Origin of the sequence: Cryobacterium sp. Y29 (assembly GCF_002929825.1) — a bacterium.
Lineage (GTDB): Bacteria > Actinomycetota > Actinomycetes > Actinomycetales > Microbacteriaceae > Cryobacterium.
The window spans coordinates 57356-114719 of the sequence record NZ_PJJN01000028.1; the positions used below are offsets into that span (position 1 = coordinate 57356).

Sequence of the window (57364 nt, forward strand, 5' to 3'; positions counted from 1 at the left end):
GGCGCTCGAGGTGCAGGCCATTCGTCTGGCTGCCACTCGGCGCGAGCCCGCACCTTTTCAAGAACTCCGCGAGGCATTCGTGACTGCCCCTGAGCTTCTGGATCAGGGCGATCTTGGTGTGCACCGCTACTACGCGCTCATCGACGAATTCGAAGACGCCGTCGATGCGGCCGTTGAAAATCCTTTTCTGGTCGGCGCCCTGCGCGCCGTACGCACCCACCTGGCCCGAATCCGTCGGCTGGCCCGAAGCAACCCTCGGCGGCTTCGTGCCGCAGCCGCCGAGCACCTGCTGATCATCGACGCCATTATTGCTGGCGATCCGTCGCTGGCAGCCCATGCCACCCATATCCATCTTCACCAAAGCCTCTTGAGCGTCCTCGCGGCGATCAAAGAGGACTCGGAACGGTAGTCGATCAACGACTCCGGCCGACCAACGAAGGGACCCACCGTGCAGCAGCACCATGTTCGAGTTCACAAGAGCGACGAGAATCTGGCCCGCGAGGACCAGCTGGCTTGGAAGATCGCCGAGGTCGCCGCCGACCCCGCCGCAGTCTCTGCGGAAGTAACCGAAATGGTCATCAACCGGGTGATCGATAATGCCTCCGTGGCTGCGGCCAGCCTGACCCGGCGCCCGGTGATCGCTGCTCGCTCGCAGGCGCTGGCGCACCCGCGTTCCAACGGTGGTGATGGCGCAACCGTATTCGGCCTCGCGCCGGCACGCCGAGTTTCCCCGGAGTGGGCCGCCTGGGCTAATGGCGTCGCCGTTCGTGAACTCGACTACCACGACACTTTTCTGGCCGCCGAATATTCCCACCCGGGCGACAACATCCCACCGATCACGGCCGTCGCCCAGCACCTCGCCGCGCCGCGCGGCCTGACCGGCAGCGACCTGATTCGCGGCATCGCCACCGGCTACGAGATCCAGATCGACCTGGTGAAATCGATCAGCCTGCACGAGCACAAAATCGACCACGTTGCCCATCTCGGCCCGTCGGTCGCCGCCGGCATCGGCACACTGCTCGGCCTCGACAAGGAGATCATCTTTCAGGCCGTCGGCCAGGCGCTGCACACCACGACCGCCACCCGTCAATCGCGCAAGGGCGAAATCTCCTCCTGGAAGGCCCACGCGCCGGCATTCGCCGGAAAGATGGCCGTCGAAGCCGTCGACCGAGCGCTGCGCGGTGAGACCAGCCCGACCCCGATCTACGAGGGCGAAGACGGCGTCATCGCCTGGCTGCTCGACGGACCAGACGGCTCCTACGACGTGTCGCTGCCAGCCGCCGGCAGCATCAAACGCGCCATTCTCGACAGCTACACCAAGGAGCACTCGGCCGAGTACCAGGCGCAGGCCTGGATCGACCTCGCTCGCAGGCTGCACCACGAGCACCCCGAATTGCTCGTGGCCGGCGCGATTAAGAGCATCGTCATCCACACCAGCCACCACACGCACTACGTGATCGGCTCCGGCGCCAACGACCCGCAGAAGTACGACCCCACCGCGAGCCGCGAAACCCTCGACCACTCCATTCCCTATATTTTCACGGTGGCCCTGCAGGACGGAACCTGGAACCACGTCGACTCCTACAGCCCCGAGCGTGCCGGCCGCCCCGACACCATCGCGCTGTGGAACACCGTCACGACGACTGAAGACCCGGAATGGACGCGTCGCTACCACTCCCTCGATCCGGCCGAAAAGGCATTCGGCGGTCGCGTCGAAATCGAACTCAGCAATGGAACCCGTCTGGTTGACGAGATCGCCGTCGCCGACGCGCATCCGCTCGGCGCTCGACCCTTCGCTCGCGCGGAGTACATCAACAAGTTCCGCACGCTGGCCGCGCCGGTAATGGAGGAGTTCGAGATCGAACGGTTCCTCACCCTGGCCCAGCGCCTGCCAGAGCTTGGCGCCGCCGAACTCGGTGGCCTGACCATCGTGGCCAAGCCGGGACTGCTCAGAACCCTTGCCACTCCGAATGGAATCTTCTAATGCTGTACGCCAGCGTGACGGCAGCCGACAAGCGCATCGCGCTCAAGGCCGGCCTGACCAGCGGAAAGATTCTGCGCTACCCCGGCGCGTTCAACCCGCTCTCGGCCAAGCTCATCCAGCAGAAGGGTTTCGAGGGCGTCTACATTTCGGGCGCGGTGCTCTCGGCCGACCTCGGCCTGCCCGACATCGGCCTGACCACTCTTACCGAGGTGGCCGGACGGTCGCAGCAGATCGCCCGTATGACCGACCTGCCGGCCATCGTCGATGCCGACACCGGTTTCGGCGAGCCGATGAACGTGGCGCGCACGATTCAGACCCTCGAAGACGCGGGACTTGCCGGCATGCACATCGAGGACCAGATCAACCCGAAACGTTGCGGCCACCTCGATGGCAAGCAGGTCGTGGACGCCGACACCGCGATCAAGCGCATCCGCGCCGCTGTCGATGCGCGCCGGGACGCGAACTTTCTCGTGATGGCGCGCACCGATATCCGTGCCGTTGACGGGTTGGACGCCGCCGTTACCAGGGCCAAGCAGCTGCAGGATGCCGGGGCCGACGCGATCTTCCCCGAGGCGATGGGCAGCCTGGCCGAGTTCGAAACAATTCGGGCAGCCGTGTCGGTGCCGATCCTGGCGAACATGACCGAGTTCGGCAAGGGCGAGTTGTACACGGTGCAGCAGCTTGAGAATGTGGGAATGAACCTGGTGATCTTTCCGGTGTCGTTGCTGCGCCTGGCGATGGGGGCGGCGGCGCGTGGACTCGACGCGATCGAGCAGACGGGCTCGCTCACCACGATGCTGCCCGAGATGCAGCACCGGGCCGACCTGTACGAGTTGCTCGATTATGCCTCGTACAGTCAGTTCGATTCGGGTATCTTCGATTTCACCCTGAACCCGCACATTTCCACGCCCAGTTCGGCGCAAGGTCTGAAGGAGCACAATGTCTGACACCGAAACACTGCCACACGTCACTCCGCACATTTACAAGGGCCTGACCGGTGTCGTCGTCGACACGACCGCGGTCTCCAAGGTCAATCCGGAGACCAACTCACTGCTCTACCGGGGCTATCCGGTGCAGGAGCTCGCGGCCAAGAAGAGCTTCGAAGAGGTCGCCTACCTGCTTTGGCACGGCGAACTACCTGACGAGCAGCAGCTCGCCGACTTCGAGGCGCTCGAACGGTCGCTGCGGCACCTCAGCCCGGTGATCAAGCGCATCATCGACGAGCTGCCGCTTACCGCGCACCCGATGGATGTGGTGCGCACCGCGGTGAGCGTCATCGGTGCGAGCGACCCGGACACCGAGAACCCCTCGCCGGAATCCGACCTCGCCAAGTCGATTCGCCTGTTCGCCCAGCTGCCCGCGATCGTTTCCTACGACCAACGCCGCCGCCACGGGCTCGATCTGGTCGAACCGCGCGACGACCTCGGCTATTCGGCGAACTTTCTGCACATGGCCTTCGGTGAGGTGCCGGAGCTTGTCGTCGTCAACGCCTTCGACGTGTCGATGATTCTCTACGCCGAGCACTCCTTCAACGCGTCCACGTTCACCGCGCGGGTCATCACCTCGACCCTGTCCGATTTGTACTCGGCCGTGACCGGTGCGGTCGGGGCGCTCAAGGGAGCCCTGCACGGCGGTGCCAATGAAGCCGTCATGCACACCTTCACCGAGATCGGTCTCGGCAGCGGCGCGGCCGAGCGGGCCGAACCGTGGCTGGCCCAGGCGCTCGCCGAGAAGCGCAAGATCATGGGTTTCGGGCACCGCGTCTACAAGAGTGGCGACTCGCGGGTTCCGACGATGCGTGCCTCGCTCGTCTCCCTGGTCGACCATTACCAGAAGCCGGAACTGCTCGAACTGTACGAAGCCCTCGAGACGGCCATGACGACGCGCAAGGCGATTCTGCCCAACCTCGACTACCCGTCGGGGCCCGCCTACCACCTCATGGGCTTCGATACCCTCACCTTCACGCCGATCTTCGTCGCAGCGCGCATCACCGGGTGGACCGCGCACATCATGGAGCAGAAGAAGAGCAACGCGCTCATTCGCCCGCTGTCTGCCTACGACGGCGTCGACCAGCGGCAGGTTGTGTAGCGTTCTATTCTTGCGAAGCGGATGCCCCGCTGCCAGCGGGCCGCGCGGCATCCGCTTCGTGCGCCCTCAGACATAGCTAGCATTGATGGATGACACTAGATGCCCAGGATGCGTCCCCTCCGCTCGTGATTGACCGCGAAATTCTGCAGTGGACCGACTTCGCCGCGGCGTCGCGTGAGCTGGCGACTCGAGTGCGGGGCAGTGGCTTTCATCCCGATGTGGTGATCGCCATCGCCCGCGGCGGACTACTGCTGGCCGGCGCTGTGTCGTATGCGCTCGGCACGAAGAACTGCGGCAGCATCAACGTGGAGTTCTACACCGGCATCGACGAACGGCTGCCCGAGCCCGTGCTGTCGGCGCCGATGCTCGACGCCCCGGCCCTCGCCGGCAAGCGGGTCCTGCTCGTCGACGACGTCTCTGACTCTGGCCACACCCTCGCGTTGGTCATGCGCCTGCTCGGCGAGACCGCGATAGAGGTGCGCACCGCGACCCTGTATACCAAGCCGCGCACGGTGCACGTGCCCGATTTCACGTGGCGCGAGACCGACAAATGGATCGTGTTCCCTTGGTCGGCGCTGGCGCCGGTGGCGGGAGCCCCTGACAGCAGCGCGCCGGAAACGCTCGCTGACCTGCTCGCCGACGTGCCTGCCGACGTGACCGCTGACGTGACGGCTGAGGTCGCAGCGTGAGCGTGCACCTGGTCGGCGGCGGGGGAGACCCCGTACACGACATTCCGGTCTTCGCGACCTTCCGGTCCGAGGTGACCGCCCATGCCGGCCAGGCCGGCCACGATGAACCGGTCGTGGCGATCATCACTGTCGGCCCGGGCAGTGCGCACGCCGAAGAGCTCGCCGCATCGCTCGGCACCGGCGTGGAGACCCGCCGCACCGTGCTCGCGCCCGGTGACACGGCCGCCCTGACCGCTTTGGGCGCGGTCGATGGCATCATCATCGGCGGCGGGGTGACGCCCGATTATTTGGCCGCTCTGCTTCCGATTGCCGGCGAGATTCGCCGCCAGGTGTCTAGTGGTGTGCCCTACCTCGGTTTCTCGGCCGGCGCTATGATCGCGGCCGAGCGCGCCCTCATCGGCGGCTGGCGTATCGGCGGCGTCGAGGTCACTCCGGAACACGTCTCGGAGGGCCTCGATGAAATCACCCTGGCCCAGGGGATCGGCCTGCTCGACGTCACGGTCGATGTGCATGTTGCCCAGTCCGGCAGCCTGTCCCGACTGATCGCGGCGACCGAGGCGGGCCTGATCGACGGGGGCCTTGCCATCGACGAGAACACCGTGCTGGTGGTCGGTGAGGGTGCCCTCGGTGTGCTCGGAGCCGGCAGCGTCTGGCGGGTCAGTCAGGCCGACGGTGGCGTTCTCGTGAGCACCATCGGCGCCTGACCGGCTCATGAACCTCGATGCGCTCGCGGCGACCGGGCAGGTCGACCCGGGCTGGGCGCGAGCCCTCGCTCCCGTGGCCGACGACCTGGCCCGGGTGGGTGATTTTCTGGCGAGCGAACGGGCGACCGGCCACGTCGTGTTGCCCGCGCCGGAGCACCTGCTGCGCGCGTTTCGGCAGCCGTTCGACGCCGTTCGGGTGCTCATCGTCGGGCAGGACCCGTACCCGACTCCGGGGCATCCGATCGGTTTGGCCTTCGCCGTCAACGCCGACGTGCGGCCGGTGCCGCGGAGCCTGGGCAACATCTACACCGAGCTCGGGGCTGACTTGGGCCTGCCGCGGCCCGAGCACGGCGACCTCTCGGCGTGGTCCGATCAGGGGGTCTTGCTGCTCAACCGGGTGCTCAGCGTGCGCGCCGGCGCAGCCGGATCGCATCGCCGCCACGGCTGGGAAAGCGTGACCGACCAGGCGATCCGGGCTCTCGTGCGACGGAAGCATCCGCTCGTGGCCATTTTGTGGGGCAAAGATGCCGGCGCGCTTCGGCCATTGCTCGGCGACACGCCCGTCATTGAATCGGCGCACCCGAGCCCCCTTTCAGCCCGTCGCGGTTTTGTCGGCTCCCGGCCGTTCAGTGGCGCCAACCAGCTACTCACCGCGCAGGGGGCGGCACCGGTGCAGTGGGCTCTTCCGGTAATCTGGAACCAACAAGAAAAGGGAGTGCCGGGTGCTTGAGGAAGAATACGAGCCTCGTCGTCGACTGCCTCGCCACCTGCGACCGGAAATCGCGGTCGAGGCGCCGTTCGAATATACGATGCGCGAGGTTCGAGCAACGGATCTGCCGCACATTCGCGAGATCTACAACTATTACGTCGCCAACAGCACCGTCACCTTTGACGAAGATGCAATGACACTCACCGAGTGGCGCGACAAGTTCTACTACCTGAACAAGCAGGGCATGCCGTTCATCGTTGCCGTCTCACCGGCCGATCAAATTCTCGGTTACGCCCTGGTCAGCCCCTGGAAACAGAAGAAGGCCTTCCGGTTCACGGTGGAGAACTCGATCTACCTCGGCGCGGCGTCGACGGGTAAAGGCCTCGGCCGCGCGCTGCTCGGCGAGCTGATCAACCGGTCTAAAGCAGCCGGCCTGAAGGAGATCATCGCCGTCATCGCCGACCAGGGAGCGGATGCCTCAATCAAGCTGCACCGCGACTTCGGCTTCGCCGAGATCGGCCGCATGGGCAAGGTCGGTTTCAAGTTCGAGCGCTGGCTCGGCACGATTCTGCTGCAGAAAAGCCTGAAGTAGTCCAGTCGCGGGTGCAAATAAGTGCCCAGCGATCTGCGCGCCCGACCGCCACTGCCGACGCATGCCCAAGCGCGCACCCCGCGCGCTCCAGGACTTTTTGTCGTTGGTTACCGTTCGACGTCGACCCATTCGTGGCCAAGGGCTTCCAATTCCGCGGTTCCGGCCGTGACTCGGGCGACGATCGCGGCGAGCCGCGTCGCGTCGTCATCGGCAATCTTCAGCACCGCATCGAGCCCATACTGCGTACCCAGGATGAGCACTCCGCGCTGGCGCAACTCGGCCTCGATGCGGCCGGCATCCGCGTGGGGCAGGGCGAGCGTGAACAATTCACGGCGTTCGCGCTCCACGACCAGCCCCAGGGACTGGGCCGCGTCGATCGCCGTGAGAACGGCCTCCGAGTACGCGCGCACCAGGCCGCCAGCACCGAGAAGGGTGCCACCGAAGTAGCGAGTGACGACCGCCACGCAGTCGACGAAACCTCGCCCGGACAGCGCTTCGAGCATGGGCCGCCCCGCAGTTCCCGATGGTTCACCGTCGTCATTCGAACGACGCACCTGATCGGGAGCACCGGATGACCCGAGCACGAATGCCGAGCAGTGGTGGCGAGCACCCCAGTGGGTCTTCCGTGCGTCGTCGATCGCAGCGCGCGCCGCATCCTCTGTCTCGGTTCTGACCAGGCGGCACAGAAATCTGGATCGTTTTACTTCGATCTCGGCGTCGACACGGCTGCCGATGCCGCCGTGCAAAGTGAGATCGGGCATGCGTCCAGTCTCGCGCATCCGGGTGATCGGCGCCCGGTGCAGCAGAAGAAGCGCCCGGGGCCGGGGTAGTAGTCGTTGGTTTTCTGCCGGGGATCGAAGTCGTTACCGGGCGCCGTGTGGCGTGTTCATGCGCCCGACCGCGTTCAGCACGGCGCGCCGGGGGGAGATACTGACCATCCGGGCGAGCAGCGCGTTGCGCGCGCCGACCAGCACGACCGACGGCGTCACCGACCGGTCGAGGGCAGCGAAGGAGGCACGCATGACCTCGTCCACTGTCAAGGGCGTGCCCTTCTTACCGCCGCTGGTCTGGGCGATCTCGAAGAACTCGGTGTCGGCGGGGCCCGGGCAGATCGCGGTGACCTTGAGGCCGCTCGCGCGGGTCTCGTAGCTGACCGCCTCGGTGTAGCTGAGCACATAGGCCTTGGTCGCCGCGTAGACCGCCATGCGCGGCACAGGCTGGAACGCCGCCGTGCTCGCCAGGTTCACCAGCGCTGCGGTGTGCGGATGCAGCGAGGCCGTCTCGACCAGATCGGGCAGGAAAGCATGGGTCAGCGCGGTCAGTGCGTGCACATTGAGGGCGACCTGCTCCGCTTCCCGTCCCTGGTCGGAGTCGAGTACGGTGCCGAAGGTACCAAAGCCGGCGTTGTTGACGAGGGTGCCAATGGTGATCGCCCGTTCGCGCAGGTCGGAGACCAGCTCGGGGACGGCATCCGCTTCGCTGAGATCAAGCGGAATCACGGTGGAGACGGTGCCGTATTTCTCGGCCAGGTCGACCGCGAGCGCCTCCAGACGGGCCTGACGGCGGGCGACGAGCACGAGATCCGCGCCGCGCTGGGCGAGCTCGTGCGCGTACCCGACGCCGAGTCCGCTCGACGCTCCGGTGATGAGCGCGGTAGTGCCGATGGGATTGTACAAAGCGCTGGCCATGGCTTGAGGTTAGCCTCCCGGATCGAACATGACCAGAGGTGGCCGGTCACCGGGCCCGGTCGAACTAGGCTCGAATCATGGCTGATCCACACGAACTGACCGCCCTGGAACAATGGCAGGCCCTGCAGCGGCGGGAGATCAGCCCGAGCGAGCTCACCGAGCACTACCTGGCCCGCATCGAGAAATTCAATCCGACGCTCGGCGCCTTCGTCACCGTGACCGCGGATGCCGCCCGGGCCCGGGCCCGCTTCGTTGAAGAGCGGATGCCGCTCACCGCGCCGCTTTGGGGCCTCCCCTTCGCCGACAAAGACCTGTACCTGCGTGCGGGGGTGCACGCCGGGTTCGGGTCGCGCCTGTTCGTCGACTATGTGCCCGACCAGTCCGACGACCTGGTGCAGGTACTCGATGACGCCGGGGGAGTCAGCCTCGGTAAAACCAACACGCCCGAATTCGGGCTCGCCTCGTACACCGAAAGCCTGGCCTCCCCGCCCGCCCGCACCCCGTGGAACCTCGCGCTCGGTGCCGGCGGATCCAGCGGCGGCGCTGCTGTCGCGGTCGCAGCGCGCTTGCTCCCGTTCGCGCCCGGCTCCGACGGCGGCGGGTCTATCCGCATTCCGGCGGCCGCCTGCGGCCTCGTCGGCCTCAAGCCCAGTCGCGGGCGTGTACCCGCCGCTTCCGGCATCGACAAGCTCGGCGGCCTTTCCGTTGGTGGCCCGCTCGCTCGCACTGTAGCGGATGCCGCCCTCCTGCTCGACGCCATGATCGCGCCTCGGGACAGTCACCCCACCCACTACTACGCACTGCGGGCCCCCGATGATCAGACGCCGCTGCTGGCAGCGGCCGTGCGCGGCGAGGGCCGGTTCCAGCTCGGCGTCATGACGACCTCGGCCTGGGACAACGACTACTCCATCGAAATCGCGCCCGAAGCGCAGGAGGCGCTCGACCGGGCCGTCGCTGGATTCGCCGCGCTGCACCACGGACTCGAAGAGACGGCGCTGCTGCCCGACCCGAGCTACGCGCCGGCGTTTCGCACCATCTGGCAGGCTGGCGCGGCGAGCATCCCGGCCGAGACCGAGGCCGAGATCGCCCTGCTCGAACCGTTGACCCAGTGGCTGCTCGCCCGGGGCCGAAATCTCAGTGCCCGCGACCTGGCGCAGGCGCTCGCCGCGCTGACCGCGTTCGAGCGGTCGTTCATTCAGCAACTGTCGAAATTCGATGCCGTGCTGACCCCGGCCATGGCCCTGACCCCGCGGCCGGTCGGATGGTACGACGCGCACGACGCCGAGGCGAACTTCGCCCAGCAGGTGCAGTACACGCCGTTCACCTCGATGATCAACGTGAGCGGACTGCCGGCGATCGTGCTTCCGGTGCACCAAACCGAAGACGGCCTGCCGATGGGGGTGCAGCTCATCGGCCGGCCGGGCGGCGAGGCCACGCTGCTCGCGCTCGGCGCGCAACTGGAGCGGCGCATCCGCTGGCAGGAGCGAGTACCGCCCGAGCCGGCGTAAAAAACCTACTGACGCGTCGCCACCGGGTTGGACGGCCACCAGAACCGGTCATCGACCAGAAAGACCAGGGCCGGCACGAGCACGGTGCGAACGACCAGGGTGTCCAGCAACACACCGATGCAGACGATCACGCCGATCTGGGTGAGAGCAACAACGGGTAGCACCCCGAGCACGGCGAACACGGCCGCGATCAAAATGCCGGCGCTCGTGATCACGGCGCCGGTCGAGGACAGCGCCCGCACCATTCCTTCGCGGGTGCCGTAGCACCGCGCCTCTTCGCGGGCACGCGTCGTCAGGAAGATGTTGTAGTCCACGCCGAGCGCCACCAGGAACAGGAACGCAAACAAGACGACGTTGGTGTCGAATGCGGCAAACCCGAGCAGGTTTTGAAAGATCAGGTTAGAGGCCCCCAGGCTGGCGAAGAAGGTGGCGAGCACCGTGGCAATGAGCAGTACCGGTGCCACGATCGAGCGCAGTAACAGCGCCAGAATGAGAAAGACGATGCCGAGGATCAGCGGCAGAATCAGACGCTGATCGCGCTCGGCGCTGGTCTTCGTGTCGAGGGCCGTGGCATCGCTGCCACCGACCAGTGATTGCGAAACGGCGCCGGGGGCATCCGCTACATCGGTGCGCAGGGCGGCGATGGTCGCGAACGTTGCGTCGCTGCCCGGTTCACTGTCGAGTGTGACGTCGATGCGGGTCAGGCCGCCGGCGTTCTCACCGGCGACCGCCGCAGAAACTCCGGGGATCGCCAGAGCGACCGCCACGGTGTCAGCGGATGCCGCTTCCGGCGCCAACACAACGGTCTGGCTGGTCAGCCCCGCCGAAAACGACGCGTCCACGATGCGCTGCGCAACGACCGATTCCGGGTTGCCGAGCAGCTGGTCGGCCTGGGAGAGCCCAACCGCGGCGCCGTTCAGCCCGAAGGCGAGAGCGCCGATCGCCAGAACGGAAATGACCGTGATGATCACCGGGTGCTGGGACACGCCCCGGCCGAGCCGTGTCCAAAAACCGGTGCGCATCGGCGCGGCTTGAGCCTGCACGCGCGGAATGAACGGCCAGAACAGGCCGCGCCCGCACACCACGAGGGCCGCCGGCAGCACGAGCAGGGCGAACAGGATGGCGACGATCACACCGATGGCGCACGCAATGCCGAGGGCCCGGTTGCCGGCGAGTTCCGCGAACATCAAGGTGAGAAGGCTCAGCGCGACCGTGCCGCCGCTGGCCGCGATAGCCGGGCCGGCGCTCGTCACTGCGGTACGCATCGCGACGTTGCGATTCTCAGTGTGCAGCAATTCTTCGCGGTAGCGCGCCACGAGCAGCAGGGCGTAGTTGGTACCGGCGCCGAACACGAGCACGGAGAGAATCCCCGAGATCGAGGCATCGAGGGCGAAACCGAGCGGTTCGGCCAGCGCGCCGGCCACCTTGCCGGCCAGGCCGTCGGCGAGGCCGACCACGACGAGCGGCACGATCCACAGCACCGGGCTGCGATAGGTCACGATGAGCAGCACCGCGACGACGATCACGGTCACCAGCAGCAGGCGAAAGTCGGCTCCGGCGAAGGCATTGGTGATGTCGGCCTGAAAACCCACCGGCCCGGTGACGTAGGCGGTCAGCCCGCCGGGCAGCGCGGTCGACGCCGTAGCGCGGATAGCGGTGGCCACCTTCTCAATATCGGCCGTCGCCCCGAGGGCCTCCAGTGGCACCACGCTCAGCGCAGCCTGACCGTCGTCGCTGAACTGCGGCGTTGCTGCGCGCGGGGCGATCGACGCGGCACCGAGCTGAGCCGCGGCGGCGGTGATTGCCGTCTTGTCGGCCGCGGTCAGGCCGGCGCCGTCCCGGGACCAAACCACGATCGCAGCGGTCTGATCGGCGGAAGGAAACGTGGTGAGCAGCTCGGTAACCCGGGCCGCCTGGCTGCTTTCCGGCAACCCCGCGGCTGGAAAATCTGCGGAGTCATTGGCCGGAAGCAGGGTGAACAGTAACCCCACGCCAACGATTGTCCCGAGCAATACCGCCCAGGCGGTGCGTTTGCCGGAGATAAAGCGGGTGATCGCGAGCACTGTTCCTCCCAGAATGTCACTGATCGCTATCCTAGCTAGCCAAACGATTGCACCATTGTTTTGAATCACTCAAAACAAGATGCTAAGGTCGAAGCATGACGCTACCCGAATTGAGCTCCGGCGCTGACCTGCCCCCGGCTGTAGCCGACGCCGGGTTACTCGAGGACGGTATCCGCTCGGCTGGACTCAAGGTGACCGCACCGCGTCTGGCCGTGCTTGGGGCCCTCACCGACAGGCCGCATGCGACCGCCGATGCACTGTTCAGCGCTGTGCGCGCAGACCTGCCGGGCACGTCGCTCCAGGCGATCTATGGAGTGCTGGCCTCGTTCACCACCGCAGGGATCGTACGCAAGATCGAACCGGCCGGCTCGGCCGCGCTGTTTGAACGCCGGGTCGGTGACAATCACCACCACATCGTCTGCACCCGCTGTGGCGTAGTGCACGACGTGGACTGCGCCGTCGGTCACTCTCCCTGCCTCACCCCGGTGGATGCGCTCGGCTTCGACGTGCGCGCCGCCGAGGTCATCTATTGGGGCCTCTGCGCCCAGTGCCAATCCGAAACCGCTCTCCCCTAAACTTTCACCCTCAACGACGCGTTGCTGATCCACTTTCAAGGAGCACTATGACTAACAACCCCACTACTGACCAGACGGGAACGCCCGTCGCGAGCGACGCGCACTCCCTCACCGCCGGCGCCGACGGCGTCATCGCGCTGCACGACCGCTACCTGGTCGAGAAGCTCGCCCAGTTCAACCGCGAGCGCATTCCGGAGCGCATCGTGCACGCCAAGGGCGGCGGAGCGCACGGTGAGTTCGTCGTCACCGGCGACGTCTCCAAGTACACCCGCGCGGCCGTGTTCCAGCCGGGCACGGTCACACCGACCCTCCAGCGTTTCTCCAGCGTTGCCGGCGAGCAAGGCAGTCCAGACACCTGGCGCGACGTGCGCGGTTTCTCGGTCAAGTTCTATACGACCGAGGGCAACTACGACATCGTCGGCAATAACACCCCGGTATTCTTCGTCCGCGACGGCATCAAGTTTCCCGACTTCATCCACTCGCAGAAGCGCCTTCCCGGCACCGGCCTGCGCGACGCGACCATGCAGTGGGATTTCTGGACTTTGTCTCCGGAGTCAGCCCACCAGGTCACCTACCTCATGGGTGACCGCGGACTGCCGCGCTCGTGGCGCGAGATGCCCGGCTTCGGTTCGCACACCTACCAGTGGATCAACGCCGCGGGCGAGCGTTTCTGGGTGAAGTACCACTTCGAATCCAACCAGGGCAACGTCGAGATGGACGGGTCAGAGGCCGAACTGCTCGCCGGAGCGGATGCCGACTACTACCGTCGGGACCTGTCTGACGCGATCGCCGCCGGCAACTTCCCGTCGTGGAACGTGTCTGTGCAGGTCATGCCGTACGAGCAGGGCAACACCTACCGGTTCAACCCGTTTGACGTGACCAAGGTCTGGCCGCACGCCGACTTCCCGCTGATCCCGGTCGGCACCCACACCCTCAACCGCAACCCGGAGAACTTCTTCGCCGAGATCGAACAGGCGGCGTTCTCGCCGGCCAACTTCGTGCCCGGCATCGCGGCGAGCCCCGACAAGATGCTCATGGCACGTATCTTCTCCTACCCCGACGCGCAGCGCTACCGCGTGGGTACCAACTACGCGCAGCTGCCGATCAATGCTCCCAAGAGCCCGGTCAACAACTACTCACAGGACGGCTCGCAGCGCCACCACTTCAACGCACCGAGCGTACCGAACTACGCGCCGAACTCGCTCGGCGGCCCCGTCGCCGACCCGGCCGCTGCCGGTGAGGGCGCATGGGAGGACGACGGGACGCTGCTGCGTGCCGCCGCGACCCTGCGCAGCGAGGACAGCGACTTCGGCCAGGCCGGAACGCTCTACCGCGAGGTCTACGACGATGGCGCCAAGGAGCGTCTTCTCGACACCATCACCGGTGCCATCAGCGGCGTGACCCGCCCCGAGGTCACCGAGCGAGCAATCTGGTACTGGACCAGCGTTGACGCCGACCTCGGCGCCAAGCTGCGCGCGAACCTCGCCGTTTTCGCCGAGGCTGCAGCGGTCGACGCGGCATACGTCGCCGGCCAGTAGTAACACCCGCACGACAAAAACCGCCCGGCCTGATTGCAGGCCGGGCGGTTTTGTGCGTGTTTCCGCTCGTGAGGGGTCGCAAATCGACCGTCGGGGGCCGGCTCTGGTCGGTGGGTGAACCTCACGCGACGGATGGGTGGCCGCCGCGCTGGCCAGCCGCTGCTTTAACGCAGGTAGCCGCCTTTTTTCAGGCCGGCCTCGATCTCAAAACGGTTCTTCAGCGGATTGCGCCCGGCGACCGCGTACAGCAGCGGAAAGACCATGCCGAACCGTTGCCACTGGCGTTTGTGCACGGCTTCATGCTCGAGGACAGCGGCTGTGACGTTCTGGTTGGTGAGGTAGCAGCCGCCAACGCAGGAGCCGCCGCGACCGAAGGTCCATGGTGGCATTCCGCGGAACACGAACAACCCTGCCCTTTTTTCGACCCGCCCAGTGCTCCAGATCGACCCCCAGACCAGTCCGAACGCGGTGGCGTAGAGGTAGCCGGCCCGGCTGACCGATGAATCAAAGAGGAGGCGACGCATGCCTTACCGTGAAGCCTCGTCGGTGAACCCCGGGCGCCCGAAGGCTTCGAGCAGGCGCAGCCACACCTCGCTGAGGGTGGGGAAACTCGGTACCGCGTGCCATAAACGATTGATGGGAACTTCGCCGACAATCGCGACCGTGGCCGAGTGCAGCAGCTCGGCGACGTCTTGGCCGACAAAAGTAACGCCGAGAAGGACCTCTCGGTCGAGATCGACGATCGCCCGGGCCTTGCCGACGTAGCCGACCGCGAGTACCGAGGCGCCGCCCAGGTTGGCGAGGTCGTAGTCCAGTATGCGGATGCGATACCCCGCCTTTACGGCGGACGCTGCGGTCAGCCCCACCGAGGCAACCTCCGGGTCGGTAAAGGTCACTTGCGGAACGGCGGCGTGGTCGGCCGTCGCCACGTGCGCGCCCCAGTGCGCATCATCGACCGGGGTGCCGGCTGCACGGGTCACGATCGCGTCGCCGGCCGCGCGGGCCTGGTATTTGCCCTGGTGCGTGAGGAGCGCTCGGTGGTTGACGTCGCCGGTGGCATAGAGCCAGTCGCCGGACAGCGCGGGGGAGTCGCCCTGCACGAGCAGCGAGTCGTCTACCACGAGCCAGTCACCCGGGTTGAGGCCGACCGTGTCGAGGCCGAGGTCGTGGGTGCGAGCGGTGCGCCCGATGGCTACGAGCACCTGGTCGGCCGCGACGGTGGTGCCGTCATCGAGCGTGAGCGTGACCGTACCGGTCGCATCCCGGTGCGCGGTCGTGGTGGACGGGCCGACGAGCACGGTCACCCCATTCTCCTCGAGCGCGGCGGTGATGAGTTCGCCCGCAAAGGGTTCCTGGTTGCCGAGCAGCGCGCTGCGGGCGATCACCGTCACCGTCGAGCCGAGCGAGGAGTAGGCGGCGGCCATCTCGGCGGCGACGACGCCGCCGCCGATCACGGCGAGACGCTCCGGAATCTGCTGGGCGCTCGTCGCATCGCGGCTGGTCCACGGCTCGATCTCTTTCAGACCGTCAATGTCGGGCAGCAGCGCCGCCGACCCAGTGCTGACGACGACCGCATGGGTGGCGGTCAGAACGGTCACCGCGCCATCCGGTGCGGTCACGGTGACCTCTTTGACGCCAGTGAGACGGGCATGGCCACGCACGAGGCCGATACCAGCCGACTCCAGCCATTTTGCCTGGCCGTCGTCCTTCCAGTTGCTCGTAATGGAGTCGCGTTGCTTGAGGGTCGCCCGCACGTCGATGCTTCCCGTGACGGCCTCGGCGGCGCCCGGAACCCGGCGGGCCGCAGCGAGGGCGGCGCCGCTGCGCAGCAGCACTTTCGACGGCATGCAGGCCCAATACGAACACTCGCCGCCGACCAGATCGCTCTCGACGAGGACTGTGCGTAGTCCGCCCTGGGCGGTGCGGTCGGCAACGTTCTCCCCGACGGCGCCGCCGCCGATGACGATGACGTCGTAGATCTGACTCGACATTGAAGCTCCTTGATTCGGGGTGTACCGGCCTGGAGATGAAAAACTGGCCACGGCTGCTCGGGCTGGTGGTCGTTAGCCGGGACGTGGAGAGCGTGAATCAGTGCAGCCTACCCTGACGTTCTTACTCAGTGTGTGAGTTTGTTTGAGACGTCGCCGCCTGCCGTAAACGACTGGGATCAGGCCATCTGGCTTTCGGCGAGTGCTGTGACACCGGGCCCACCTTATGAACGCGGGCCCAGTTTATAAGCTGGGCCCGCGTTCCGGGCCCAGGCCCCGTCCACACGTGATGGGGCGTGGGGTACTAGCGGCCGAGGAAGACGGCGGGGATCCGGGTCAGGAACGACTGCATACCGATGCGGGAGTCCTCGGTGGCCACCAAGCGGGCGAGAGCCGGCTGCAGTGCTGCTTCAGCAGATGCCGGACCGCTCCGCTCGGCCAGGCGCGCGTTGGCCAGGGTGGCTTGGATAGCGAGCGGGGCCTGGGCAGCGATCTTCTCGGCGAGCATGAGCGCCCGGTCGAACTGGGCGCCGTCGGGCACGATTTCCTGCACGAGGCCGAGGCGGTACGCCTCGGCGGCATCGAACAGGTCGCCGGTGAGTAGCCAGCGCATGGCATTGCCCCAGCCGGCCGCACGCGGAAACCGAATCGTCGCGCCCCCGAACGGCAGAATGCCCCTGGCGACCTCGATCTGACCGAACCGAGTGGATTCGGCGGCGACCACGATGTCGCTCGCCAGCATCAGCTCGATGCCGAGGGTGAGGCAGGTGCCCTGCACAGCAATGACGACCGGTTTGCTGAGGGATTCGCCATCCACTTGCCACGGGTTGATGCCGCCCGCCGGTACCATTTCGAGCCCGTTCGGGCCGAGTCTTGGGCCGATATCGGCGAGGTCGAGTCCGGCCGTGAAGTGTTCCCCGACCGCGTAGACCAGGCCGACGCGCAGCCCGAGGTCGCGGTCGAGCTCACCGTAAGCGAGCGCGAGCTGCTGCAACAGCGAGAAATCGGCGGCATTGCGTTTTTCGGGCCGGTTGAACCCGATCAGCAGAATGTGGCCACGACGCTCGGTGAGAATGCGGGGCTCGTCGGTCATGGGGCCTCTATCGGTACAGGTGACGTTGCAGGTGGAAGTGGCGAGCGGATGCTCTGTGGCCGGCTCGGGGCGCAGTGACGGGGCATCCAGCTAGCGGGTGAGCGCGCCGATGATGCGCAGAATGCTCGGCAGGTCATCGGTCGCCGCTGCCGGCGACGCGGGCGCGAACCCGGTGATGGTCGCGCCGGCGAGAGTGAACTCGGCGCGTAGCGCGGTGATCGCGCCGCCGAGATCAGCCACGCTCAGCCCGAACGGAATGAGATCGCTGAGGCCATCGAGCGCCGAAGGATCGAGCACGTCAAGGTCGATGTGCACGAAAACGTGCGTGGCGCCGATTGCCGCAACCGCGGCAATGAGCGCGGCGGGGTCGGCCAGCTCGGAGCACGACACGCTCACCAGGCCGTGCTCGTTCAGCAGTACGTCCTCGGCATCGTCGATGTCACGAATGCCGGCGAGAACGACGTTCTGCAGGCGCACGCTGCTCGCGGCGGCCAGCTCGAGTTCGGCCGGCCCTTCGCCGCTGATCGCGCGCAAGACCATGCCACAAAATCCGCCCGACGGCGAGGATTCCGGCGTGTGCAGGTCGGGGTGGGCGTCAAACCACACCACGGCCAGATCGCCTGGATGCGTGCGCGCCGCGTGTTCGACCGCGGCCAACGCGATGCCGCAGTCGCCACCGATCGAGAGGGCCCAATCGGTGGTGTCCTGCAAGATCCTGGTGTGTCGTTCGCGTACCTGTTGGATCGCCGAGAACCGACGCACGCCGGTATCGAGCGAATCACCGGCCTCGACCGGCACATCGACCAGACGTGTGGCCGAAAAGGGGAGGTCGCCCTGGATAGCCGCCGCCCCGTCTATCAGGCGCATTGCGCGCGGAGAAGTCGAACCCTGCCACTGCGGTACTACAACGAAGGTGGGAGCCATACCTCAGTATGGCTTAGCGACCGTGCAGGCAGCATCCGCTTCGCCGACAACAAATTTCTTGCGGCCGACAGGGGAGCGGATGCCGCCATGCCGTCTCTCGACGAATTCGTCGGGTACACACCGGGTCGTCACGACTCGCACGTGTCGAGTGCGCAGGCCTAACCCTCGATGGCGGCGGTGTTGCCGGCCTTCAGAGCGGCGAGGCGGGCATCCACTTCGGTGAGTTCGCCGAGATCGTCGAGGCTTTCGAACTGCGCATCGAGGCTGGATGCGGCGAGTTCTTGGGCGCCACGTACGCGGGCCTCCTCGCGGCGGATCTTGTCTTCGAAGCGGTTGACCTCGCTCGTCGGGTCCATCATGTCGATGCTTTTGACGGCGTCCATCACCTGCGCCTGCGCTTTCGCGGTCTTGGAGCGCGCGATCAGCTCAGCGCGCTTGTTGGTGAGCTGTACCAGCTTCTCTTTCATGGCGTTCAGGCCGGTCTTGAGCTGGTTGACGACGGCGGTCTGCGCCTGAATCTGTGGTTCGGCGGTCTTGACCTCCTTCTCGGAGGTGAGCTGTCGACCGAGCGCGACCTTGGCGAGGTTGTCGAACTTGTCGGCGTCGGCAGCGTTGCCGACCAGGCGCAGCTCGTCGGCCTTGCGACTCGCGGCGAGGGCCTTGTCGCCCCACTCCACGGCGGCTTCCTGGTCTTCACGATGGTCGTCTTCGAGCAGACGCAGGTTGCCGATGGTCTCGGCAATCGCGCTCTCGGCATCGGAGATGCTGCTCGAGAAGTCGCGCACCATCTGGTCAAGCATTTTGGCCGGGTCTTCCGCCGAGTCCAGGATGGCGTTGATGTTCGCCTTCGCAAGCTGGGAGATACGGCCGAAGATGGACTGCTTGGTCATTCGGAGGTCCTTTCACAAAGAGTGACCCTGGCCGAAGGATTCCGCCGGGGAAGTGCATGTCTGTTGCAAAGTTTAGGGTGACCGGTAGACCCGAGTCTGGGAACCTCCAAAAATCTGCCCGAGGGCGATGTTGCCCCGTGTTACAGGACCGCTCGCACACGACGCGCGCGCCGCCCAAAATGGGACGAGCGCGGCTTTGATTGAACGCAGCGCAATCGACACCGACGGGAGCCCCGCATGAACGAAGAACTCACGAACCGCATGCTCGCCGTCGTCGAGGTCACGACCGCGCGTCCCGACCGGCCCGCTTACCACGCCAAGGTACAGGTGCTCAACTCTCGCGTCGTCGCTGAGGCCAAGGCAGGTGGCTGGTCTGTCACCCGCGTCGCCGCCGCCGACGTCACCCCCGCCGAACTGTTGCGCCGTACTGTGGACGCCGACGCTGTCGTCATCGTCGGCGGCGAAGATATCTCCCCCAGCTATTACGGCGGCACGACCGGCTATGAGGGCGAGACGGTGCACTTCGCTTCCGCAGACGAGGGCCAGATCGCTCTCGTGCAGCGTGCGCTCGCGCTCGGCACACCGCTGCTGGGCATCTGCCGCGGCCTGCAGATCATCAACGTCGCCCTCGGCGGCACCCTCGTGCAGCACATCGACGACGGCATTCACAAGAACATCGACGTGCCGGTCGACCAGATCCTTTCTACCCACGACGTCACACTGGCCACAGGCAGCACTATCGCGACCGTCCTCGGCGGGGTGGACATCTCGGTGCAGAGCGCCCACCACCAGATCGTCGACGATCTCGGCGCCGGGCTGGTGGCCGCGGCCCACGCCCCGGACGGCTTGATCGAAGCGCTCGAGCACGGAAGCGCTCCAATCGTTGGTGTGCAGTGGCACCCCGAAGCGCCCGATTCCCCAGCCGACCAGCTGGCTCTGCTTTTGGCCGGACTGGCCGCTCAGCACGACGCCCGCACGCGGGTCGAGGCCCGAATCACAAGCGCCCTGGCCGCTTAGCTGCGCGACGGACTAGAGAACGGCAGCGTCGAACGTGGCATCGAGGGCCGCCGCGAGATCTGCCACCAGGTCAATGGTGTCTTCGAGGCCCACCGAGAAGCGGAGGTGCCCGAATTCGCGAAATGGTGCCGGGTACGCCGCGACGCGCGGCCCGGAGTTGTCGACGTGCACGATGAGAGACTCATCGTGCCCGAGCGACACGGCCGACGTGATCACGCGCAGGTTCGCGACGAACCGGTTCTGCGCCGCCTTGTCGCCAGTGACGGCGAAGGCGAGCACCCCGCCGAAACCGTGTGGCAGCTGCCGCAGGGCCACGGCGTGCTGCGGATGCGAGGCTAACCCCGGGTAGGCGACGTACGCGACCCGCGGATCGGCCTCGAGAAAACGGGCGATGGCGAGCGCCGACTCGCAGTGCTGTCGGATGCGCAGGGGGAGCGTAACCGAGCCGCGCATTATCAGCCAGGCGTTGAACGGGCTGATCACACCGCCCACGTCGACCATCGCGTCAACCTTGATCCGCCGAATCAGCGCCGCGCTACCGATGACGGCGCCACCCATCGCGTCGCCGTGCCCGTTGATGTACTTTGTCAACGAGTGCACGACAAGGTCGGCTCCGTGCTCGAGGGGGCGAAACAGCGGCGGCGGCGTGAACGTGTTGTCGATCGACAGCAGGGCGCCGGCTTCGTGCGCGATCTGTGCGACGCCCGCGACATCCGTCACCGCGGTCGTGGGGTTACCGACCGTCTCGATGTGAATCAGACGCGTCGTAGAGCGGATGGCGGACCGCACCGCAGCCAGGTCCGTCGCGTCCACAAAGGTGGCCTCGATTCCGTATTTGTTGGGCAAAAGCTCGGTGAAGAGCCGATATGAGGCCTCGTAGGTGACGTTGGCGACGACGACGTGGTCGCCGGTCTTGAGCAGTGTGAAGAACACGGCGTGCAGGGCGGCGACACCGCTGGCCAGGACCACGGCGTCTTCGCCGCGCTCGAGCACGGCGAGCTTGTGCTGCAGGCCCTGCTGATTCGTGCCGGTGTTGCGGGTGTAGAGACCGGGCGTCGCGCCCGACCAGCTCATCATCGACGGGTCGTCGGGCAGAGCGTATGAGTTGGCCATCACGATCGGTGTGCGGAGCGCCCCCGACCCGACATCGATCGCGTTGCCAGCGTGGACCGACTGGGTCTGAAAGCCCAGCGTGGCCGGATCGTGCTTGTTCGGCCGTGGTACCGGGCTCGAGGCGGGGATCGGTTCGGTGCGAGAGGTCATCCCTCCACGCTAGCCCCGCCGCAGTGTGCACCATGAAACGTTACGTGCCGGGGGTGACCACCTGGCCGGTGCCGACGACGAAAAAGCCCCGGCACTTCTCGCCTGGGGGGAGGTGAGAAATATGCCGGGGCCAATCGTTGGAGTGGGGGAACTCCGTATGTAACGGTACGGGGGATGGCCTGAGAAGGGGCTGATAAAAATGGAATCTGGAGTCTACCCCCAGTACGCGACCGGCGCCTCCCGGTCGGTCGGTTTGTTATGCACCCGTTGTAACCGCCTCGCGCCCGAGCCGTCTTGTTTGGGGCGCACGTGGGATGGTCGAGGGCCGCATTAACCCAGATGAGGCGGTGCCGTCCCGGCAATTCGGGGGCATCGCCTCGTCTGGTTTACCGACGGCAGCACTTGGTTGGATGAGTCAAGGGCATCGGTCGGGGAAAAAAAGTGGGTTCAGGCGGCCTGGTGTTTGTCGGTGCCAACTGCGGTCGTGGAGTGCGCCCAGGCGAGTGACTCAGCCTGCGCGCGTCGACGGCTCGCGGCGGTTTGCTTGGGGGGTACCGGAACGTTCATTCGGGAGCCGGGGCAATCCTTGGTTGAGTTGGCCAGCGAGTGATAGGTCGCGAATCGGGTATCCGATGTGATCCACACCATCTGCTCGCATTCTGGGCACTCTGTCTGCAACATTTTCACGATTGTCCGTTCCATCGCCGACTCGGGTAATCGGTTCGATAACTTCAATCTAGTGGGGATAGACAAGTCAATGTCCTCCCCATTCGTGGGGCAGAAAAATACGCGAAACGGTGGTATTTTGTGGCCAGGTCAGCGACCGGCCGCGTATCCCTGCGCCCCGCGTGCATCTGCCGCCGCCTGCAGCAGCCCGCTCCGCGGGTCGCGAGTGACCGCTGAGACGCGACCGATCGCCCAGTCGCCGGCCCGGGTGATCCGGTGGCCGCGCCCTTCCAGTTCGGCGATGACTGTCTCGCCGAGCCGATCCTCGACTACGGCGCCGCCGGGTTCCCAGGTACGCGGCCAGAACGAGCCCGGAAACGAGGTGCTGTGAAAGGCGGGCGCATCGATCGCCTGCTGCGGAGTGTACCCGCCGACGATCGTGCGCAGCAGATACAGCAACTGCCACTGGTCCTGCTGGTCACCGCCGGGGGAGCCAAGCGCCGCCACCGCCTGCCCGTCCTTCAGCACGAGCGTCGGGGTGAGGGTCGTACGTGGGCGCTTACCGCCGGTCAGCGCCGACGGCGCGCCGGGCTCGAGCCAGGTCATCTGCAGGCGTGAACCGAGGCAGAATCCCAACTCGGGAATGGTCGGTGACGACTGCAGCCAGCCACCAGACGGTGTCGCCGAGACCATGTTGCCCCAGCGATCGACGACGTCGATGTGGCAGGTGTCGCCGCGCATTTCACCGGTCGCGAGGGTTTCTGGCTCAGCTTCGGTGCGGGCCGGTGCATCGACCGTTGGTTCGCCGACTGCAGCGGATGCCTGCGCACCCTGCTTCGTCAACGCCGCGGTCGTGTACGCGGTGCGCAGCACCGGGTAATACGGGGTGTAGCCGGGTACGAGGCCAGGGCGAAGCTCGTGCGAGGCGGTCTCCGTGATGAGCGCGCGGCGGGCGGCCGCGTAGACGGGCGACAGGAGGTAATCGAGCGGTACGGTGTCAAGCGGCATTTCGGCGTCGCCATAGTAGGCTTCCCGGTCGGCGATCGCCAACTTCTGGGCCTCCAAGATGGTGTGCGCGCCGAGCGCGGTAGATGGGTCGAGCTCGGCGTCGCTAAACCCCTCCAGAATCATCAGGGTCTGGAGCAACGCCGGTCCTTGCCCCCAGGCGCCGGTTTTAGCGATCGTGTGGCCGCGAAAAACGACCGTTGTGGCTTCTTCGATGCTCGCTTCGAAGCCGGCCAGGTCGGCCAGTGTCATGACACCGGCATGATCGGTGCCGGAGGAATGCCGGTGCGGGGTCTGCCCGAAGTCGACGATGGCCCGGGCCACGAATCCTTCCCGCCACTCCTGCCGGGCCGCGTCGATGCGTTCCTTTCTCGTCGCGACGGCCCTGGTGGCGCTGGCCGCGATCAGCCGGTCGAGACTCCTCGCCCAGGCTTCATTGGTCACCAGGTCACCGGCTGCGGGCAGGGTGCCATTTGGCATCCACTGTGCTGCCGAGGTCGGCCAGTGCTGTGAGAACAGGGCCGCGACCGAGCTGATGGTGGCGACGACCCGGCCCAGAACAGGATGCCCATCTCGGGCGTAGCCGCGGGCGAACGCGAGCACTTCGGGCAGCTCCCAGGTACCGAAGTCGCGCAGCAGCACGAGCCAGGCGTCGACTGCGCCGGGAACGGCTGCGGCGAGCGCCCCCGATCCGGGAACGAGGTCGAGGCCCTCGGACCGGTAGTGTTCGATGGAGGCTGCCTGTGGGGCCGGCCCCTGCCCCATCAGCACGCGCGGAGCATCCGGTTCACTCGCTGTCACGAAGACGCCGGTCATATCGCCGCCGGGTCCGTTTAGGTGCGGTTCGACGATGTGCAAAACGAAGGCACCGGCCACGGCTGCGTCGAAGGCGTTGCCACCCCGTTCGAGCACGGCCTGGGCGCAGGCCGTAGCGAGCCAGTGCGTGGAGGCGGTCATTCCGAAGGTTCCCCGCAGGGTCGGACGGGTGGTGAAGACGTTCGGTGCGGTATAGGTCACCTCCCCACCCTCGCACGAGTGGTGGCACGGTGCGCCCGTGGAGCCCGACCCGGAGTCGTTGCGACGTGATCGGATGCCGAGCGCCGGATGTATTCGATTATCTGCCTCGAATTGGCTCGATTCGTGCGATGATCAGGCCAAGAGTGTGCGCGCCCGTCGTCGCAGGCTGTGATCAGGATCTCTGCCCGGCAGCTGCGCAAACCCGAGACGAGGAAAGACAATAAATGGACTTTGATTGGGAATTCAACGGATTGCCGTTGCACGTGCTGATCGTGCACGCGGTCGTGATCGTGGTGCCGTTGGCCGCGCTGTGCGCGGTGCTCACTGCCTTCTGGCCGACCGTTCGGCGGCGGCTGGGCATCGTGACGCCGCTCATCGCCCTCGCCGCGCTCGTGTTGGTTCCCCTCGCGGTGCAGGCAGGCGAATGGCTGCAGTCCCGCCTCGTCACCATCACACCATTGCTCGGCGCGCACACGTCCCTGGGTGAAACCTTGCTGCCGTGGGTGATCGCTCTGTTCCTCGTGGCTGTGCTGCAATGGGGCTGGTATCGCTACATCAATGGAGACGGCGCCCGCTCCGCGTCCGTTCTGCGCAGCCGTACCGGGCGCCTGATTGCCACCGTCATTATCGATCTCGCGGTTGTGGTGAGCGCGGTCGGAGCAGTGATCACCGTGGCGCTCATTGGAGAATCGGGATCCCGGGCAGTCTGGACCGACCTCTTCACCTCGTAGGGGTGCCGCTCATAAGTGCGGCACCCCTGTCTCGTCTGCTGGTCAGGCGCGACGCCTGGGCGGTTGAGGTTTCTGCACGGCCAGTTCGCCCCCCACTCGTCCGCCGAACGGACGGCCGTGATCGGCGAACTCCTCGCGAAAGTAGCCCATCCGCCACGGTCCCATTTCGAGTCGTGAACCGGTGCGCAGAATCTGCCCGTTGCGGATGCTGCGACCGTCGTCGGACGGTCGAGAGCTACCCGAGACGTCACCGGTGGCAAACAGACGGTATTCGTCGTTGTCATCGTGGCGAATCTCGGCGTGCAAGGGTTTCAGCCCCGGCAGTTGCAGATCGGCCGCAGCCGAGGATCCGATCGTTGTTATGCCCGGCAGTAGATTGAACTCACGGGGCATCTGCCCGTTCCAGTTCTGTGACCCCACGACGAAAATGAGTCGAGGACGCCCGCTTCCGGCCGTGTAGTGAGTCGTCGTCACGCGGCGGCGACTGCGCCGGTCGAAGGTCGGAGCGAGCGGGAATACGGTCGATGGCGGAAGCGGAATCGCCACGGGCATCCGTGACTGTCCTCGCATTCGCGCTTGTACCAGCGGGCCCAAAGCGGCGCGGGACCCGAGGACGATGTTCGGCGACCGCGTCACCAGACGTTGCGTGACGGATGCCCGCACGTCGCCCAGCCGGGCGATCAGCCCGACGGGACCGGTGATGGAAACAGTCAGGCCGCGACTGGCCAACTCGGAGGCGAGCGTGCGCAGCGGTTCCAGATTGAGTGCTCGGCCCTGCACGAACATTTCGGGGTTGCTCGTAAAGACAGTGATTTCAGAACCGTTGGCAGTCACCGTGCCGTGCATGGCATCCTCTGCCCCGAAGGAATCACCGAATTCTGAACCGGTCGAATCCGTATCAGGATTAGCCTTCGAAGCGCCGACTGCCCCGGTGGGCTCCACCAGGGAGAAGCCGAGATCGATGTTCAGCTTGACGCGGGAAGGTGTCCGTTTGGCGGCGGATACTTTCGAATTTCCCGTTGGGGAGCCCGCTGAGGCGTTCACATTAGCTCCGAAAGGGGTCGGAGCCGGCTGTCTTCTCGTCGCTGGTGGTGACGCGCAGGGTGCCGTTGAATTTCCACACTGCTCGCGGGGCATCGGGGCCGATGTCGCGGGGAACCTCGACGACCATATCAACGAAACTGTAGTTGATAGCGGCGCCTTTGCCCGTAAGGTACGACCACATCTCCTGCCCGAGGTCGGTCCAGTCTGTGATGGTGCGCTCCGCGCTGTCAGGGGAGCTTTCGACATTACCCAGGTACGTCTGTCGTTCGGTCACGGTAGGTTCCTTTTCGCTCGCAGGGAAAATGTTGCCGGTTCCGGTAGCTGCGCCGGTCACGAGGACGAACCTCGAGATTACCTACTTTAGCTACCTAGTTGTGCGGCGTAAAGGATTCCACGCAAACGGGAACGGGTATCACTCGGCGTCGAGGTCGGTCTCGAGAATCTTGACGAGGGAGTCGAGAGCCTCGTCGGCGCCGTCGCCCTCTGCCCGCAACACCACGGTGTCGCCGTTGGAGGCGCCTAGGCTCATGATCGAGAGAATGCTCGAGGCATCCATGGCGTCGTCGACCGGTTCGCCGGCCATGGCGATGGTGACCTCGATGGGTAATTCGCCAACGGCGGCGACGAAAATACCAGCCGGGCGGGCGTGCAGGCCGACGCGACTGGCAATGACGGCGGTTCGTTCAGACATGGGATCCTCCTGAGTAGGCGTGTGAAAAGTCAGCGAGATGAAAAGGGTTCGACGGGTTAGAGACCCAGCGTATTAAGAATGGGTAGTTGCTCGCGAACCAAACGACGCGCGTCCGTTGCCGAGTGCGCCGTCAACGCCAGTTTGGCGAGCTGCTGCGCCTCGGGGAGCGTCACACTCGCGAGTACCGCGGCGACGGACGACAGTGCCCGCGCGGTCATCGACAGTGTGGCCACGCCGAGTCCGACGAGTACGACTGCCAGGGCGGGATCGGCTGCGGCCTCGCCGCAGACACCGACCGGTTTGTCGTGCCCCTCGTCGCGCGAGCCGTTCACGGTGAGACGAATCAGGTGCAAAACGGCTGGCTGCCAGGGCGTGTTGAGGGCGGCGAGCGGGCCGAGCTGGCGGTCGGCGGCCATGGCATATTGGGTGAGGTCGTTGGTGCCGAGGCTCACGAAATCGACGTGCTCAAGAATGCTCGCGGCGGTCAGCGCGGCCGAGGGCACTTCGATCATAACGCCGGGTGTCGCGAGGCCGGCGGCTGAGCAGAGTGAGGCGAAGTGCTCGGCTTCCTCCGCGGTGGAGATCATCGGGGCCATCACCCACACGTGCGCTTGGGTACCCTCAGCGGCTTGGGCGATAGCGGTGAGCTGACGCTCGAGCACGCCGGGCGAGGTGAAATCGGTGCGGTAGCCGCGCACGCCGAGGGCCGGGTTGGGCTCGGAGGCATCCGTCAGAAACGGTAGCGGCTTGTCGGCGCCGGCATCAAGGGTGCGCACGACGACCTTCTTACCGGGAAAAGCATCGAACACCCCGCGGTAAGCCTCCACCTGTTCAGCGATGGACGGCTCGGTGTCGCGTTCCAGAAAACAAAACTCAGTGCGCAGCAGGCCAACGCCCTCGGCACCGGCTGCCGCGGCCTTGACCGCATCCTTCGAGCCGCCGACATTGGAGAGCAGGGGAACCAAGTGGCCGTCCTGCAGCCGCCCGGTGCCGTCGAACGCGGCTAGGGCGGCGGAGCTGGTCTCCCAAGCTGTGGCGAGGGCGACCTCGTCGGCTCCGGGGTCGACCAGAATGGTGCCCGCAGCCCCGTCGACGAAGATGCGGGTGCCATTTGCGAGGGCGGTGACCCCGACAGCGGCGACCACCGCGGGCAGCCCGAGCGCGCGGGCGATGATAGCCGTATGGGACTGCGGTCCGCCGCTCGAGGTGACGAGCGCGATCACCTTCGCCGGGTCGAGGGTGGCGGTGTCGGCCGGTGCGAGGTCCTCGGCTATCAGAATGAACGGCGTGTCAGAATAGGGAATGCCAGGGGCCGGAACGCCGCGCAGCTCGGCGACGATGCGCCCGCGCACGTCGAGAACGTCGGTCGCCCGCTCGGCCATGTAGCCCCCGAGGTTGTGCAGCATCTCGGCCACCGACGCCGCTGCGTCCCAAATGGCCCGCTCCGGCGAGGCACCGTTGATAATGAGCTTGATGGCGGCCTTGACCAGCATCGGGTCATTCGCCATCAGAGCCGTCGCCTCCAGCACCTCCCGGCCGGCACCGAAGGCGCCGACCGAGCGGGCGGTGAGGTTGGTCTGCACGGCCTTGGCGGCGGTACGCAGAGCGGTGGATGCTTCCTCCGGCGACGTTCCCTCGGTCAGACTCTCACCCACGGCGGGTTCGCGCACGGCCTGGGGCATCAACAAAATGGAGCCGATGATGCGTCCGGGGCTGACTCCGACTCCAGCGAAGGTGCGGCCGATTTCGGACTGGTCTGTACTGGCACTGCCTGGAAGCGTCTGCACGATCGTCCTCATTCCTGTTCTCCCCAGCGGGCGGCTGGCGTTACTGTACTGCGTGTCGTTCCGCGCGCGTATCTGATGCTTGTCGGGTTACGCGTCCACGAGAACGGCTTCCGGGGCGTCGACCGTGCGCTTCCGCACCGCGTAACGCTTGAGTCCGACGACGGCAAACGCCGATACAACAGTACCTATTGCAACGGCGAGCAGGAACAGCAGGAAGTTGTCAATGGCGAAGAACACGAATACTCCACCGTGCGGCGCCTTGCTCGTGATGTTCCAGGCCATCGACAGGCCACCGGTGACGGCGGCGCCGAGCATGGCAGCCGGAATCACCCGGAACACGTCGGCGGCGGCGAACGGAATAGCACCTTCGGAGATGAACGAGGCACCGAGCAGCCAAGCCGCCTTGCCGTTCTCGCGCTCAGTCACGCTGAACAGCTTCTTGTCGAGAACGGTGGCGAGGGCCATCGCGAGCGGCGGCACCATGCCGGCGGCCATGACTGCGGCCATGATCTGCCACGGCGCCTGGTTGGCGAGGGTTGCCGCACCGAGGCCGGCGACGGCGAAGGCATAGGCGACCTTGTTGACCGGGCCGCCAAGGTCGAAGGCCATCATGAGGCCCAGGATGACACCGAGAATCACAGCGGATGCTCCGGTCATGCCGTTCAACCAGTCGCCCAGTCCCACGGTGAGCAGCGCGATGGGCCCGCCGAGAACGATGAACATCAAACCGGAGGCGACGATCGACGCGATCAGGGGAATGATTACGACGGGCATCAGGCTGCGCAGCCAGCGCGGAACGTTGAGCTTGGCGAAGCTCGCGGCCACGACACCGGCGAGCAGGCCACCGACGATACCGCCGAGGAATCCAGCACCCATGAAACCGGCGACGGAGCCGGCGACGAAGCCCGGTGCGATACCGGGACGGTCGGCGATGGCGAAGGAGATGTAGCCGGCCAGCGCAGGAACCAGGAAGCCCATCGACAGGGCACCGATCTTGAAGAAGACCGCCCCGAGATAGACACCCAACCCGCCGAGAACGTTCGCCCCACCGTCCGGCAGATTGAAGAGGCTGTTGTTCAGCACCACCTCGTCGGCTACATCCGTGATCGCGTAGCCGCCGAGCAAAAAGCCGAGGGCGATGAGCAGGCCTCCGCCGGCGACGAAGGGAATCATGTAGCTGACACCGGTGAGTAGCGCGCGCTTGAGCTTCTGGCCCAGGTGCTCGCTCTTCTCCGTCGCGTCATTCTGGTCAACGGTTCCGCTGACCCGACGGGCATTCGGGTTGAGGGCAGCCGCGAGGGCCTCCTCGATCAACCGGCCGGGTTCGTCGATGCCGCGCTTGACCGGGGCGTTGATGACGGGCTTGCCAGCGAAGCGTTCCCGGCCGCGCACGTCGACGTCGACGGCGAAGATGACGGCGTCGGCCGCAGCGATGACCGCGGGGTCGAGCGGGGTGAGGCCGGCTGACCCCTGGGTTTCCACCTGGAGGTCGACTCCAACCGCTTGAGCCGCGGCAACCAGGGAGTCGGCAGCCATGTAGGTGTGCGCGATGCCGGTCGGGCAGGCGGTGACGGCGACGATTCGCTTCGTACCGGTCCGTGCTGGACCGGTACGGGTATTCGCACTGTCACGGGCAGCGTGGGCGCCGGCTGCTACGGCCACCGGGGCGACGACGTTGTTGACGAGTTCGACGATCTGCTGCGTGTTCGATGCATCGCGCAGCGCAGCGGTGAAGTCCTTCTTCATGAGCGACCGGGCGAGCTTGGCCAAAATCTGCAGGTGCTCCTGGTCGGCGCCGCCGGGTGCGGCAATGAGAAAGACGAGGTCGGCCGGGCCGTCTTTCGAGCCGAAATCGACCGGGGTCGACAGGCGCGCGAGCGCGAGCGTGGGTTCCAGCACGGCGGTGGAGCGGCAGTGCGGAATAGCGAGCCCCCCCGGGATGCCGGTGGCCGTCTTCGCCTCGCGGGCGAGGGCATCCGCGTACAGAGCCTCGATTTCCGTGGCCCGACCCGACGCGACGACGAGCTCGGCCAGGTGCCGAATGACGTCCTTCGGCTCGGTACCGAGATAGGTGTCCAGAGCGACAAGCTCCGGGGTAATCAGTGCACTCACTGGTCATCCTCCTTTGGATGTGTGGCCAGTACCAGCCGGGGGGCCGGTGCTGGGGCAAGGTCCGTCACGGTGACGGCGCTGGGGTTGGTTTGGTGCAGGGCAGGAACAGTGGAACCGGGTAGGGAGGCTGCGGCGGCGCCGTGGGCGGTGGCTTGGCGCAGGCAGGCACGGGCGCTCGCGCCGAGATTGCTCTGCAGCAGGTAGCCGGCCAGGGCGGAGTCGCCGGCGCCGACGGTGCTGACGGCACGCATCGGGGGAGTGGTAGCGAGCCAGCTGCCCTCGGCGGTGACGAGTACGGCACCCTTCGCTCCGAGCGTCGCGAGCACGGCACCGACACCGCCCGCGATGAGAACGCGAGCCGCGTCGACCACTCGCGCGGGGTTCGCCTCGAGCGTGTCGCCGTCGAACAGTCCGCTGAGCTCGGCGAGTTCCTCAGCGTTGGGCTTGAGCAGATCGGGGTGAGCCAGCGCGGCTGCGGCGAGCGGGCCGCCCGAGGAATCCACGGCGACCTTCGGTGCGTCACTGCCGAGCCGAGCGCGCAGCTCACGAATGATCTGGGCGTAGAAATCGTCGGGCACACCGGGCGGAACCGACCCGGCCAGTACGAGCCAGCTCGCGCCGACCGCCTGCTCCAGCACCAGGTCGATGAGTGCACGCTGCTGGTCCGGACTCAGCCTCGGGCCGGGTTCATTGACTTTGGTCGTCGTGCCGTCGGGTTCGGTGATCGCGACGTTGCTGCGGAGCGGCTGGCCGATCGGCAGGCCGAGGTGCGGTACCCCGTGGCTGGTCAGGGCGATCAGCACCCGGTCGTCGGGGTCGCCCGGCAGAATGGCGAGGCTTCTGATGCCACTCGCTTCGAGGGCGCGGCAGATGTTGACGCCTTTGCCGCCGGGTTCGCCGTGGGCGGCGACCGCCCGTTGCACCTGGCCGCGCGCGAGCTGTCCAGCCAGTTCGATGGTGCGGTCGAGGCTCGGGTTGGGGGTCAGGGTGACGATCATGCGATCACCACGTCGACGTCGGCTGCGGCGAGTGCGGCGGCAAGATCAGCGGATGGCGCAGCATCCGTTATCAGGGTATCGATCGCTGCGAGCGCGGCAAAGCAGACCAGCGTCTCTTGGTCGAGTTTGCTGGAGTCGGCGAGCACGACGACGCGGCGGGCCGACCGCACGATGGCCGATTTGACGGCCGCTTCGACCGAGTCCGGGGTGCTCAGACCGAAGGTCGCGCTGATGCCGTTGGTGCCGATGAAGGCGATATCGGGACGGAGCGCCCCGAGCTGCGCCACGGTGCCGGCACCGACGATGGCACGGGTCAATCCGCGAACGAGGCCACCGAGTATGTGCAGTTGGATCGCTTCGTTGCGGGAGAGTTTGCCGGCGATCGGCACCGCATTCGTGACCACGAGCAGCTGATCACCGGCAACCGCGGGCGTGAAGCCGCCTAGACGGTCAGCGAGGCGCTCGGTGGTGCTGCCGGCGTCGAGCAGGATCGACCCGGTGCGGCTGGTGGGGATCATGCGCATTGCGGTGTCGGCAATGCGCGACTTCTCGTCGAGGCGCTGCGTCTGGCGTTCATCGAGGCTCGGCTCCGACAGGCTCAGGCGGTCGATGGCTACGGCGCCGCCGTGCACGCGACGTAATTGGCGGGCGGCCTCAAGGGTGTCGAGGTCGCGCCGCACGGTTTCGGCGGTGATGGCGAAACGCGCTGCGAGGTCGGTCACGGTGACTCGACCCTCGGTTGCCACGAGAGCGGCGATTAAGAGTTGACGTTCTTCGGCGAACACGAAAGCCTCCTCGACGATGAGTGACGAAGTCACGAATTTGGTTTCACTGACTTTACCTGTGTTTATTTCTGTTTGTCAAAAAAAAGAAGAAAAACAAAGAATTGCCTGGGGGCCGCAGGGTCGACTCGGCGCGAGCAGCGCCCAGTGGATTCCGACGGTCGGCGCTGTCAGTGGGCCCCGGTAGCGTAAAGAACATGAAGATCCTGCACACGTCGGACTGGCACATCGGGCGCACCTTCCATACCCATTCCACGCTCGAGCACCTGGGACTCGTGCTGGATGCCCTCGTTGCGGTGGTGGCGGAACGCGCTGTCGACGTAGTGGCGGTGGCGGGGGATGTGTTCGATTCCGCGATGCCCTCCAAAGAGAGCTATACACTGCTGACCGACACGTTGCGGCGGTTGAAGGAGGCCGGGGCGTCCGTTGTGATGACGAGCGGCAATCATGATTCGGCGACTCGGCTCGGCTTCCAGTCGGAGTGGGCGGCACTGGCCGGCATTCACGTTCTGACCCGGCCCGATCAATATGCCTCACCCATCTCCATCACCGACGAGCATGGCCCAGTGCATTTTTATGGCATCCCGTATCTCGAGCCCGCACTCATTCGCCACCTACACCCGGGTGTATCGCTGAAAACGCACGAACAGGTTCTCGATTTCGCCATGACGCGGATTCGCGATGATCTGGCACTGCGCCGCCTCAGTGAGTGCGGCGGCCGCAGCGTCGTTCTCTCGCACTGCTTTGCGGCCGGCGTGGCACCGGCCACCGAGTCGAGCGATGTGGAGCGCGACATCACCGCCGGCGGACTCGACGTCGTACCGCTTCGGGTTTTCGACGGCTGCGACTACGTCGCCCTCGGCCACATCCACGGGCGGGCCACTCTGACCGAGCGGGTGCGCTACTCCGGGGCGCCGCTGCACTACTCTTTCGCCGAAGCCGGCAAGGCGCGCGGCGCCTGGCTGGTCGAACTCGATGCCGGTGGTCTCGGCCCGATCGAGTGGGTCGACCTGCCCGTTCCGCGCCGACTCGTCGTACTTACCGGTGAACTCGCTGATCTGCTCGCTGACGAGGCGTACGCCGACAACGAAGGCGATTGGGTGAAAGCCATCCTCACCGACCAAGTACGCCCGCTTGACGCGATGCGGGCGCTGCAAACCCGATTTGTCCACGCGGTGACGCTTGAGCACCGCCCCACGATCATGGTCGAACCGGATGGCTCGACCTACGCCGAGCGTATTCGCGCGGCCACGGGTGATCCCGAGATCGTGGCGGGCTTCCTGTCGTTCGTGCGCAATGGGGTTGGGCCCAGCGAGTTTGAAAGGGCGTTGATCGCAGAACTGCTGAACGAACAGAATGCGAAGGCGGTGAACGCATGAAGATCAAGCGACTGCGTCTGGCCGGATTCGGACCATTCAAGAACGAACAGGTTGTCGATTTTGAACGCTTTGATGCCGACGGTATCTTCCTCATCACCGGTAAAACCGGCGCAGGCAAGTCCAGCATTCTCGACGCCATCAGCTTTGCCCTCTACGACTATGTGCCGCGATTCTCCGATGTCGCGCCGCGTCTGCGCAGCGATTACTGCGAGCCCGATGATCCCACCTTCGTCGAACTCGACTTCAGCCTGCACGGGCGCGATTACCGTCTCCTGCGCAGCCCGGCTTACGAGCGAGCCAAGATGAACGGTACCGGGACCACCACGGCAGCGCCCACCGCGCTGCTGCAGGTTCTGCACGGCACCGAATGGCGGGGCCTTGCGGCGAAACCAAAAGCCGTCGGCCTTGAACTGAGCGCGATCCTGCCCTTGAAGGCCGACCAATTCCTCCAGGTGATCCTGCTCGCCCAAAACCGGTTCCAATATTTTCTGCTGGCCAAAACCGATGAACGGCGTGCCGTGCTGCGCAGCCTGTTCGGAACAACCCGGTTCGAACGACTGGAAACCGCGCTTGTGCTGCGCCGCAAGTCACTCGACGACCGGCTCGCCGACGTACAGCGTGCTGTGGCGGAACAGACCACCGCTGCCCTGCATCAGCTTCGACTTGTCGAAGCACCAGTGGCGCCCGACCTCGGCTGGTTCCGTGACGCTCTGGCCGGCCTGAATAGCGCAGTAGACGTCGCCTCGGCGGAGGCGACCCGTGCGGCTGCTCGGCTGTCCGCTGTAAGCGAGGAACATAAAGCGGCAACGGAGATCCAGCGACGTCAGGCTCGGCGCGTTCTGGCCGACACCGCTCTTGCCACCCTCGACCGCCGCCACGCCGCGGTCGAGGGACAACGCGGTACGCTGCTGCGCGCGGCCCGTGCGGCACGGGTCTGGCCGCATATTCGGAGCAGCCGGGCCGCGACTCATGAATGGCAGAGAGCCCTGGCCGATGAAACCACGGCCCGGACCGCTTGGTTGCCGTTTGGCGGCAGCGGTGCCAGTGACAGTGACAGTGACAGTGACAGTGACAGTGACAGTGGTGCGAGTGACAGTGGTGCGAGTGACAGTGGTGCCAGTGACAGCGCTGGCGATTCGCAGCGGGCGCTTCGTCCGATCATGGATGCCCTCGTAGGACGGCTCGGAGCGCTGGCAGAGGTGCTCGCGGAAGAAAAACAGCTCCCAGCCCTGAACCGTGAGATTACAGCCTTGTTTGACTCGCTCACCGGCCACACCGATGGCCTGACGCGTGCCCAGCAGCGAATCGATGAGCTGCCCCAGCAGATTGATTTCGTTGGCGAGCAACTCACGACGGCAACCCTCGCCGCAGCCGGGGCGACAGACGCCGCTCTGGCCTTGCGCCGGGCTGAAATCGGGTTCGTGGCCGCCGAGGACGTGGTGGCTTTGCTGGGGGAGTTGGCCACGGCAGGCACACAACTGTTGGAGCGCAGTCGTGACAACGCGGCAGCGGCCGTCGACTACGAGGCGCTCGTGTCCCGCCGGTTCGCCGGGCAGGCGTCTGAACTAGCCAGCCGTTTGGTCGAAGGTGATCCCTGCGCGGTCTGCGGGGCCATCGAACACCCTGCTCCGGCAGCAACGAAGGGCGAGCTGGTCACCGCAGCCGACCTCACCACGGCCCGTCTGCAGATGCAGGGCCGCCAGCAGGAGTTGACCGATGCCCAGGAGACCTCGACGTCGCTGACGAATCGTCTCGGGCAGGCGCAGGCGCTGGCCGGGCAGCGAAGCGTCGGTGAACTGCGAGCCGAGTGCGTTGCTGCCCGTGCCCGGTTGGCCACCGCGCGCACGGCTACCGACCTGATCGGCGGGCTTCGGCACGAACAAGCCGACCTTCGGCAGTCCCAGACCACCGCCTCGGCCGCGCTGGTGAGCCTCCGTGCGGCACGCGATGTGGCGGCCGACACCCACAGTGAGCGATCTGGGCAGCGCGACCTGCTCACGGCCCGCGTGGGCGCGCAGCGTGGTGCAAGCGATACCGTAACCGATCAGGTACGCGCACTGCAGCACGAGCTGGACTGCGCGCGCACACTAAGCGACGCCCTCATCCTCAGTCGGCAACGCGCCGATGCCCGTGATGCGTCCACTCTCGACCTCGCGAATCAGCTGGCGGAGGAAGACTTCGACGATGAGGAGACGGCGTCCGCGGCGCGGCTTGACGAGGGCCAGGCCATCGAGCTGGCGAACGTCGTGCGGTCCTATGACGACCAACGTGCAGCAGCCCTGGCGGCTGTGGCCGATCCTGAGCTGGTCGATCTTCCCTCAGATCCGATCGATCTCCAGCCGTCGCTGCGAGCCTTCGAATCCGCGAGCAACGCGCGCGATGACGCTGTGAGCTCGCACAGCTCACTCGCCGAACGGGCCGGCCAGCTGCAAGCGCTCGTGCAGGGAGTCACGACACGCTTTGCCGCATCCGCTGACCTGATAGACCAGCACTCTCAGGTGCGTGCGCTAGCCGATGTCATGCAGGGCGACGAACCGAACACGAAACGGATGCGTCTGGAGACCTATGTTTTAGCCGCCCAGCTGGAAGACATCGTCGTGGCGGCGAACGTGCGCCTGCGCACGATGACAAGCGGACGCTACACCCTTGAACACGATGACTCACGCGTGAAGGGTGGCGCTCGGTCCGGTCTGGGGCTGGCGATCCGAGATGAGTTCACCGGTCGCGCCCGGCCAACGCATTCGCTGTCCGGCGGTGAGACATTCCTTGCCTCGCTCGCGCTCGCGCTCGGACTAGCCGAGGTGGTCACCGGGCAAGCGGGTGGTATCACCCTCGATACCCTGTTCGTCGATGAGGGCTTCGGCTCGCTCGACAGCGAGACTCTCGAGACTGCCATGAGCACCCTTGACACCCTGCGCGCCGGCGGACGCACTATCGGCCTGATCAGCCACGTTGATTCAATGAAAGAGCAGATTCCAGCGACGCTGCGCATCTCGGTCACCAATCAGGGATACAGCCGAATCGAGGCCGACACCCCGATCGAATGACTTTTCACAGGCCGTACTCTGGCTGTCCCCGGGCCGTGTGGGGCAGCCGAGCTGAGGAGATGGAGGGCTTTGGCCATTGCCGATCCGTGGTGAGCCTGCCACGATCGAAGCGTTACCGCAACGAAGCGAGCCTGCCAGGGAGCCCGAATGAAAAAGATCCTCTATATCGACCTCGACAACACCCTCGTCAATGTGCAGTCGGGAATCGATCGACTCACCAACGCCGAGTACTCGCGCTATGAGAAAAGGCTCGATGAAGTGCCTGGAATTTTCGCCCGCATGGAACCGATCAGCGGTGCCATCGACGCTTTTCACACCCTCGCCCAATCGTTCGATACGTATATTCTCTCGATGGCCCCGTGGGGCAACGCGAGTGCCTGGCAACACAAGCTCGAGTGGGTGCAGGAACACCTCGGAGCAGACGCCGGTGGGCCGGCCTACAAACGGCTCATTCTGTCGCACCACAAGCATCTCAATCGCGGCGACTTTCTCGTGGACGACGGATCAGCCGTTGGCGCTGACCGGTTTGAGGGCGAACTGATCAAGTTTCTGACCCCCCTGTTTCCCGACTGGAACACGGTGACGCGCTACCTGCTGGAGCGTGCCGACAACTCGCCGTACCCCTACGTGGCGCGCCGGACCGGAAAGCGACCGGCGATACGGGGCGGAGCCGCTTTTTCTCGGTAACCGCGATTATCTCGCTATCCTCATGCCGTTCGACCGGTCACAACCCGCTTGAGTGAATCCCGCAACGGAAAAGGTTGACGTGGCCCTTGAGCGCCCGCCTATGGCGTTGTATATTAAAAATCGCACCGACCAGTCCTGGTGTCCTTCCGAACGGACTGGTCCTTCCTGCTTTGCACGATTTCGACCGGCAATCACGTTTCGCGGCTCACCAAACTAAGTCGTGATCTTTTGATAAGGGGTTTACCCACATGTGAATATGGGGTAATCTCACTTTCAGATGGGCATGGATCGGTCTCGGTGATTTACTCGGACCGGTGCGGGCCACCAAGTGATCGGGTGAAGACGATGGTGGAACTGAAGAAGACGACGGAACTCAAATCGGATTTCATTCCGATGGGCGAGGTGTGTGCCGATGAGCGTTCGAGAATGGCTTTCGGCAAAGCGGGTGTGCACCGCGACGACCGGTATGCCGTAGCAGTGAACGCCGAGGGTGAAATTCTGCTGACCCCGCTCGTGTCTATCCCGCGTCGTGAACTTCTGGTCTGGGACGACGAAGGCATCCGTGCCGCACTGGTGCGCGGCCTCGAACACAGCAGCAAGGAAGACACCAGCGAGGGTGGCGACTTTACCCGGTTTGCCGGTGAGGAGTATGCGGTCGATGAGTCGGCCGCTCCCGCCGAGCCCCAGTCATGAGCTTTACGCTCTTACTCACGAGAGAAGCGGCGTCAGGATTATCCATCCTCGAAACGAAACCTCAACTGGTCGGTCGGCTGAAGCGGGTGCGCACTGCTCTCGGACGGCTGCAGCTCAACCCCGACGATCCCGCATTGCGCTCGCACAGATACGTGTCGCTAGCTGGTAAGAAGGGCGAGGCGGTCTGGGACTCGTATATCGAACATCGCACGCCGACCGCCGGCCGCATCTACTGGCACTACGGTCCCGGCCTTGATCGCATCACCGTTGTGATCATCACGCCACACCCGTAGTTCTTTCCGTGCCGGCTGTTGCGCCCTAGAACGGGTGGAGCAGCCGGTGCAAAAACTGGCGAGTGCGTTCCTGCTCCGGGTGCCGCAGCAACTGCTTCGGCTCGCCATGCTCGACGATGACGCCGCCGTCCACGAAGGCGATCTCATGCGCGACCTCGCGGGCGAATTCGAGTTCATGCGTGACGATGACCATGCTCCAGCCTTCGTCGGCCAGCTCCTTGATCAGGCGCAGCACATCGCCCACGAGCTCCGGATCGAGGGCCGAGGTCGGCTCGTCGAACAAGAGCAGCTGTGGGCGCAGTGCGAGGGCCCGCACAATGCCAACCCGCTGCTGCTGGCCGCCGGAGAGTTCGAACGGAAAGCTGCCCTGCTTGTCTGTCAGGCCGACCCGTGCGAGAAGGGCGAGCGCCTCGGCCGTGACCTCGGCGACCGGGCGGCGTTGCACGATGACCGGTCCTTCGATCACGTTCTGCAACACGGTCTTATGCGGGAACAGGTTGTAGTGCTGAAAGACCATGGCCGACCGGTCACGCAGGGCGCCGAGCTGTTTCGGCGAGGTCTTCCCGGCGAAGTCAATGGTCACCGGCGCGGACGACGCGGCGCCCCTGCCGGTAGTGGTGCCGCCACCAGCCCGGTCAGCAGTCACTGTAGCGGCCACCTCGATGGTGCCGCCGTCGGGAAGCTCCAGTCCGTTCAGGCATCGCAAAATTGTGGTCTTACCGGAGCCGGACGGACCGATCAGGGCCAGCACCCGGCCGCGGCCTACGGTGAGGTCGACCGACTCCAGAACCCGATTGCTGCCAAAACTCTTCTGCAGCCCGCGCACGCGGAGCAGGGCAGCGGATGCCGCAGCATCTCTTTGGCCGGTCGTCGTGGGGGGATCAGCGGGCGACATAGCGGTCCAATCGCTTCTCAAGAAAACTCTGCCCGGTGGACAGCACCAGGCAGATAACCCAGTAGATGAGGGCTGCTTCAAGGTAGATCAGCATGAATTTCTGACTGAAGGCCGTGATCTGCTGCGCCTCACGGAATAGGTCGGTGACCAGAATCAGGGAGGCGAGTGAGGTGTCCTTGACCAGGCTGATGAACGTATTCGATAGGGGCGGCACCGAAACCCGGGCAGCCTGCGGCAGGATAATGCGGGCGAGGGCCCGACGGTGGGACATGCCGATCATGTAGGCGGCTTCCCACTGGCCCTTCGGAACGGAAAGAATCGCTGCGCGGATGACTTCGGCGGCATAACCGCCGACGTTGATGGAGAAAGCCACAACCGCGCTCGGCCACGGCTCGATGGTCACGCCGACCGACGGCAGTCCGTAGAAGATCACGAACAGCTGCACGAGCAGGGGAGTGCCGCGCACGATCGAGATATAGCCGCGAGCGATGCCCGACACCCAACGCTTCACCGATAACCGCATGAGCGCAAGCACGAGTGCGAGCACAAGGCCGATCGCGAATGACGTGAGGGCAAGCGGAATCGTGCCGCGTACCGCGCCGTCCAGCAGGGGCCAGAGCGAGCCGACGAACAACTCCCAATCAGGCTGAATCATCGAATAGTCGAGCTATTGGCTGACGTCGGCGCCGAAGTACTTGTCGGAGAGCTCGGCGAGCGTTCCGTCAGCGGTGAGGGTCGCGAGCGCGTCGCTCACGGCCTCGGCCAGCGCGGTGCCGTCTTTCGCGAAGGCGAAGGCACTCTCCGAACGTTCCGTCGTCTCGGCGGCGATTTTCAGGTTGTCGGCGCCGGTGGACTTCTGGTAGTCGAGGAAGGTCAGTTTGTCGTTGACCGTGGCATCCACTCGACCCTGCTCGACCAGGGTGACCGACTGGGCCCAGCCCTCGACGGCTTCGACGGTCGCGCCGCTCTCGGTGGCCAGCGTGTTCCAGTTGCTGGTCAGCGACTGCGCCGTAGTGAGGCCCTTGAGGCTGGCGAACGACGTGATCGACGTATTGTCGGCGGGAACGACGATGACGCCGGTGGAGTAGGTGTAGGGCGTGGAGAACTCGTGCGAGCCCACGCGTTCCGGGGTGATCGACACCTGGTTGGCGATCGTGTCCCAGCGACCGGCGGTGAGGCCGGCGAAAATGGCATCCCACTGGGTTTCTTCAAATACGGCGTCAACGCCGAGCTCGGCGGCGACAGCTCGCGCCACCTCGACATCGTAGCCAGTGAGCTCGCCCGAACCGCCTTCGTGGAACGAGAACGGCCGGTAGGTGCCCTCGGTACCGATCGTGAGGGTGCCCGAGTCGAGCACACTGCTCAGCGACTCGTCGGTGGCGCTCGACGCGGAGCAACCGGTGAGGGCGAGGGCAACGACACTGAGCAGGGCAACCGGAATGAGTCTGAGCTTCATGAAAAAGAACGCCTAACGAACTAGATGGGGCGAGCGCGGGTTGTGCGAGTGCTCTCCAGAGTGTGCGGAAGACAGGGGTAGCGCCTTCTGTAGGTTGTCAAGGAGCTGCAAGCCGCAGTTATTCCGACTACATCAAATATAAGGGCTACGAGCGCAGGGCCAGGGCGAACGGGAGCACTGCCGATGCGCCGTGCCGTCGCAGCACCCGACTTGCCACGGTCATGGTCCACCGGCTGTCGGCGAGATCGTCGATCAGCAAAATGGGGCGGCCGTCGAACGCAGCGAGTGCCTCAGCCAGCTCGGCGCCAACAGCGAAGCGGTCCCACACGCTGGATAGCCGATAGGCGCTGTTGCCGCCCGGCTCGCCGGTAGGGCCGCCGTTCACCCAGTCCAGGGCGCCGAGCAGGGGCAACCGACCGACGTCGGATAACGATCGTGCCACCGAATCGATAAGGAGCGGATGCCGCCGCGACGGCATCGAGACGATGGCTGCCGGACGCTCTGCCCACCCCCACTCGGCGAGCACCCGCACACAGGCGGCCAGAAGGGCCGGTGGGGCGGCGGCATCCGCTGCCTGGGCGTCGAATAGGTTCCGCAGCGGACCACCCCAGCCGAGGTCGGTCAGGCGGGCCAGCGCGCGGCCGGGCTCGGCGCGTTCGCCGAGCGCAATCTTGCCGGAGGCCGCGACGCCGAGGCTGCTCATGCCGGTAGGCCATTGGGCGCGCACATCGATGGCGACACCGACTCGCTCGAGCGACTTCGCTGCCGTGGCGGCCGCGCCCGCGGCCACGTCACTCGGATACCAGACGCCCTGGCAATTATCGCAACGACCGCACGCCACCGCAGTCTCGTCGTCGAGGGCGCGCTGGAGAAACTCCATGCGGCATCCACCGGTGGTTTCGAATTCGAGCATGGCCTGCTGCTCACCGAGCCGGGCGGCAGCGATGCGTTCGTAACGCTCCTTGTCGTAGACCCAGGGCTGCCCGGTGGACTGCCAGCCGCCTGTGACCCGGTGCACGGCGCCGTCAACGTCGAGCACCTTGAGCAGCAGCTCGAGCGGGGTGCGCTTCAGGTCGACCCGAGCTTCGAGCGCCGGTGTGGATAGGGGCGCGCCGGCGGCTTCGAGTGCGCCGACCACGGCGAGGGCCTTGGCCTGATTGGGCATTGAGGCGGTGGCGAAATAGTGCCAGATGGCCTCATCTTCGACGCCGGGCAGCAGCAATACGTCGGCCGAGGCGGTGGCACGGCCGGCGCGACCAACCTGCTGGTAGTAAGCAACGGGGGAGGATGGCGCGCCCAGGTGCAGCACGAACCCGAGGTCGGGTTTGTCGAATCCCATTCCGAGGGCGCTCGTGGCGATGAGGGCTTTGACCTGGTTGGTCTTGAGTAACTCCTCGGATTCTTCGCGTTCGGCCGTGTCCGTCTGGCCGGTGTAGGCGCGCACCGCGTGACCGGCCTCCCGCAGCAGCCGGGCGGTGTCTTCGGCGGCCGCTACGGTGAGGGTATAGATGATGCCGCTGCCGGGCAGGTCGCCGAGGTGACTGAGCAGCCAGGCGAGGCGCGCCCGCGAGTCGGGCAGGCGCAGCACACCGAGCCGCAGCGACGAGCGGGCGAGCGGACCGCGAATGGTGACGACTTCAGCGGTTCCGGCGCCGGCGCCATCGAAGCCGGTGGCGACCATGCCAACCTGCTCCGCGACATCCTGCACGACCCGGCTGTTGGCGGTGGCCGTGGTGGCGAGCACGGGCACGCCGGTCGGCATCTGGGCGATCAGGTCGCGCAGGCGGCGGTAGTCCGGGCGAAAATCGTGGCCCCAGTCGGAGATGCAGTGCGCCTCATCGACCACGAGCAGGCCGACCCGGGAAATCAGGGCGGGCAGCTGCTCATCGCGGAAAGAGGGATTGTTCAGTCGTTCGGGCGAGACCAGCAGCACGTCGACCTCGTCGGCGTCGAGCTGGCGTAGCACGTCGCTCCACTCGTGCGCGTTCGACGAGTTTATCGACACCGCCCGCACGCCGGCCCGGGCCGCGGCGGCGACCTGGTCACGCATCAGGGCGAGCAACGGCGAGACCAAAATGGTCGGGCCAGCGCCTTGGCGGCGCAGCAGCAGGGTCGCCACAAAGTACACGGCCGATTTGCCCCACCCGGTGCGTTGCACCACAAGCGCGCGGCGACGGTGGTCGACCAGGGTTTCGATGGCCTCGAACTGTCCGTCATGAAAGTCGGCGTCGGCTCGCCCCACCAGGGTGCGCAGAATGGCCAGAGCGGATGCGCGGGTGTCGGTCATCCTTCAAGGGTGCCAGATGCCACCGACAACCCCGTTCCGTATGCTCGCGATACTGATCAATGGTCGACTCGCCATGCGCAACCCACCGAAACGCCGTTATTCCACAACGTACAGGTGGTACTTCCTGGGCGCAGAGCGGCGTGGGCTGGATCGGCAGCGCGTGTCGCAGGGCATTCGCCACCTTCGAGCGGGATCGCTCAGTAGGCTCGGTGGGTGAACGTGATTCAGGAGATCGAAACGCGGCTGCCGGAACAGGCCGTTGTGGGTTTTCGCCGACTCATCGGGCAGGCCCGGGTGAAAGATCCGATCCTGCTGCAGGAGCGGGCCATGGCCCGCATGGTGGCCCCGGCGCAGTGGATTCTGACCCGGGTCGGGGCCGACGGCATCCGTTTGACCAAGGCGGGACACCTGCCGCCTTCGGTCGTCCTTGAAGCATCGGCCGAGCTCGACTGGGGCTGGCCGATCAGCGTGAACCGCGAGGCGCACCTGCGTCCGTTGCAGGAACTGCGCGGCCACCTGCGCGACGTTGGGCTGCTGCGGGTGAGCAAGGGCACGCTCGTGGTCACCAAGAAGGGTAGCTCCCTCTCCGGCACCCCCCGCGAACTCTGGTGGCACCTCGCCCGCACCATCCACCACAGCCGCACACCGGCCGTGGGCGACGCCACTCGTCTGTTGCTGTTGTTCGTTGCGACCCGCGGCCTGGCGCGACGCGAGGACTACCTCACAACGCTGTCGCGCTCGCTCGGTTCGCTCGGCTGGGTACAGTTCGACGGCCAGGAACCGACGACGCAGTCGGTCTGGCACCTCATCGACACGAAATGGCGCCTGCTCGACCGACTCGGAGCGTTCGAGCAGACCGAGGCGTGGCACGGCGACCGCGGCACGGTCACCGTCGGCGGCGCCGCTTTCGCGCGCGCTGCGTTGCAGGCCGACGCGCCCGCCGAGTAGGAGCACGCCCGCGGCATCCGCTGCCCCCGCGCGGGTGGTTGGATGGATGAATGGACGCAACACTCGACTACATCGCCGATTTTTCCGCCTTTCTGCACGCGTCACCGTCGTCGTACCACGCCGCTGCAGAAGTGGCCCGGCGGCTGCACGCGGCCGGCTTCACCCGGCTTGATGAGCCGGAGAAGTGGACGATCGACGAGGCCGTTGGCTTCTACGTCGTGCGTGATGGTGCCGTCATCGCCTGGTCGCAGCCGGCGGGGGCTGGGCCGACGACACCGTTTCGCATTCTCGGCGCCCACACCGACTCCCCGGGTTTCAAGCTCAAGCCCAAACCCACGATCAGCTCACACGGCTGGCTGCAGGCCGGAGTCGAGGTCTACGGCGGGCCGCTGCAGAACTCGTGGCTGGACCGCGAGCTTGAACTCGCCGGTCGGCTGGTCACCCGGCAGGGCACCGAGCACCTCGTGCGTACCGGCCCGTTTTTGCGCATTCCACAACTCGCCGTGCACCTCGACCGCGAGGTAAACAATGGCCTGACCCTCGACCGGCAACGCCATCTCACGCCCGTCTTCGGTGTCGGCGAGGCATCCGAGGCAGACCTGGTAGCCCACCTGGCGGGCCTGGCCGGGCTTCGGGCAGCGGATGTCGCCGGTTACGACATTCTCACCGCCGACACCAACCCGCCGGCCACCTTCGGCCTCGGCGACACACTGTTCGCCGCCGGCCGTCTCGACAATCTCTCGTCGGTCTATGCGGGCCTGCACGCGCTTATCGCGACCAGCCACCTGACAACGGGGGGCTCGATCAATGTGCTCGCCGCCTTCGACCACGAAGAGCTCGGTTCGCAGTCCCGCTCCGGCGCCAGCGGGCCGTTTCTGGACGACATTCTCACCCGCATCGGTTACGGCCTCGGCGCGACCGGGTCGGAGCGGCTGCAGGCCTACGCCGAATCGTGGTGCCTCTCCGCTGACGCCGGCCATGCCGTGCACCCGAACTACCCCGAGCGCCACGATCCGGCTAACCAGCCCATTCTCGGCGGCGGTCCGTTACTGAAAATCAATGCCAACCAGCGCTATGCGACGGATGCCCATGGCGCGGCCCTCTGGGCGCGCACCTGTGCCCGGGCGAACGTGGAGTATCAGGAGTTCGTCTCGAACAACACCGTTCCCTGCGGTTCGACCATCGGGCCGCTGACGGCGACCCGGTTGGGCATTCGGGTTGTGGATGTCGGCGTGCCGCTGCTGTCGATGCACTCGGCCCGGGAAATGTGCCACGTCAACGATCCGCAGTCGCTCGCTGCGGCGACCGCAGCTTTCTTCGCACCCGAGGTCTGATCCATGCAGGGCCCCGCCCTCGGCGACCGCGCGCACCGTCGTTGCCATGCTGCATCTGAGCGCCGCGTTCGCCATCATGGTGATTCTTTTGCTGGGCATCCGGAATCGGGCCCAGCGCGGGCAGGACGCTCTGTCGATCGCGTGACCGGTGGAGTTACGGCGCGCTGGGGTGCTCCAGTTGTTTCGTTGCGGCGATACGCGCGAGCCGCGTCCGGGCAGCATCCTCTGAGGTCGACGAGGGACCAAGTAGAGCGCCCACGACACCGAGGACCAATCGGGTACCCCAGATCGTGGGCAGGAAAGATCGTTTCAGGCCGAGCATGTCGCGATACTCGCGGGGGATCGACGCAACGGCGCCGGCGAACATGATGCGGTAGAACGGCAGCATCCCGCGGCTGAGCGGCGGGTAACGGATGAACCGCACCGCTTCGGCCACTCGGGCGTCGCTCTTGAGCGTTCCGGCGCTGCGAAAGGCTTCGAGCTGCGCGGCAAGCTCGGCCGCCGAATGCGGAGCATTCCGCACGCCGACGAGTTCGCCGGCAGTCGCCCATTCGTCGACGTAACGATCGGCGCCACCGGGAATAGCTGTGCCCCACAGCAGGTGGGATTGCAGAAAAGCGTCGGTGAAGACGACGTGTACCCACGACAGAAGCTCGGGATCGTCGGCGGCATAGGGCCGTTCCTCGCCTCGAGCATCAAGATAGGTGCCGACCACCCGGTCGTGAAAGTGCGCGACCCGTCCCGACTCCCGCTCAGCGACGACGGTATCGGCGAAGGTGACCGTGATGAGCCATTGGATGGTGCCGGAGAGGCGGCCGAGCGGGTCTTCGTGGTACCGCGACCAGTCGTGCACGCCGGCCATAGCGCCCGGATGCAGGGTCTGCATGAGGAGAGCGCGAATGCCGGCGACCATGGTTGCCATGCCACCGTGCACGGTCCAGACAGCGCTTCCCGGGCCGAAGAAGCCAGCGTTGTCTCCCGTGGCAATCTGGCCGACCCATTTCGGTCGCCCCTCGCTGTTCCCCGAGAGGGTCACTAAGAGATGCGAGCGCCAGCTGTCCGTGAATCTGCCCATATCCGGATGGTAGCCCCGCCTCGCTGGACGCCCGCCGTAAGCGGCCGCCGGGCCAGCGGGTCGTCGTCGCATATGACGCGCGGAGGCGCCAGCTGACCGGGTCCACGGGGTGCGCCGTTCGCGACGGCTGAACGGATGATGAATTCCGTTTCGGCCGCGCGGGAAGCAGGTCCTCCGACGCTGGTACGCCGGTTCGGAACTGACGCGCGCCAGTTTATTCGACTGCTCTGCGCGGCATCCGCTGACACCCGAAGTAGGCTGATCAGGTGAGCAATCGATACCCAGCACGATGAACGCGTCTACTCAGGCAACTGACCTGGCACCCGGATCGAACAGAAAAGTCATCGTTTTGGCCGTCGCCGGCGCCCTCGGCGGATTTCTCTTCGGGTTCGACTCCTCGGTCATCAACGGGGCCGTCAACGCCGTGCAGCAGGAATTCGGACTGAACGCTACCCTGACCGGTTTCGCGGTAGCCTGCGCGCTGCTCGGCGCCGCGGCCGGTGCGTTCTTCGGCGGTCGCTTTGCCGACCGCTACGGACGCATCCCCATGATGGTGGTTGGCGGCGTGGTCTTTTTGGTCAGCTCGATCGGCTCAGGTTTCGCGTTCGGCGTGGTCGACCTGATCATCTGGCGAATCATCGGCGGGCTCGGTATCGGCCTCGCATCCGTTGTCGCACCGGCTTATATCGCCGAAATTTCACCGCGGCATATGCGCGGACGACTCGGCTCCCTGCAACAGCTTGCGATCACGCTGGGCATCTTCACCGCGCTGCTTTCCGACGCCGTGTTCGCCGAGAGTGCTGGCGGAGCAGCTGGCGAGTTCTGGTTCGGGCTGGAAGCCTGGCGCTGGATGTTTCTCGTCGGCGCCGTGCCGGCCGTCGTGTACGGCGGCATCGCGTTCATCCTTCCAGAATCCCCGCGTTTCCTTATTCTCAAAGACAAAGAAGCGGATGCCCGCGCCGTGTTCACCCGGCTCTGGCCGAGCGGGGACGTCGACCGGGAGATTCGAGACATGCGTCGCTCGATCGAGGTCGATGCGCGGTCACAGAGGGCGGGGTCTCTGCGTGGCAGTGCCTTTGGTCTCAAGCCGATTGTCTGGGTCGGCATCATCTTGTCGGTGTTCCAGCAGTTCGTCGGCATCAACGTGATCTTCTACTATTCGACCACCCTCTGGAGCGCGGTCGGCTTCGAGGAATCCAATTCGCTGACCATCTCGGTGATCACCTCGGTCACCAATATTCTGGTCACCCTGGTCGCGATCGCCCTGGTCGACCGGATCGGCCGACGACCGATCCTGTTGGCCGGCTCCATCGGCATGACGGTGTCGCTGGCAACAATGGCGGCGGCGTTCAGCCAGTCGGTCACGGTCGACGGCGCGCTCAGCCTGCCGGGTGCCTGGGCGCCGATCGCGCTCGTTGCCGCAAACCTGTTCGTGATCTCATTCGGAGCTTCCTGGGGCCCGGTCGTGTGGGTGCTCCTCGGCGAGATGTTCCCCAACTCGATTCGTGCCAAGGCCCTCGGGCTGGCTGCAGCCGCCCAATGGATCGCGAACTTCTTGATCACGGTCAGCTTTCCGCCGATGGCGGATGCCTCCCTACCGATCACCTATGCCCTGTATGCCCTGTTCGCCGGACTATCATTCTGGTTCGTGCTGCGCAAGGTGCCCGAAACCAATGGAATGTCGCTGGAAGAGGCTGACACTCTGCTCCCGCCGAAGAACTCTGCACGGAAGGCCGCTTCCGTCAAGTAGGCATCTAAGCAGTATTTGGCGATACCCACAAGACCCCGAACGGGCTGTCGCAATCCGACCGGTTTGTGGATAACTTCACAGGACAAGATTGTGGAGTGTGGCCATGCCCGAACGTGGATACGCGGTTATAAGTTTGAAAACTACCGGACTGTTCCCGTACCAACGGGATCGGGTCGTCGAGGTCGCTGTGGTGCACCTCGACGTGGGTGGTCGCATTGCTGCGCGCTGGCAAACCGTCGTGAACCCGGGAAGCAACGCCGGGGACGTGGCGAACCACGGCGTCAGCACCGCCGAACTCTTGCGCGCGCCGACGTTCGAGCAGATTGCACCGCGCCTGGTCGACCTGCTGCGTGGCCGGGTATTGGTGACGCACAACGCCCAGTTCGTCACCGGATTTCTCATGCGCGAGTTCGAGCTGATGGGTTATGCGCCCGGCCGCGGACTCGAGGCCGTCTGCACCATGCACCTGGCCCGCACCTATTTGCCTGGCGCTGGTCGACTGCTGGTCGATTGCTGCGCCGCCTATGACATTGAAATCGAGCCCGGACCGGGGGCACTGGTTCAGGCCGTGGCCTGCGCGAGTCTTCTCGCCGCCTACGTGCAGGGTTCGCCCCGCGTCGCGCCGTGGGTCGACGCTCTCGACCGTGCCGAGCAATCCGCCTGGCCGAGAATCACCGCTGCCACCGACGCAGAGTGGGTGCAGCGCGACCCGTCAACGCCGGGCGACGAGGCACCGGCACCGAGTTTCCTGGCCCGGGCGGCTGTAAAACTCCCCGACTACACCGGTCCCGAAGAACATCTCGACTACCTCGCCCTGCTCGATTTGTGCCTGCTCGATCATGTTCTCTCGCCGCAGGAAACACGTGAACTTCGGGTTTTGGCCGAATTCAGCGGTGTGACGGCCGCCGAGGGCATCGCACTGCATCGCCGTTATTTTGAGGACCTCGTGCAGGTTGCCTGGTTGAACGGCGCTCTCAGCGTCGCGGATTCTGCCGACCTGATCGCGGTCGCCCGCATGCTCGATGTCGCTCCAAAAATCGTTGCCGCCGCACTGGCGGCGCCCGCCTCGGTGGTGCAGTTGCCGCTCGCCTCGATCGACACTGTGCTGCTGGAACAGGGCGACATCGTCGTGCTGACCGGTGATATGGCCCGGGCCCGTTCCGACTGGGGCCGGGAACTGGTCGCTCGGGGTCTGTCCCTGGGCACGGCGGTCACCCTGCGCACGCGCCTGCTCGTTGCGGCCAACCCCGCGTCGATCACCGGAAAAACCGGGAAGGCCCGCGACTACGGCATTCCGATCGTCTCCGAATTCGGCCTGCGGTCTCTCATCGGAGTGCGCTGACCGAGCCGCGGGCCGCATCGTTTAGACGTCGACACGGGTGGGTGAACGGACCAGTGGGCAGCGTCGGCTAGCTGATCAGGCCGCGCAGGTAATCCTCGACGGTCTCGCCGCGCTCTTCTGAGCGCGAAATTAGACGCCGATGCTCCTCGTCGCTGAGCGAGAGCGTCACCCGGTGCAACTCATCGCCGGTGCGCCTGGCGTCGGGGCTGTTCGGATCGGTGAGGTTGCGGCGATCCTCGCCGATCTCCTCGCCAATATCGTCCAACGAGAAGAGTTCGTCGTGCGCGTAGGCGACCGCCCGTTCCGTGCTTCGACCAGTGCTCAGGGTCGACGCAGTCGGCGAACCCGCGGTACGCAGCCCACCGGATGCCGCAGCGCCCGTCCGTCCAACCGGTTGAGCTTCTGATTGCCTCCCGGCAAAACCGGGTCCGGCCGGGGCCGGTCGACCACGCTGGAAGGCTTCGGCCGCGCCGCGCGCGCGCTCGTCGGCGGCCTCGTTGAGCGGATGCCCCACGTGTCCTTTCACCCACTCGAATCGGTACCGACGCCCGGCGATAACCTCGTCGATCTCTTTGAGCAGGTCGAGGTTCATCACCGGTTTGCCGTCACCCTTACGCCAGCCCTTGGCCTTCCAACCCTTCATCCACTTGGTGACGGAGTTGATCACGTACTGGCTGTCGCACAGCACGAGCAGGTCGTCGTCGATGTGCGCGGTGGCGCGAAATAGCTCGAGCACGGCCTTCAACTCGCCTTGGTTGTTGGTGGCGTGCTTCCAACCACCGGCGGCCCAGCAGGAGTCGTCGACGTACCAGGCCCAGCCGGCTGGTCCGGGGTTCCCGAGGGCAGAACCGTCGGCGGCGGCGGTGATTGTCATGTGGAGCCTTTCCAACAGCGGATGCGCGGGCGCGGGTCTACCAGTCTGCCACCCCCGGCATCCGGTACCGGTATTGCTGGGGACTCAGCGCCGATTGTGTCCGTCGTGTAACAGCGCCCCAACAACCCCTCGAACGGCGTGTGATCATCTGGTGATCGAAAGGTAACCGGTGCCAGGGTTGCCGGAAACACGCGCTGGCTAACGTCAAAGCAGGGGAGTCGCCCCGGCTGCCTGCAGATCCTTGCACCGCCGTTTCATTCCAATCCCGAGGGGGACTTCAATGACATCCAGCACAATTGGATCAGCGCTCGGCCACGCCGCATCCACGACCGACGAGGCGGTGCTGGTGCACCGTCCCGGTCGGTGGATCGACCAGTGGAACCCCGAGAACACGAAGCAATGGGAACAGGGCGGCAAGCTCATCGCCGCTCGCAACCTCAAATGGTCGATCTTGGCCGAGTTCCTGGGCTTCGTGATCTGGCAGCTGTGGAGCATCGTCGTCGTGTCGTTGCCGGCGGCCGGCTTCACCTTCTCGACCACCGAGGTGTTCTGGCTCATCTCGATGCCGAGCCTCGTCGGTGCCACCCTGCGTTTTCCCTACACGTTCATGGTGCCCAAATTCGGTGGCCGCAACTGGACCATCATTTCGGCCGGCCTGCTGCTGATCCCCTCTATCGCCCTGGGCTTCTGTGTCGGCAACCCGGACACCCCGTTCGGTGTCATGCTGTTCGTCGCGGCTCTCGCCGGTCTCGGTGGCGGAAACTTCGCCAGCTCGATGTCGAACATCACCTACTTCTACCCGCAGAGCCAGAAGGGCTACGCGCTCGGTTTGAATGCTGCGGGCGGCAACCTCGGCGCCGCGATGGCCCAGCTCATCGTGCCGATCGTGATCACCCTCGGCGCCGTCGGCACGCTCAATATCAGCCTCGCTGGCTGGTTCTGGATTCCATTCATCCTCCTCGCCATGTGGGGCGCCTGGAAGTACATGGACAACCTCACTAACGCCAAAGCCGACTTCGCCGGTTCCATCGCCGCGGTGAAAGAACCACATTTCTGGATTCTCGCCGTGCTCTACATCGGTACCTTCGGCTCCTTCATCGGCTTCGCGAGCGTGTTCCCCAAGCTCATCGCCGACCAGTTCCCGGCCTACTCCACCCTCCAGGTCGCGTCAGCGTCACTCTCCCTCGCGTTCATTGGTGCCCTCGTCGGGTCGCTGGCCCGGCCGGCCGGCGGACGCCTGGCCGATCGCTTCGGCGGGGCATTGGTCACCGTTGCAGCTTTCGGCGTGATGGGCGTCGGCGCCCTCGTGGTCGCGGTGGTGCTGCCGCTCGGCAACTTCTGGGCTTTCCTTGGCAGCTTCCTGCTCATCTTCGTCGCCACCGGGATCGGCAACGGCTCGACGTACCGCATGATCCCGAGCGTGTTCTCGGCGCGCAGCGGGGTGAAAGACGCCCACGAGAACTCGGGTGACGTCACTACCCAGCGCATGAGCGCTGCGGCCCTCGGCCTCATTTCCGCCGTCGGCGCCTACGGTGGGTTCATCATTCCGCAGGTGCTCGGCTTCTCCAAGACCTCCACCGGCGACTACTCAAGTGCGATCTACGCCTTCGCCATCGCCTACGTCGTCATGATGTGCGTCACCGCTTTCGTCTACCTGCGCCGCGGTTCGTCCGTCGCCGGCCAGAAGATCTAGGCGCTCGTTGTCCACCGCCACGCACTGCCCGTACTGTGCCCTGCAGTGCGCCATGAAGCTCAGTCTCGGTGAAACGACGCCGGCCGAAGCGGATGCCGCCGCATCCGCGTCGCCGGCTGCCCCGGCCGCCTCCTTGACGGTGGCCGGCCGGGCGTTCCCGACCAACCGGGGCGGCCTGTGCAAGAAGGGCTGGACCGCCGCTGAACTGCTCGTCTCGCCAGACCGCATCCTCGAACCAATGGTGCGGCAGAATGATGGCACCTTCGCAGCGACCTCCTGGAGCCACGCGCTCGACCTCGTTGCCGCGAAGCTGCGCGTCACCCGGGCTGAGTACGGGGCCGACGCGGTCGGCGTGTTCGGCGGCGGCGGCCTCACCAACGAGAAGGCCTACCAGCTCGGTAAATTCACCCGGGTGGCGCTTGGCTCCAGCCGCATCGATTACAACGGCCGGTTCTGCATGTCCAGTGCCGCCGCGGCCGGCAACCGGGCCTTCGGACTGGACCGAGGCCTGCCGTTTCGGGTTGACGAGCTCGATACGGCCGACACCATTCTGATTCTCGGCTCCAACGTGGCGCAGACCATGCCGCCGTTTATCGGTCACCTCGAGGGCGCTCGCGCCGCCGGGGGACTCGTGGTCATCGACCCGCGCCGCACGGCGACAGCGCGGCTCACCGACGATGGCGCGGGAATGCACGTACAGCCCACCCCGGGCAGCGACCTCGTGCTGCTACTCGGCCTGACCCACATCGTCATCGTCGAGAAACTTGTCGACCGGGGCTACCTCGCCAATCGCACCACCGGGTTTGACGCGGTGCGCCGCTGCGTGAGCCGTTGGTGGCCGACCAGAGTGCAGGAACAGACCGGCGTTCCGGTCTGGCAGCTGCGGCAGCTGGCCCGCCGTCTCGCGGCCGGTGCTGCACGGGGGGCCGCGACCGGCAGCGGAACGTATATCCTCACCGGGCGCGGTGTTGAGCAGCACGCCGACGGCACCGACACGGCCACTGCCGCCATCAACCTCAGCCTCGTGCTCGGCCTCGTCGGAACCACGCACTCCGGCTACGGCACCCTCACCGGCCAGGGCAACGGTCAGGGTGGTCGTGAGCACGGGCAGAAGTGCGACCAGCTGCCCGGCTATCGCAAGATCAACGATCCCGTCGCTCGCACGCACGTCGCCGGGGTATGGGGAGTCGATCCCGACAGCCTGCCCGGCGTCGGCCTGCCCGCGGTCGAGCTTCTCGGCGCGCTGGGGGAGCCGGGCGGGATCCGCTGTCTTCTCGTGCACGGCTCCAACATCGTCGTCTCCGCGCCCAACGCCGACCAGGTGCGAGCCGCCCTGAAAACCCTCGACTTTCTGGTGGTGGCCGACTTCTTCTTCTCCGACACCGCGGTGCTCGCCGACGTCGTGCTGCCGGTCACGCAGTGGGCCGAGGAAGAGGGCACGATGACCTCCCTCGAGGGCCGCGTCATCCGTCGCCGGCTCGCCGTCAACGCGCCGGAGGGCGTACGCAGCGAACTGTGGATCTGGCAGGAGCTCGCGCGGCGCCTCGACTCGGCCGGAACCTTCAGCTCCCAGGCGAGCGAGGTGTTCGACGAACTCTGCCGGGCATCGAAGGGCGGACTCGCCGACTATTCCGGCCTCAGCTATGCCCTGCTCGATACCGAGGAACCGGTGTTCTGGCCCTACCCGGTCGGGTCGACTGGCACGCCGCGACTGTTTCTGGACCGCTTCGCGCACCCCGACGGCCTGGCTCGCCTCGTAGTCGTCGAGGCGCGGCGCCTCGGCGCACCGGCCCAGGTCGGTGGCACTCTGACCCTCATCACCGGCCGGCTGCTCGAGCATTACCAGAGCGGCACCCAGACCCGGCGGGTGCGAGAGCTTTCCGACGCCCAGCCGGAGGCCAGACTGCAGCTCCACCCGGCCACCGCCGAGCAGTTCGGAATCAGTGACGAGGCCTGGGTCGAGGTCAGCACCGACCGCGGTACGGTGCGTTGCCGCGCACAGGTGAGCACCGACATACGCTTTGATACGGTCTTTCTGCCGTTTCACTTTAGTGACGACCAGCGCGCCAACCTGCTGACCGACGACGAAACCGATCCGGTGAGTGGCATGCCGGAGTTCAAGAAGACAACCGTTCGGGTGCGTGCACTCGTGAAAGCAGGCGCCCATGTCTGAACGAAGCACCTCACAAATGCAGAACCCTGAGCGCATCGTGCTCGTCGGTTACGGTCCGGTCGGGGCCCGATTCGTCGAAGAACTGTTGCCGCTCGTGCGCCGGGGCGTTGCCACGTTGACCGTGGTCGGGGCCGAAAACACGGACGCTTACAACCGCGTGCTGATCGCCGAACACGCAGTCGGCAACGCCGACCGTGACAGCCTCGAGATCACCGACACCTTCGCCGCCCGCGAGGCCGGTGTTCATCTGCACCTCGGCGTGAGCGTGACCGCGATTTTACGCAGCCGCTCTGCTGTATCGCTCAGCGACGGCACCCTGCTGACCTATGACCGGCTCGTGCTCGCCACCGGCGCCCGCGCCAACATTCCCACCCTGGCTGGGATCATCCGGGTGCGTCGTGACCGGCAGATGCCGGCAGCGGATGCCGCAGCCCTTGATACCGGCGGCGCCACACTTCCACGCGGGGTCACCGTGCTGCGTGACCTCGATGATGCCCAGCGGGTACTCGCGGCCGTGACCGCGGGCAAGCGCATCGTCGTGCTCGGCGCCGGCGTGCTCGGCATGGAGATCGCGCTGGCTGCGGCTTCGGCCGGGGCGCAGTCCTGCGTCGTCTACCACGGGGAAATTCCCATGAACCGTAACCTCGACCGCGGCGGCGGCAATGTACTGGCGCAGAGCGCCCGACGGGCGGGCGTGACCATGGTCAATCATTCCCGCGCCGAGAGCCTGCTCTTTCACCGGGATGACGACGGCGTAGACCGGTTCGACGCTCTTATCTGCGCCGACGGCAAGCAGATCCACGGCGACCTGCTGCTGCTTTCGTGCGGAGTCGGCGCTCGAACCGAGCTGGCACAGCTGGCCGGGCTGCCGGTTTCGACCGGGATCCTGGTTGATTCGAACTTGCAGAGCTGGGGCGATCCGCGCGTCTACGCGATCGGCGACTGCGCCCACGTGGCACCTGTCCGCCGTGCCGGTGAGTCGACGGCGTTGCCGACCGGCGGCCCGAGCGGTCTGATCGAGCCGGGCTGGCGCCAGGCCGACTGGCTCGCCCGGCGGTTCAGTAACGAGGTGCTGGGCGCGGGGGAGGTCCATGCCCTGATCGGTGCGGCGGCGGGCGTGGTGATGCTGAAAGCCGAGGGCGTCGAGGTTGTGTCGGTCGGCAACACCGTCGCCGACCCGTGGGTTCACGGGGCCGATGGTCATGCCGCTGCGTGTGACGCAGCTCCGTTGAACGTGTCGCAGTGGGCTGATCCCGAACACGGCCGCTACGTGAAGATGGTCACCCGCGCGGGGATTCTGGAGGGCTTCGTCTGCGTCGGTATGCCGCGCACCGCCGCCGAACTGACGCTCCTGTTCGAGCGCGGCAGCGAACTACCGGCTGACCGGTCGGTGCTGCTGCGCTACGACGGGCCGGACTATGAGCCCTCGGTCGCCGGCGCCTTCGACATGGGCGCGACGGTGTGCTGGTGCAACGGCGTCACCGTGGGCGCCATTGCCGAATCGGCCGAGGTTGGCAACACGAGTGTCGCCTGTATCGGTGCAGCGACCCGAGCCGGCACCGGATGCGGCGGGTGCAAAATGCGTATCGGCGAGGTTCTCGACCGCTTCGCAACGTTCGGGGCGATGTCCTGACAGCGTGAATTCCGTTTGCGGGAGTGCGAAATACCTGACAAGGGAAAAATAAATGAGGTTTACCCGGTTTTATCTCCGCTGAGACCGTTACACTGCTGGTCGACCGACTCACTAGAGGGAGAATTCGCATGCTCAGCAACCTGACCGGATGGCATTTTCTAATTATTCTCGTCGTGATCCTGCTGTTGTTCGGAGCACCGAAACTGCCGGGGCTCGCCCGCAGTCTCGGTCAGTCCATGAAGATTTTCAAGAGCGAGATCACCCCGGAACGCACCGATGACGGCACGCCGGATAGTGCGGCCGACAGTACTCGCACCGACAGTACTCGCACCGGCAGTACTCGCACCGACAGTACTCGCACCGACAGTACTCGCACCGACCCGAGCAGCACGCCGAACCCGAAAGCCTAGGCAATCGTGGTGGTGGAGGGCGTGCGCACCGCGCCCGCCCAGAAAAAGATGTCGCTTGGGCAGCATCTGCTCGAGCTACGCAAGCGACTCTTTCTCGCTGCTGCGGGCATCCTCATCGGTGCCATCGCCGGCTGGTTTCTTTCCGGCTTCGTCTGGGATGGTCTGCGTGAGCCGATCTACGCCATTGTGCGCGCCCAGAACCGCAACGCCCAGATCAATTACCCGGATATCACGAGCGCCTTCGACCTCAAACTGCGCATCTCCTTCTACGTCGGACTGATCGTATCGAGCCCGATGTGGCTGTATCAGGTCTTTGCTTTTCTGACGCCCGGTCTCACGCGCAAAGAAAAGCAGTACACCTTTGGGTTCTTTTTTTCCGCTGTGCCGCTGTTTCTGCTGGGGTGCGCGTCGGGCTGGTACGTGTTGCCGCACGTGGTTGAACTGATGACGAGTTTCGCGCCGCAGCAGGACGCCGCACTGATCAATGCGGGAAACTACTTCGACTTCGTGCTCAAACTGATGATCGCCATCGGGATCGCGTTCGTGCTGCCGGTATTTATTGTGCTGCTGAACTTTGCCGGGGTGATCAGCGCCAACTCCATTATCAAATCCTGGCGTCTGGCCATTCTGGTGATCGTCCTATTCACGGCCATTGCGACGCCGGCAGCCGACGTCGTGTCCATGTTCCTGCTCGCCGTGCCAATGATCGTGTTGTACTTCACCGCGTACGGAATTGCACTACTTCACGACCGCCGGGTCGCTCGCCGAGTGCCGCGAGTCGGCGCAGACGGCCTGCTGCTCTAATCTGCGATCGCTCCGACTCGATGATTTCACCGAGACTGCACGCACGATGGCGCGCCTAAAAAGCGCAAACACCTACCCATGCACAAAAGTGAGAATGATTCTTATCGTTTGCTTACAACTTTTGTCCAGCCTGACACGGGAGTGATTTCCGCGGGTACATTACCGGTGTTACTGAGCCATACCCGGAACGTTCACTTACCGTCAGGAGATCTGGAATGTTTGATCAGGGTTTTATCACTAATGCCATCAATCGCAGCGCGGAGAATTCGTCGGATCGCCGAAACTTTCTACGTGCGGCGGGTGTGGCGGGCTTCGGTGTCGGAGCAGCGGTGCTCGCTACCGGCAGTCCGGCGCTGGCTGCCGAGTCCACCGGCCCGGCGGAGGCGCCGAGCGATGCAGCCATTTTGAACTTCGCCCTCAACCTCGAGTACCTCGAGGCCGAGTT

Annotated in this window: 52 protein-coding genes (2 of these 52 cut by a window edge); 28 read left to right on the plus strand and 24 right to left on the minus strand. The window is 65.7% G+C overall.

Annotated features, from left to right (window positions below; all coding sequences use genetic code 11):
- From CXY74_RS04535 to CXY74_RS04570, 8 genes are all read left to right on the plus strand, one after another.
- Nucleotides 1–409, plus strand: the 3' portion of a protein-coding gene (locus CXY74_RS04535) for a GntR family transcriptional regulator (protein WP_104199328.1). Its footprint begins 263 nt before the window's first position; 409 of the gene's 672 nt are visible here — the last part of the coding sequence; its start codon lies beyond the left edge, outside the window; the stop codon is at nucleotides 407–409.
- A gap of 39 nt (nucleotides 410–448) precedes the next feature.
- Nucleotides 449–1984: an MmgE/PrpD family protein gene (locus tag CXY74_RS04540; RefSeq protein ID WP_104199329.1), complete on the plus strand. Its 1536-nt coding sequence runs from the start codon at nucleotides 449–451 to the stop codon at nucleotides 1982–1984.
- Nucleotides 1984–2931, plus strand: a complete 948-nt coding sequence (gene prpB / locus CXY74_RS04545) for a methylisocitrate lyase (protein WP_104199330.1) — start codon at nucleotides 1984–1986, stop codon at nucleotides 2929–2931. The genes CXY74_RS04540 and prpB overlap by 1 nt, the downstream gene beginning before the upstream one ends.
- Complete coding sequence (locus tag CXY74_RS04550) at nucleotides 2924–4072, plus strand: bifunctional 2-methylcitrate synthase/citrate synthase (RefSeq protein WP_104199331.1); 1149 nt, start codon at nucleotides 2924–2926, stop codon at nucleotides 4070–4072. Before prpB ends, CXY74_RS04550 begins: the two co-directional genes overlap by 8 nt.
- Nucleotides 4073–4161: 89 nt before the next feature.
- Nucleotides 4162–4761: a phosphoribosyltransferase gene (locus CXY74_RS04555; RefSeq protein WP_104199332.1), complete on the plus strand. Its 600-nt coding sequence runs from the start codon at nucleotides 4162–4164 to the stop codon at nucleotides 4759–4761.
- Nucleotides 4758–5465, plus strand: coding sequence for a Type 1 glutamine amidotransferase-like domain-containing protein (locus CXY74_RS04560; RefSeq protein WP_104199333.1), 708 nt, complete (start codon nucleotides 4758–4760; stop codon nucleotides 5463–5465). The genes CXY74_RS04555 and CXY74_RS04560 overlap by 4 nt, the downstream gene beginning before the upstream one ends.
- A 7-nt stretch (nucleotides 5466–5472) precedes the next feature.
- Nucleotides 5473–6195, plus strand: a complete 723-nt coding sequence (locus CXY74_RS04565) for a uracil-DNA glycosylase (protein WP_104199334.1) — start codon at nucleotides 5473–5475, stop codon at nucleotides 6193–6195.
- A complete protein-coding gene (locus CXY74_RS04570) occupies nucleotides 6188–6766 on the plus strand; it encodes a GNAT family N-acetyltransferase (protein WP_199183143.1) in 579 nt (192 codons plus the stop codon). Before CXY74_RS04565 ends, CXY74_RS04570 begins: the two co-directional genes overlap by 8 nt.
- A 107-nt stretch (nucleotides 6767–6873) precedes the next feature.
- Here CXY74_RS04570 and CXY74_RS04575 read toward each other — a convergent pair whose 3' ends face one another.
- Complete coding sequence (locus CXY74_RS04575; RefSeq protein WP_104199335.1) at nucleotides 6874–7527, minus strand: YigZ family protein; 654 nt, start codon at nucleotides 7525–7527, stop codon at nucleotides 6874–6876.
- Nucleotides 7528–7629: 102 nt separating this feature from the next.
- Entirely contained in the window at nucleotides 7630–8454 is an 825-nt protein-coding gene (locus tag CXY74_RS04580) for an SDR family oxidoreductase (RefSeq protein ID WP_104199336.1), read from the minus strand.
- Nucleotides 8455–8531: 77 nt separating this feature from the next.
- On the opposite strand from CXY74_RS04580, the gene CXY74_RS04585 reads away from it, so the two are divergent.
- Nucleotides 8532–9962: an amidase gene (locus CXY74_RS04585; RefSeq protein WP_104199337.1), complete on the plus strand. Its 1431-nt coding sequence runs from the start codon at nucleotides 8532–8534 to the stop codon at nucleotides 9960–9962.
- Between the two features lie 5 nt (nucleotides 9963–9967).
- Here the strand turns inward: CXY74_RS04585 and CXY74_RS04590 are convergent, their stop codons facing one another.
- Complete coding sequence (locus tag CXY74_RS04590; RefSeq protein ID WP_104199338.1) at nucleotides 9968–12025, minus strand: MMPL family transporter; 2058 nt, start codon at nucleotides 12023–12025, stop codon at nucleotides 9968–9970.
- 95 nt (nucleotides 12026–12120) lie between these two features.
- On the opposite strand from CXY74_RS04590, the gene CXY74_RS04595 reads away from it, so the two are divergent.
- Both CXY74_RS04595 and CXY74_RS04600 read left to right on the plus strand, forming a co-directional pair.
- The gene (locus tag CXY74_RS04595; RefSeq protein WP_104199339.1) at nucleotides 12121–12600 is read left to right on the plus strand and encodes a Fur family transcriptional regulator; all 480 of its coding nucleotides are present in this window, start codon (nucleotides 12121–12123) and stop codon (nucleotides 12598–12600) included.
- 47 nt (nucleotides 12601–12647) lie between these two features.
- Nucleotides 12648–14138, plus strand: a complete 1491-nt coding sequence (locus tag CXY74_RS04600) for a catalase (RefSeq protein ID WP_104199340.1) — start codon at nucleotides 12648–12650, stop codon at nucleotides 14136–14138.
- 164 nt (nucleotides 14139–14302) lie between these two features.
- On the opposite strand, the gene CXY74_RS04605 is transcribed toward CXY74_RS04600, so the two are convergent.
- The 5 genes from CXY74_RS04605 to CXY74_RS04625 form a co-directional block, all read right to left on the minus strand.
- Nucleotides 14303–14662, minus strand: a complete 360-nt coding sequence (locus tag CXY74_RS04605) for a Fe-S oxidoreductase (RefSeq protein WP_104199341.1) — start codon at nucleotides 14660–14662, stop codon at nucleotides 14303–14305.
- 3 nt (nucleotides 14663–14665) lie between these two features.
- Entirely contained in the window at nucleotides 14666–16129 is a 1464-nt protein-coding gene (locus CXY74_RS04610; RefSeq protein WP_104199342.1) for an NAD(P)/FAD-dependent oxidoreductase, read from the minus strand.
- 301 nt (nucleotides 16130–16430) lie between these two features.
- Nucleotides 16431–17219, minus strand: a complete 789-nt coding sequence (locus tag CXY74_RS04615) for a crotonase/enoyl-CoA hydratase family protein (protein WP_104199343.1) — start codon at nucleotides 17217–17219, stop codon at nucleotides 16431–16433.
- A 90-nt stretch (nucleotides 17220–17309) separates the two neighbouring features.
- The gene (locus tag CXY74_RS04620) at nucleotides 17310–18143 is read right to left on the minus strand and encodes an arginase family protein (RefSeq protein WP_104199344.1); all 834 of its coding nucleotides are present in this window, start codon (nucleotides 18141–18143) and stop codon (nucleotides 17310–17312) included.
- Nucleotides 18144–18301: 158 nt separating this feature from the next.
- Entirely contained in the window at nucleotides 18302–19033 is a 732-nt protein-coding gene (locus tag CXY74_RS04625; RefSeq protein ID WP_104196655.1) for a PspA/IM30 family protein, read from the minus strand.
- Nucleotides 19034–19270: 237 nt separating this feature from the next.
- Between CXY74_RS04625 and CXY74_RS04630 the strand changes: the two genes are divergently transcribed.
- Nucleotides 19271–20050: a gamma-glutamyl-gamma-aminobutyrate hydrolase family protein gene (locus CXY74_RS04630; protein ID WP_104199345.1), complete on the plus strand. Its 780-nt coding sequence runs from the start codon at nucleotides 19271–19273 to the stop codon at nucleotides 20048–20050.
- A 12-nt stretch (nucleotides 20051–20062) separates the two neighbouring features.
- On the opposite strand, the gene CXY74_RS04635 is transcribed toward CXY74_RS04630, so the two are convergent.
- The 3 genes from CXY74_RS04635 to CXY74_RS04645 form a co-directional block, all read right to left on the minus strand.
- Complete coding sequence (locus CXY74_RS04635) at nucleotides 20063–21313, minus strand: PLP-dependent aspartate aminotransferase family protein (RefSeq protein ID WP_104199346.1); 1251 nt, start codon at nucleotides 21311–21313, stop codon at nucleotides 20063–20065.
- Between the two features lie 447 nt (nucleotides 21314–21760).
- Nucleotides 21761–21961: a hypothetical protein gene (locus tag CXY74_RS04640; protein ID WP_104199347.1), complete on the minus strand. Its 201-nt coding sequence runs from the start codon at nucleotides 21959–21961 to the stop codon at nucleotides 21761–21763.
- 168 nt (nucleotides 21962–22129) lie between these two features.
- Nucleotides 22130–24001, minus strand: a complete 1872-nt coding sequence (locus tag CXY74_RS04645; protein ID WP_104199348.1) for a gamma-glutamyltransferase family protein — start codon at nucleotides 23999–24001, stop codon at nucleotides 22130–22132.
- Nucleotides 24002–24225: 224 nt separating this feature from the next.
- Here CXY74_RS04645 and CXY74_RS04650 point away from each other — a divergent pair, with 224 nt between their 5' ends.
- Entirely contained in the window at nucleotides 24226–24732 is a 507-nt protein-coding gene (locus tag CXY74_RS04650; protein WP_104199349.1) for a hypothetical protein, read from the plus strand.
- Between the two features lie 42 nt (nucleotides 24733–24774).
- Here the strand turns inward: CXY74_RS04650 and CXY74_RS04655 are convergent, their stop codons facing one another.
- The 7 genes from CXY74_RS04655 to CXY74_RS04685 all read right to left on the minus strand — a co-directional run bounded on the left by CXY74_RS04655 (nucleotide 24775) and on the right by CXY74_RS04685 (nucleotide 32149).
- The gene (locus CXY74_RS04655; protein WP_233193217.1) at nucleotides 24775–25776 is read right to left on the minus strand and encodes an FHA domain-containing protein; all 1002 of its coding nucleotides are present in this window, start codon (nucleotides 25774–25776) and stop codon (nucleotides 24775–24777) included.
- Between the two features lies 1 nt (nucleotide 25777).
- A complete protein-coding gene (locus tag CXY74_RS04660) occupies nucleotides 25778–26050 on the minus strand; it encodes a hypothetical protein (protein WP_370446122.1) in 273 nt (90 codons plus the stop codon).
- A 138-nt stretch (nucleotides 26051–26188) separates the two neighbouring features.
- Nucleotides 26189–26467 carry an HPr family phosphocarrier protein gene (locus tag CXY74_RS04665; RefSeq protein WP_104196661.1) on the minus strand — a complete coding sequence of 93 codons (279 nt, stop codon included), beginning with the start codon at nucleotides 26465–26467 and terminating at the stop codon, nucleotides 26189–26191.
- 56 nt (nucleotides 26468–26523) lie between these two features.
- Nucleotides 26524–28266 (minus strand): phosphoenolpyruvate--protein phosphotransferase, encoded by a 1743-nt coding sequence (gene ptsP, locus CXY74_RS04670; protein WP_104199350.1) that lies wholly within the window; start codon nucleotides 28264–28266, stop codon nucleotides 26524–26526.
- Nucleotides 28267–28341: 75 nt separating this feature from the next.
- Entirely contained in the window at nucleotides 28342–30366 is a 2025-nt protein-coding gene (locus CXY74_RS04675; protein ID WP_104199351.1) for a fructose-specific PTS transporter subunit EIIC, read from the minus strand.
- Entirely contained in the window at nucleotides 30363–31364 is a 1002-nt protein-coding gene (locus CXY74_RS04680; RefSeq protein WP_104199352.1) for a 1-phosphofructokinase family hexose kinase, read from the minus strand. The genes CXY74_RS04675 and CXY74_RS04680 overlap by 4 nt, the downstream gene beginning before the upstream one ends.
- On the minus strand, nucleotides 31361–32149 hold the full coding sequence (locus tag CXY74_RS04685) for a DeoR/GlpR family DNA-binding transcription regulator (RefSeq protein ID WP_104199422.1): 789 nt from the start codon (nucleotides 32147–32149) through the stop codon (nucleotides 31361–31363). Before CXY74_RS04685 ends, CXY74_RS04680 begins: the two co-directional genes overlap by 4 nt.
- A gap of 194 nt (nucleotides 32150–32343) precedes the next feature.
- Here CXY74_RS04685 and CXY74_RS04690 point away from each other — a divergent pair, with 194 nt between their 5' ends.
- From CXY74_RS04690 to CXY74_RS04710, 5 genes are all read left to right on the plus strand, one after another.
- Nucleotides 32344–33525 (plus strand): exonuclease SbcCD subunit D C-terminal domain-containing protein, encoded by a 1182-nt coding sequence (locus CXY74_RS04690; RefSeq protein ID WP_104199423.1) that lies wholly within the window; start codon nucleotides 32344–32346, stop codon nucleotides 33523–33525.
- Nucleotides 33522–36572 carry an AAA family ATPase gene (locus CXY74_RS04695; protein WP_104199353.1) on the plus strand — a complete coding sequence of 1017 codons (3051 nt, stop codon included), beginning with the start codon at nucleotides 33522–33524 and terminating at the stop codon, nucleotides 36570–36572. The genes CXY74_RS04690 and CXY74_RS04695 overlap by 4 nt, the downstream gene beginning before the upstream one ends.
- A 147-nt stretch (nucleotides 36573–36719) precedes the next feature.
- Nucleotides 36720–37259 carry a hypothetical protein gene (locus tag CXY74_RS04700; protein ID WP_104199354.1) on the plus strand — a complete coding sequence of 180 codons (540 nt, stop codon included), beginning with the start codon at nucleotides 36720–36722 and terminating at the stop codon, nucleotides 37257–37259.
- Nucleotides 37260–37604: 345 nt separating this feature from the next.
- Entirely contained in the window at nucleotides 37605–37952 is a 348-nt protein-coding gene (locus tag CXY74_RS04705; RefSeq protein ID WP_104199355.1) for a hypothetical protein, read from the plus strand.
- A complete protein-coding gene (locus CXY74_RS04710; protein WP_104196669.1) occupies nucleotides 37949–38245 on the plus strand; it encodes a hypothetical protein in 297 nt (98 codons plus the stop codon). Before CXY74_RS04705 ends, CXY74_RS04710 begins: the two co-directional genes overlap by 4 nt.
- 25 nt (nucleotides 38246–38270) lie before the next feature.
- Here the strand turns inward: CXY74_RS04710 and CXY74_RS04715 are convergent, their stop codons facing one another.
- From CXY74_RS04715 to CXY74_RS04730, 4 genes are all read right to left on the minus strand, one after another.
- Nucleotides 38271–39140, minus strand: a complete 870-nt coding sequence (locus CXY74_RS04715) for an amino acid ABC transporter ATP-binding protein (RefSeq protein ID WP_104199356.1) — start codon at nucleotides 39138–39140, stop codon at nucleotides 38271–38273.
- Nucleotides 39127–39795, minus strand: coding sequence for an amino acid ABC transporter permease (locus CXY74_RS04720; protein ID WP_104199357.1), 669 nt, complete (start codon nucleotides 39793–39795; stop codon nucleotides 39127–39129). Before CXY74_RS04720 ends, CXY74_RS04715 begins: the two co-directional genes overlap by 14 nt.
- Nucleotides 39796–39807: 12 nt before the next feature.
- Entirely contained in the window at nucleotides 39808–40596 is a 789-nt protein-coding gene (locus CXY74_RS04725; RefSeq protein WP_104199358.1) for an amino acid ABC transporter substrate-binding protein, read from the minus strand.
- Nucleotides 40597–40741: 145 nt separating this feature from the next.
- Nucleotides 40742–42883 carry an ATP-dependent DNA helicase RecQ gene (locus CXY74_RS04730; RefSeq protein WP_104199359.1) on the minus strand — a complete coding sequence of 714 codons (2142 nt, stop codon included), beginning with the start codon at nucleotides 42881–42883 and terminating at the stop codon, nucleotides 40742–40744.
- Nucleotides 42884–43096: 213 nt separating this feature from the next.
- On the opposite strand from CXY74_RS04730, the gene CXY74_RS04735 reads away from it, so the two are divergent.
- Together CXY74_RS04735 and CXY74_RS04740 are read left to right on the plus strand one after the other, a co-directional pair.
- Entirely contained in the window at nucleotides 43097–43831 is a 735-nt protein-coding gene (locus CXY74_RS04735; RefSeq protein ID WP_104199360.1) for a hypothetical protein, read from the plus strand.
- A 50-nt stretch (nucleotides 43832–43881) separates the two neighbouring features.
- Nucleotides 43882–45165 carry a M18 family aminopeptidase gene (locus CXY74_RS04740; protein ID WP_104199361.1) on the plus strand — a complete coding sequence of 428 codons (1284 nt, stop codon included), beginning with the start codon at nucleotides 43882–43884 and terminating at the stop codon, nucleotides 45163–45165.
- A 154-nt stretch (nucleotides 45166–45319) separates the two neighbouring features.
- On the opposite strand, the gene CXY74_RS04745 is transcribed toward CXY74_RS04740, so the two are convergent.
- A complete protein-coding gene (locus tag CXY74_RS04745) occupies nucleotides 45320–46240 on the minus strand; it encodes an oxygenase MpaB family protein (RefSeq protein ID WP_104199362.1) in 921 nt (306 codons plus the stop codon).
- A gap of 289 nt (nucleotides 46241–46529) precedes the next feature.
- Here CXY74_RS04745 and CXY74_RS04750 point away from each other — a divergent pair, with 289 nt between their 5' ends.
- Both CXY74_RS04750 and CXY74_RS04755 read left to right on the plus strand, forming a co-directional pair.
- Complete coding sequence (locus CXY74_RS04750; protein WP_104199363.1) at nucleotides 46530–47990, plus strand: sugar porter family MFS transporter; 1461 nt, start codon at nucleotides 46530–46532, stop codon at nucleotides 47988–47990.
- A 103-nt stretch (nucleotides 47991–48093) separates the two neighbouring features.
- Nucleotides 48094–49332, plus strand: a complete 1239-nt coding sequence (locus CXY74_RS04755) for an exonuclease domain-containing protein (RefSeq protein WP_104199364.1) — start codon at nucleotides 48094–48096, stop codon at nucleotides 49330–49332.
- Between the two features lie 67 nt (nucleotides 49333–49399).
- On the opposite strand, the gene CXY74_RS04760 is transcribed toward CXY74_RS04755, so the two are convergent.
- Entirely contained in the window at nucleotides 49400–50206 is an 807-nt protein-coding gene (locus CXY74_RS04760) for an RNase H family protein (RefSeq protein ID WP_104199365.1), read from the minus strand.
- Nucleotides 50207–50486: 280 nt separating this feature from the next.
- Here CXY74_RS04760 and CXY74_RS04765 point away from each other — a divergent pair, with 280 nt between their 5' ends.
- The 6 genes from CXY74_RS04765 to CXY74_RS04790 form a co-directional block, all read left to right on the plus strand.
- Nucleotides 50487–51899 (plus strand): MFS transporter, encoded by a 1413-nt coding sequence (locus CXY74_RS04765; protein WP_104199366.1) that lies wholly within the window; start codon nucleotides 50487–50489, stop codon nucleotides 51897–51899.
- A 52-nt stretch (nucleotides 51900–51951) separates the two neighbouring features.
- Complete coding sequence (locus CXY74_RS04770; protein WP_104199367.1) at nucleotides 51952–54072, plus strand: molybdopterin oxidoreductase family protein; 2121 nt, start codon at nucleotides 51952–51954, stop codon at nucleotides 54070–54072.
- Complete coding sequence (locus tag CXY74_RS04775) at nucleotides 54065–55705, plus strand: FAD-dependent oxidoreductase (protein WP_233193218.1); 1641 nt, start codon at nucleotides 54065–54067, stop codon at nucleotides 55703–55705. The genes CXY74_RS04770 and CXY74_RS04775 overlap by 8 nt, the downstream gene beginning before the upstream one ends.
- Before the next feature lie 128 nt (nucleotides 55706–55833).
- A complete protein-coding gene (tatA, locus tag CXY74_RS04780) occupies nucleotides 55834–56115 on the plus strand; it encodes a Sec-independent protein translocase subunit TatA (RefSeq protein WP_104199369.1) in 282 nt (93 codons plus the stop codon).
- A gap of 48 nt (nucleotides 56116–56163) precedes the next feature.
- Entirely contained in the window at nucleotides 56164–56919 is a 756-nt protein-coding gene (gene tatC, locus CXY74_RS04785) for a twin-arginine translocase subunit TatC (RefSeq protein ID WP_104199424.1), read from the plus strand.
- A 215-nt stretch (nucleotides 56920–57134) separates the two neighbouring features.
- Nucleotides 57135–57364: the 5' portion of a ferritin-like domain-containing protein gene (locus CXY74_RS04790; protein WP_104199370.1), read on the plus strand. It continues 724 nt past the right edge of the window; only the first 230 of its 954 coding nucleotides appear in the window; the start codon lies at nucleotides 57135–57137; the stop codon falls past the right edge of the window.

Excerpts from the sequence above, each read along its gene's own strand:
- CXY74_RS04605 (WP_104199341.1), bottom strand. The coding sequence starts at position 14,662 with ATGCGTCGCCTCCTCTTTGATTCATCGGTCAGCCGGGCCGGCTACCTC.
- CXY74_RS04710 (WP_104196669.1), top strand. The coding sequence starts at position 37,949 with ATGAGCTTTACGCTCTTACTCACGAGAGAAGCGGCGTCAGGATTATCC.
- CXY74_RS04620 (WP_104199344.1), bottom strand. The coding sequence starts at position 18,143 with ATGGCTCCCACCTTCGTTGTAGTACCGCAGTGGCAGGGTTCGACTTCT.
- CXY74_RS04575 (WP_104199335.1), bottom strand. The coding sequence starts at position 7,527 with ATGCCCGATCTCACTTTGCACGGCGGCATCGGCAGCCGTGTCGACGCC.
- CXY74_RS04625 (WP_104196655.1), bottom strand. The coding sequence starts at position 19,033 with ATGACCAAGCAGTCCATCTTCGGCCGTATCTCCCAGCTTGCGAAGGCG.
- CXY74_RS04630 (WP_104199345.1), top strand. The coding sequence starts at position 19,271 with ATGAACGAAGAACTCACGAACCGCATGCTCGCCGTCGTCGAGGTCACG.
- CXY74_RS04580 (WP_104199336.1), bottom strand. The coding sequence starts at position 8,454 with ATGGCCAGCGCTTTGTACAATCCCATCGGCACTACCGCGCTCATCACC.
- ptsP (WP_104199350.1), bottom strand. The coding sequence starts at position 28,266 with ATGAGGACGATCGTGCAGACGCTTCCAGGCAGTGCCAGTACAGACCAG.
- CXY74_RS04765 (WP_104199366.1), top strand. The coding sequence starts at position 50,487 with ATGACATCCAGCACAATTGGATCAGCGCTCGGCCACGCCGCATCCACG.
- tatA (WP_104199369.1), top strand. The coding sequence starts at position 55,834 with ATGCTCAGCAACCTGACCGGATGGCATTTTCTAATTATTCTCGTCGTG.
- CXY74_RS04680 (WP_104199352.1), bottom strand. The coding sequence starts at position 31,364 with ATGATCGTCACCCTGACCCCCAACCCGAGCCTCGACCGCACCATCGAA.
- CXY74_RS04725 (WP_104199358.1), bottom strand. The coding sequence starts at position 40,596 with ATGAAGCTCAGACTCATTCCGGTTGCCCTGCTCAGTGTCGTTGCCCTC.
- CXY74_RS04695 (WP_104199353.1), top strand. The coding sequence starts at position 33,522 with ATGAAGATCAAGCGACTGCGTCTGGCCGGATTCGGACCATTCAAGAAC.
- CXY74_RS04705 (WP_104199355.1), top strand. The coding sequence starts at position 37,605 with ATGGTGGAACTGAAGAAGACGACGGAACTCAAATCGGATTTCATTCCG.
- CXY74_RS04610 (WP_104199342.1), bottom strand. The coding sequence starts at position 16,129 with ATGTCGAGTCAGATCTACGACGTCATCGTCATCGGCGGCGGCGCCGTC.
- CXY74_RS04595 (WP_104199339.1), top strand. The coding sequence starts at position 12,121 with ATGACGCTACCCGAATTGAGCTCCGGCGCTGACCTGCCCCCGGCTGTA.
- CXY74_RS04715 (WP_104199356.1), bottom strand. The coding sequence starts at position 39,140 with ATGTCGCCCGCTGATCCCCCCACGACGACCGGCCAAAGAGATGCTGCG.
- prpB (WP_104199330.1), top strand. The coding sequence starts at position 1,984 with ATGCTGTACGCCAGCGTGACGGCAGCCGACAAGCGCATCGCGCTCAAG.
- CXY74_RS04565 (WP_104199334.1), top strand. The coding sequence starts at position 5,473 with ATGAACCTCGATGCGCTCGCGGCGACCGGGCAGGTCGACCCGGGCTGG.
- CXY74_RS04665 (WP_104196661.1), bottom strand. The coding sequence starts at position 26,467 with ATGTCTGAACGAACCGCCGTCATTGCCAGTCGCGTCGGCCTGCACGCC.
- CXY74_RS04720 (WP_104199357.1), bottom strand. The coding sequence starts at position 39,795 with ATGATTCAGCCTGATTGGGAGTTGTTCGTCGGCTCGCTCTGGCCCCTG.
- CXY74_RS04635 (WP_104199346.1), bottom strand. The coding sequence starts at position 21,313 with ATGACCTCTCGCACCGAACCGATCCCCGCCTCGAGCCCGGTACCACGG.
- CXY74_RS04730 (WP_104199359.1), bottom strand. The coding sequence starts at position 42,883 with ATGACCGACACCCGCGCATCCGCTCTGGCCATTCTGCGCACCCTGGTG.
- CXY74_RS04770 (WP_104199367.1), top strand. The coding sequence starts at position 51,952 with ATGAAGCTCAGTCTCGGTGAAACGACGCCGGCCGAAGCGGATGCCGCC.
- CXY74_RS04690 (WP_104199423.1), top strand. The coding sequence starts at position 32,344 with ATGAAGATCCTGCACACGTCGGACTGGCACATCGGGCGCACCTTCCAT.
- tatC (WP_104199424.1), top strand. The coding sequence starts at position 56,164 with ATGTCGCTTGGGCAGCATCTGCTCGAGCTACGCAAGCGACTCTTTCTC.
- CXY74_RS04740 (WP_104199361.1), top strand. The coding sequence starts at position 43,882 with ATGGACGCAACACTCGACTACATCGCCGATTTTTCCGCCTTTCTGCAC.
- CXY74_RS04555 (WP_104199332.1), top strand. The coding sequence starts at position 4,162 with ATGACACTAGATGCCCAGGATGCGTCCCCTCCGCTCGTGATTGACCGC.
- CXY74_RS04600 (WP_104199340.1), top strand. The coding sequence starts at position 12,648 with ATGACTAACAACCCCACTACTGACCAGACGGGAACGCCCGTCGCGAGC.
- CXY74_RS04640 (WP_104199347.1), bottom strand. The coding sequence starts at position 21,961 with ATGGTGTGGATCACATCGGATACCCGATTCGCGACCTATCACTCGCTG.
- CXY74_RS04745 (WP_104199362.1), bottom strand. The coding sequence starts at position 46,240 with ATGGGCAGATTCACGGACAGCTGGCGCTCGCATCTCTTAGTGACCCTC.
- CXY74_RS04700 (WP_104199354.1), top strand. The coding sequence starts at position 36,720 with ATGAAAAAGATCCTCTATATCGACCTCGACAACACCCTCGTCAATGTG.
- CXY74_RS04550 (WP_104199331.1), top strand. The coding sequence starts at position 2,924 with ATGTCTGACACCGAAACACTGCCACACGTCACTCCGCACATTTACAAG.
- CXY74_RS04585 (WP_104199337.1), top strand. The coding sequence starts at position 8,532 with ATGGCTGATCCACACGAACTGACCGCCCTGGAACAATGGCAGGCCCTG.
- CXY74_RS04615 (WP_104199343.1), bottom strand. The coding sequence starts at position 17,219 with ATGACCGACGAGCCCCGCATTCTCACCGAGCGTCGTGGCCACATTCTG.
- CXY74_RS04750 (WP_104199363.1), top strand. The coding sequence starts at position 46,530 with ATGAACGCGTCTACTCAGGCAACTGACCTGGCACCCGGATCGAACAGA.
- CXY74_RS04775 (WP_233193218.1), top strand. The coding sequence starts at position 54,065 with ATGTCTGAACGAAGCACCTCACAAATGCAGAACCCTGAGCGCATCGTG.
- CXY74_RS04760 (WP_104199365.1), bottom strand. The coding sequence starts at position 50,206 with ATGACAATCACCGCCGCCGCCGACGGTTCTGCCCTCGGGAACCCCGGA.
- CXY74_RS04755 (WP_104199364.1), top strand. The coding sequence starts at position 48,094 with ATGCCCGAACGTGGATACGCGGTTATAAGTTTGAAAACTACCGGACTG.
- CXY74_RS04650 (WP_104199349.1), top strand. The coding sequence starts at position 24,226 with ATGGACTTTGATTGGGAATTCAACGGATTGCCGTTGCACGTGCTGATC.